Genomic DNA, 43,798 nt, shown 5'->3' with positions numbered 1-43,798 from the left:
CCATGTTTACTGCACCGATCCTGAGAATCCTGACACCGATGGCGATGGCCTGATCGACGGCCTGGAGGTAGGAGTACTTCAGACAAACGCCGGCTCGTATATCGAATACAGTTTCAACGTGATAAGCGACCCCACGGAGGAATACAGTGATGATGATTCCCTTAATGACCTAGAAGAATACGAACTTGGAATAAATCCGCTGAGTTCCGATACTGACCACGACGGACTGGACGACGACGAAGACCCCGAGCCACTTAAACATACAAAAGCAAGCTCCGGTCCAAGCACACTTGAGATCGGCAGAGCCATAGTTCTCGGTGCCGTGTTCGGTGAAACCGGAATAGAAGACGGAAGTCTTAGCTACCTTGTTGATTATGAAATAGCATCCTCACCCTACTATCTCGTGGGCTGGATCGGTTTCTCACTGGTGCCTGTTGTAGGCGCTGTTGCAGATGCCCGAGATGCGGTACAGGCGCTTATTAATGGTGATGAACTTGGTGCCGCAATGAATGCTGCGGGCGCGTTCTCGGGTGTAGGGGATGGCGTAAAAACGGCTGCCGCGGTTGGTTTGTTTGTTACAAAGTATTCTTCGAAAATTAGTGACATACAAAAGGTACTGATCAAAGTACTTGATGACATACCACCATATACAGCATTAAAGGTCCTGGATTCTACATGTGATGAGGCTGCTTCTGCCTTGAATGCCAAAGGAGTTACTTATGAAACCGTTAAAAAGCTAGTCGATAAAGGAATTGACCTTAAAAGGGCCAGAACCCTCTTGGATACTGTATATACCGGGGCATGGTCACCTGGTAGAGTTGGAGATGCGGCGAAGAACTTTGAGAACCATTATAATAAGCACGTAGTGAATCAATTTGAATGGGGTAGAATACTAACTGAATCAGAATACAGGCAAAAAGCTACTGATCTTATCAACAGACCTGCTGGGGTTGAGATTTACTATCAACGAGGAATAGAGAACATGGCAGTATATAACAGAGCTACAGGGGAGTTTGCTACAGGAAATGAGCTTGGAGAAATTCAGACGTTTTTCATACCTGGGCTTTTTGAGAAACCTGATGGATCAAAAGTGAATTACGTGGACAATCTCATAAATGAAGGTAAACTTATAAACCTAAATTAATCAGAATGTGGACATTATGAACGAAGATATTATTGATACGCTCCAAAATAGTTTGAAGTTATATAAGAAAGATGTCGAAGAGACGGATTTGAATTATGAATCTTTGAAGCACCTTGGTAAATACAGCATAACCCATCCATATTTGAGCAAACATTCCATGGCATCTGCAATTGAAAGGTACGAAGCAAAAGGCATCAATCTTTCAGAGATAAGAGTTCAATATGAAGAAATCAATAAGAGATTAGAAGCCTTTGAGCAGAAAAGAGGTAATGCCAGAGAAAAACTCTTCGAGGAATTGAAGCATTATATCAAAGCCTACCCCAGCACAGTATGCTACTTTCTTGAACTTGATCCTATCGATCTCGAAACTGGAAATGACATAGCCGGCCGGGATATTCTAGAGATTCTGATGATGGAACTGGACCATGACTTTGATCTTCATGATATGAAGATCAAAGTGGAAGCTCTTGACAATGTATTAAAATGTCGGTTTCGGTTGAATATTGACTTGATCATGAAAGAGTGCTCTTTTATTGAAGTTGAAACTGCTCCCGAGAGTTTTTGGTGGAGGCATCCATCCAGAATTTACCTTGAAGTACAGAAATCCAGAGAAGAATATGCTAAGTTTCAATCCTGAGTTGTGTGCTGAAAAGACGGTATAATATTACAAAACCAAATAAACAGATTCAAGTTGAGTCTGCTATTTCTTTTTTTATCTATAAACTCAAATACCGAAGATAGTAAACCCGTTGATAGCGTGGACCCCGACCCATTGACACATACGGCAGAAATAATCGACCCGCCCACACTTGAAATCGGCAGGGCCATAGTTCTCGGAGCAGTATTCGGTGAGACCGGAATTGAAAGCGGAAGTCTTAGCTACCTTGTTGATTATGAAATAGCATCCTCACCCTACTATCTCGTAGGCTGGATCGGTTTCTCATTGGTACCTGTTGTTGGTGCTGTTGCAGATGCAAGAGATGCTGTGCAGGCTCTTATCAACGGTGATGAACTTGGTGCTGCGCTAAACGCTGCTGGGGCATTCTCAGGTGTTGGAGATGCCGTAAAAGTCGGGGGAGCAGTAGGTCTCTTTATCACTAAATATCCGGATAAAGGAGGCGATGTCGCCAAGGCATTGGGCAAGTACGCATTCCCGCATGCACCTGATCTTGTAAAACTTAAAGTTCTGGATATAATATTTGATGGTGCGGCTACGAGGCTGGTGAATAAACATGGAAATGAAATTCTTCCTGATCTAGTCACGCTTGCTGACAAGGATGTTGATCTTTCAAAGGTGATCGGTGTTGCCAAAAATGGCAATGATATAAGATGGCTCGAAAATGGTGACGATTTAAGAGGATGGGTTCATATTGACGGCAGACATATAGAAGGAACACTGAAAGAAGGATTGTACACTACGTTTTTCCCGGTTGGACAAACAATTTCAAGAAATGGTGTGCCAAGAACTTTATCGTCAGTTATGGACAAAAAGGATGTGGAGGATCTAATATGCGAAGCCGTAAAGAGAGGAAATATAGATCCTAATGATCCTTATGCCTATATATTCAAACCTTCGGACAATGGTTTTAACTATGGTATCGATGAAATGAGAGTTATTTTCGATAGTAAAGGCAATATCAAAACAGCATACCCTATAAAAGGAAGTAATGTCTGGGCTTGGGATCCCGACATAGGAGGGTGGATCAATGTCATCTGATGTACATAAGAATATAACCATAATTATTGAATATGGTAAAGATTTCGAAAGCCAGATTTCAATGGGTGAAATTGACGCACTCACTGGAATAAATGTCAAAGTTGACGAAGTATGTTTGACAGGAACTCATGAAGGCATGTTTCCGATAGATGATTATATCTATATAAATTTGATGAAAATGCTTTCTTCTATCGATGGCGTATTAAAAAATAAGAGAGCCATTATACGATACCAAAGTGTTCCTTTTGATCTTATTCTGGAGATGTCTGGTAAAAATGTGGTTAATGTGGGCTTTTACGATTTTAACGGTAAAAGCTATAACCCAAATATTCCTGACGAGGGACTACCTGTGTCTCTTGATGCTCTAGTAGTAGAATTTATTCGAGTGGCAAAAGAATTCCTTAACAGAGTATTAAGTATGAATCCAAAACTTACTGATACTGATGAAGTAAAAGAGTTTCGGATAGCGATTGAGAAAGCAGAAAAATCATATCAAGAATTCTTTTCAAACTAGCAATATAAATGATTGCCTGGATGTGCACTCCTGTTGTTGGCAAGTGATAAAGGAATAGATATTAAGCCTGATGACATTGAAGAAAAGTACAGGGATATATTCCCTGGAATCTTTTTGAATAGCATGGGATTTGTGAACGAACTTGAATAACAGATAACTTTGGTTGAAGTCATCTGTTATTCTTTTTTATTTTACGGAAGAATTACTCTTAAGACGAATCCTGATATAGAAGTACTTGAAATCGGCAGGGCCATAGTCATCGAGCAGTATTCGGTGAAACCGGAATAGAAGGCGGAAATGCCAGCTGTTTTGTTGATGAATCTATAGCTTCCTCACCTTACTATCTAGTTGGCTGGATTGGTTTCTCATTGGTACCTGTTGTTGGTGCTGTCGCAGATGCCCGAGATGCGGTGCAGGCTCTAATCAATGGTGATAAACTTGGTGCTGCATTCAATGCAGCAGGTGCTTTCTCTGGAATAGGAGATGCAGTAAAGGTAGGGGGAGCAGTAGGTCTCTTTGTCACTAAATATCCTTCAAAGGTTGTTGATATTGCAAAGGTACTGGCAAAGCATGTACTTCCATATGCCCCTGAACTTGTAAAAATAAAAACATTGGATGCTGTTTTCGATGGTGCTGCCTCAGCTTTAAAGAGCACTCACTATGTTCCGACCAACACTATCATGAGGCTCGCTGATGCAGGAGTTGATTTAAAACGAGTTCAAACTTTATTGAGTACTATGTATATCGGTAAGTGGTCGCCTGGTAGATTTGAAAACGCTGCAGTAAATTTGAATGACCATTTTATGAGGCATGGGAGGGAGTTTGGTTTGAGTGGAGACTTATCTGATCTTGTAGGAAAGCAGCAATATGTTGATATGGCAGTGCATTTGATTAACAAAAGGCAAGAAGTTGAGATTTATTACAACGTTCAAAGACAAAACATGCTCATTTATCATCGAACGACAAAAGAACTAGTGATTGGAAATGTAGATGGGGAAATCCAAAGTTTCCGCAAGAATAGAGCAACTTACATAGATACCTTAGTTAATTGTGGCACATTGGTAAACCTAATGGAGTGATTGCTTGGACAAAAAAACAATTAATTGGATTAGAAAGGATTTAGAAAACTTTGAGCGAACAATCGATGAGTTGGATCAAAGTTTAGATTCAACAGATAACTTTGAAGGATATATGGCAGGTGATCCGATAATCTGCAAATACCGTATATCCTTTTTATTCAAGAGTCTTCTAGAGGAAGGTGCAGACGTACGGGATTTTAAGAAGGAAGAGGAACGAATAAACAAAAAATTAATGACTTTTATGCAGAATAGAGGAAGAGATTATACTGATAAACTCTATGCCGAACTTAAATTTCTTGTTGATCAATATCCCACTATGATTTGCTTTTTCCTCGAGTTGGATCCTATAGATATGGAAGTTGAAAACGATTTGAACTCAAGGGATGATATCGAATATTTACTAAAGGAATTAGATGACGACTATGATCTTCGTGATATAAGGATAAAAGTAAGGGCTTTAGATGATGTTTTAAGATGCCAGTTTGAATCGAATATCAATTTGATAATGAAAGAATGTCCATATATCGAGCGTGGCTATTATCCAGATAGCTTCTGGTGGAGGCACCCTTCAAAGATTCTTCGAGAAAGAGAGAAGTCTCAGGAAGAACTCACTAGAAATTAAAATTCTCGGTCTAAATGTGCTACTATATAGTGCAATTAGGACAAGAAGATTCAACTTCAATTGAAGTTGAGTCTGCCGTCTCTTTTTAAATTTAACTTATAGGATTTTTACAGCAACAATTGCACCCAGCAAGCTATAGCCAATAACATCGCCGTCTACACTGTCGGTCTTGGAAGCAGTGTGGATACCGCCTTATTGACAAGCATTGCAACAGCCACAGGCGGCCAGTACTTCCCGGTATCATCAGCCGCTGACCTGCCGGATGTTTTCCGAACCATTTCCGGGGAACTGGAATCTGAGGATACCGATGAGGACGGCCTTCCGGACATAATGGAAACCCATGGCTTCAGGGACGGACTTGGAAACTGGTACACCACTGACCCGGAGAATCCAGACACTGACGGCGACGGACTTACCGACGGCGAGGAAGCCGGAGTTGTAATGGATGTTGATGGTAAGATATACTTACACATAACCAGCAATCCGGAAAGAGTTGACTCCGACTGGGATGAAATCCTTGACCCTGATGAAGCAGAATTCGGCACAGGAATGCTTGAATGGGACAGTGACCACGACTATCTGGGCGACGGACATGAATTAGAACTGGGTACCGAACCTCTGCTTTGGGACACTGATTTCGATGGTTATAATGACATAGCTGAATTCGTAGATAATAATTATGATCCCCTTGTCTATGATAAAAGATTAACCAGATATGAGGTTGCGAGAGAAGTCATACTTGGTGCAGTCCTTGGAGAATTCGGATATGATGAACATGACAGCGCATACTACCTGACAGGTCATCTTATCAGTGGATTTGTGGCCGTTGGAGACCTTCGTGATTTCCTTGGATCAGTGAATAATGGGGATGAAATAGGTGCAGTCCTGAACCTTGCTGCCGTCGTTCCACTGTGGGGATATGCAGGAAAAGTCCTCTCCAAGTTCGGTCAATTCGGTGCAAAGCATGCAGATGAGGCTGGAACTGTTGCCATCAAGCTGGTACCCTACATACCGTCGTTGTCGCTCAAGGCCGATGTTTTAAAAGCAATGTCAAGCAGTGACTACTACGGATTGGTTGCTAAAGGCTTCGACGACAACTCCATAATCAAACTAAGTGAACAGGGAATAGACTTTGTCAAATTCAACCGGGCACTGGATGCTACAAATGCTTTTGCCGACTATCCAGGTCTGAGCGAATTCTTGAGATCACAGATAGATGGTACCGGTAAAATCATGGACAAAAGATGTACATTCAATGCAAAGAAAGCAGCTAACGCCCAGAAACTAGGCAAATCCACTTATGTTACAGGTTTTGTCAATAACCTTAAAGGCGCATATACAGAAGATTTGCTGGCAAAGTACATCGGTGAAAACCCAGATGCTTTAGTAAAATTATCTAAAGTAAACAAAGGTGGTATTGACTATGCAGATATTTCCGGCACTACGCTGAAAATAGGAGAAGCTAAGGCTGTGAAGAGTTTGTCATTGTCTAACGTAAAGAATTATATCAAGCGTAACGATATAACTGGCGAACTAGAATTTAATCTGAATTATGCTCGAAAGGAAATTGGAGATGAATATCTAAAAAATCCATCTATTCAGAAAGAATTTGTTCTTTACATAAATGGCCCAGACAGCGCTGCAATCAAAACGAGTTTGATTTCACAATTAGGTGGTTTGTCCGAAGTACCTTATAAGTATAAAGATGCTCTTGGACAAGATGTAACTGAATATGTAAAAATCACAATTAAAGCGGTGAGCGAATGAAGAGGGTAACATGACAAAGAAAGATAAGTTTTCTATTTTTTTAGAAGAAAAGAAAGAAAAATGGGATAAAGTTTTACAGAACAGGGGTGTATTCGAAGAATACCCCTCCCATCTTAATCCAAAAACAGATCTCGAAATACTTTATGCTTATAGTGACTTAGGGCTGATTAACAAATATTTAGGGAATAAACAGAAAGCAGTTTGGTTTTTTAAGTTTTTATCCACAATTAATGTCCCATCTTCACGATTAGAGGGCATCTCTAATGAAGATGATACAACTCTTGTTTTTAGCTACGGTGAATATGCACTAAAAAAAGGAATATTCTTTGATTTATCAAATTCTGACCTGAAAACTGCTAATAGAATGTTTTCATTCGCTGCTGAGGATTTTATAGTCAAAGAAAGTACTTTTGATTTCTGGATAAAGCACAAGTATTATGATGATATTGCCTATGGTCACCTTTGGCGAAGTTACTCTTTAGTTAGACTAAATCAATATCAAGAAGCTCTTGAATTATTGGTGCAGGTCGTACCTTATCTTGATAAATACAAGAAAACCGGGGTGGAGATGTGGCGTACTGTCGAGTATGCTTTAACCAAAGCTCTGATACCACTGTGCGAATACAAGCTGAATCCTTCGGAAGAGAATCTTGCAAGTGCCAAGAAAGGAATTGAAGATTTCATAAAGAGTCTTCGGGAAAAGAAAGACAAGTTTGAAGGCTATCTTTACTACTTCCACCTGAAAGAGAAGTTCGCAGATGTATATGAAGCAGAAGGCGTGCCTGCCGATGCAAAACCTGCGGTTAAAAAGGCTGTTGAAGAGAAGAAGATAGAATTCCCTGTGGATGATGAAGAGCCGGGAACTATCATGATAACAACCCTTGAGGGTGGCTACGAAGATTTCCTTGGAAGCAACAGTGAGGTTGAGAAATATTGTGCCGAGGTTTCGGAATTAGGTGATTTTCCAAACCTTGCCCTGTTGATGGAAACCTATGTGACCGGAAGTCATCTTGATGCCGAGCCACTGACCGAAGAGTGCAAAAGATTGCTCTCAATGGATGGAGTTGAAGACTGGATAAGGGGAAAGACCGAGATCGTGCTGGAAGCGGCGGAGGATGCGAAGGAGACAGGGCATGGTCTGTACTTCTATTTTGCGGAGGGGATAGTGGAATAAGAGAATAAAACAAAAATATGGAGGCTGTCGCAAATTTGTATGGACTGACTTCATCTAAGTTGAACTTGTAATCTTTTTTTAATCAGGCTAACAACGCTTCTAGGTATCATCAGCCGACGACCTTCCTGATGTTTTCAGGGTCATTTCCGAAAGTTTTGTAGATACTGATGAAGACGGACTCCCTGACATCACCGAAACATCCGGTTTCAGGGATGGTCTTGGTAACTGGTACTATACAGATCCTGAGAATCCCGATACAGACGGTGACGGACTGACAGATGGGGAAGAAGCCGGGGTTGTGATCGATAATGATGGCAAGATTTTCTTACACGTAACCAGCAATCCAGAAAGAATTGACTCAGACAATGACGGCATTGACGATCCCGACGAGGCAGAATTCTCCACAGGCATGATGGATTGGGACAGTGACAACGACAAACTGGGTGACGGATTTGAACTTGAGATCGGGACAGAACCACTCATAAAGGACACCGATTTTGACGGATACAACGACTATGAGGAATATAATGACCCTGATCATGATCCACTGGTCTATGAAAAGAGATATAGTCACTATGAAATTGTTAAGGAGATAGGACTTGGAATTGTTCTTGGAGAATTTGGCTATGATGAGCATGACAGTGTTTACTACCTGACAGGTCACCTAATAAGCGGTTTTGTTGCTGTCGGGGATGTTAGGGACTTATTGGCATCAGTAAGCCATGGAGATGAGATTGGTACAGTCCTGAATATTGCTGCCGTTGTTCCACTGTGGGGAGATGGGGCTAAAGTAGTAGCCAACGTAGGAGAGTTTGGTGCAAAACATGCAGACGAGGCTGGAACTGTTGCCATCAAGCTGGTACCCTACATACCGTCGTTGTCGCTCAAGGCCGATGTTTTAAAAGCAATGTCAAGCAGTGACTACTACGGATTGGTTGCTAAAGGCTTCGACGACAACTCCATAATCAAACTAAGTGAACAGGGTATTGACTTTGTCAAATTCAACAGGGCACTGGATGCTACAAATGCTTTTGCCGACTATCCCGGTCTGAACACATTCCTGAAGTCACAGATTGGCAATACCGGTGAGATTATGAAAGACAGATGCACATTCAATGCAAAGAAAGCAGCTGCAGCTCAGAAAGCAGGCAAATCCACACATGTGAACGGTTTTGTCAATAACCTTAAGGGTGCATATACGGAAGATCTGCTGGCAAAGCATATCGGAGGAGATGCAGTAGTCCAGATATCCCATGTGAATAAAGGTGGTATTGATTACGCAGGTCGTTTCGGCAACCCACCGCATACGCTGAAAATAGGAGAAGCAAAGGCTGTACAGAGTTTGTCAATGTCAAAGTTGAAGAATTACATTGGACCAAATAAAGTTACAGGTGAATTAGAATTTAACACAAATTATGTAACTGATAAATTTGGAGACAATTCATACTTTAAGGATACAACTATTAATAAAGAATTTGTACTTTACATAAACAGTCCTGACAGCGCTGCAGTCAAACAGAACTTGATATCACAGCTAGGTGGATTGTCTGAAGTACCATATAAGTACATAGATCCTGACACAGGGAACACAATATCAAGCACAGTAAAAATTACCATCGAAGCTGTAAGTCAATGAGGAGGAAGCATGGCTAAAAGAAACAAATCTTCTATTTTTTTAGAAGAAAAACATGCAGAATGGGAGAATTATCTGAAGGAAAACGGGGTACTCGAAAAGTACCCCTCCGAAATTGATTCAAATATGGCCAAAGCTTATGCTGGATTGGGGAAAACATATAGATACTTTGGAAACAAGCAAAAATCAATATGGTTTTTTAAGTATTTTACGACGTTTCGAATTCCAGATTCAAAATTCTATGGAGTGACTGAAGAAGAAAAACAGAACAAAGATATCCGTCGCATCCATGATGCCAGTAATTATATCTTTAGGAAGGCTATTTATTTCAATCTTTCCGATTTTGATCCAGCCACTGCTGATAAACTATTTGGCTGGGCAGCCGAGAATTTCGTCGTACCCCAAGATGATTATGATTTCTGGATGAAACATGGGATGTATGACGATATCGCAGTTGCATATCTCTGGTGCGGCTATTCCCTGCTCAACTTGGGAAAATACGAAGAAGCACTTGAACTATTGGTGCAGGTCGTCCCCTATCTTGACAGGTACAAAAAATCAGGAGTAGAAATGTGGCGTGTCGTTGAGTACGCCCTTCCCAAAGCCCTAATCCCTTTATGCGAATACAAGCTGGACCCCACAGAGGAGAATCTGAAAAATGCAAAGAAAGGCATAGAGGATTTCATAAAGAGCCTCAGAGAAAACAGGCATAAACTCGAAGCCTACCTCTACTACTTCCACCTGAAAGAGAAATTTGCAGATGTTTATGCTATCAACACTGACGAACAATCTGACGATAGGAGGATAAGCCCGTGAATCCTGAAGAACGCAAAGTATTCGCTCAAATGCGCAATGATAGGGATGTTGATGGCCTCATAAACATCCTTAAGGAAAGCCCTGATCCATGTAAGCGGATAGCAGCTATCCAGACCCTTGCTAAGCTGGGGGAACCTGAAGCAGTACCGGAGATTCTTGAACATTATGAAGACTATGAATGGTGTTTTGACAATCATACCAGCTTTTATATCGTAGATTCTCTGGCTTTAATGGGGCCTGCTGCTGTGGATGCTCTTATTGCAGCTCTTGAAGATGAAAGACCCCAGGTAGTAGATAATGCTGTGTGGGCTCTGGGAAAAATCGGGGATGATCGTGCAGTTGAACCACTGATATCGATACTTGAAAAAGGAAACAGCAGCATTCAGGAACATGCAGTGAGAGCTCTTGCACGTATAGGTGACGGGAGAACTGTAGATGCACTGACAAAATGTCTTGGAAGTCCCAGTACTTTTCTGGCTAACGAAGCTGCATATTCTTTAGCTATAATAGGTGATAGCAGGTCACTTGAATATAAAAAAGATATTAGAAATTATTTGGAGAGACGTTACGACAAGGAGACAGTTGCTTCAATCTTAGATACTTTTAAATCAGGAAAAGCCGCTGGAGAGAACGAAAGAAAGCGTGAATTTCGAAAACTCGCTTTTTCAGCAGAGAATCTAAAAGATAATAAAGAACATGTAGAAGTATTGATTGCTCATCTTGTTGATGAAAACCCCGTTATTCGCAATGATGCCTCCCGTGCACTTGTGAGAATTGGTAAACCGGCATTACAAAAAATGATCAAATACTTGGATCAGGACATTGATACTTCATTATACGTAGCCATTGAATCCTTACTCGGATGCATGGGAACTCCTGCAATCGAACAACTAATAAAGAATCTCAAAGGAGATGACTGGCTTCAGGTTTCTACTGCAATTGACTCACTGGCTCAGATAGGTGATCCGCAAGCCCTTAAATACCTCCTTCCTTTTCTGAAAAATGGTTCTTTTCCTCACAAGCTCAGCATTGAACCAGGTTACGAACTAGATCTGGAACCAATAATACGTGCAAATGCAATATCTGCTCTTGGGAAAATCGGTGATAAAAGCACTAAAGATTCCCTGATAGCTGTTCTGGGTGACCCCAATGGCAATGTACGTAGTTCGGCTACCGGTGCATTAAGGATGTTCAGGGATGAGAACTTATTGCCCTATTTCGCGTCACACCTTAAAGATCAGGATTCCGGGATGACGGCTGCAAAGGCAATGAGAGAAATTGGACCTGCTGCTGTTGAGTTTTTGATAGATGCCTTGCAGGATGAGAACAGGGAGATCAGATTAAGGGCGGCCTGGACACTGAATGGAATGAAAGACGAAAGAATAATCAAACCACTCATTGCCTGCCTGAAGGATGAAGATAAGCAAATTCGCGAAAAAGCCTATGACGGACTGCTGCGTATCCATTCCCCGGAGATAACAGAAGCGTTGCTTGAAAGCCTGCTGCTTGAGAAAGACAAGGGTATACTCAAGAAACTCTGTGATCTGCTGGAAATGAATTGGGAACCGGATAAAAGCCGGGCTGCTGCTATCTACTGGGTTACCAAAAGAAGATGTGACAAGTGTGTTGATATCGGCGAGGAAGCAGTTGATGTCCTCATTCCTGTACTTCAGGATCAAAACACACTGTTCCGTAAAGAGGCGGTTATAGCCCTTGGAAAAATACATGATCCCAGGGCCATCGAACCTCTGAAAGCCATTCTTGCCGACCCTGACAAAGACGTGAGGGAAGCTGTTGTCGATGCTCTTACCGAACTTGGTGTTTACGATCAGAGTAAAACAGAATCTTCGGCGGGGGATGAAAAACAGGCCGGGTCCCGGAAGGTTCCTCCGAAAATAGAGTTCCTGCTGGATGACGAGGTACCGGGCAACATCGTGATAACAACCCTTGAAGGCGGTTACGAAGATTTCCTGGGGAGCAACGATGAAGTGGAAAGATATTGTGCCGAGGTTTCGAAATTGGGAAATGACCCCAACCTTGCTTTGCTAATGGAGACCTATGTTACAGGCAGCTATCTTGACCCAGAACCTCTTGTTGAGGAATGCAAAAGACTGCTTGCAATGGATAGTGTTGAAGACTGGATAAGGGAGATGACTGAGATCGTGCTGGAAGCGGCGGAGGATGCGAAGGAGACAGGGCATGGTCTGTACTTCTATTTTGCGGAGGGGATAGTGGAATAAGAGAATAAAGCAAAAAAAAATGGAGAATGTCGCAAATTTGTATGGACTTGACTTCATCTAAGTTGAACTTGTAATCTTTTTTTAATCAGGCTAACAACGCTTCTAGGTATCATCAGCCGACGACCTTCCTGATGTTTTCAGGGCCATTTCCGAAAGTTTTGTAGATACTGATGAAGACGGGCTCCCTGACATCACCGAAACATCCGGCTTCAGGGATGGTCTTGGTAACTGGTACTATACATATCCTGAGAATCCTGACACCGATGGCGACGGACTGACAGATGGGGAAGAAGCCGGGGTTGTGATCGATAATGATGGCAAGATTTTCTTACACGTGATAAGCGATCCGACAGAAGTCGATAGTGACGGTGACGGCATTGACGACCTTACTGAAAATGAATATGGCACCGAGCCTCTGAACCCAGACACCGATGGTGACAAACTGAGTGATGGAGAGGAAGCTGGAGTGGCGACCAGAACGCTTTTCCATTATTTCAAAACGAAAGAGGAACTTATCGAGACCCTCTACCTCGACGTAAAAAAAGAAGCTGGAGCCGTATTAATAGAGGTAGCCGGGAGTAAGGTGGACTGCATGAAAAAGCTGTGCAATGTCAGCATGGCTTTCGCAAAATGGAGTCTAGAGAACCCCTCCAAGATAATTTTTATGCAAGAGTTCTGTTACTCTCCATTCATTTCAACAGAAGCCCAGCAGGAAGGAGTTTCAAATTTTATGTTCCTCATCGACCAGATAAAAATCGGAATCAATGAAGGCTGGATCAGGGACTATCCGCCTGAAATTGTACTCTTGATAGTGTCATCCGGCCAGATGGCTGCAATCCTTGCCGCTGTACGTGAAAGTGATACGCAGAAACCACGTGATGTACTGGAGCAATCCATTGATCTGATACTGCACGGGATTTTGAGAAAATGATGGGAAAACAAAAATAATCTCAGACTTTTGTAGCTACAATCACAAACCCATTAACCCGATTCCCAGTCCTCGTCACAAACGTATCCCTCTTGAAAAACTCAACCTTAAACCCATTCTCGATCAACAGAAAGACAAGTTCCTTCTCAGTAAAATGATGAGCAACATAAGCAATCTCTCCGGTGTTCTGGTCATATACCAAAAATGAACCCTCCTCCTTTGTCACCGGCAGGTCATTGATGTACCGCTCACGATATATCTTCGAGTGCCACGTCTGTCCGAAATCTGCAAGGTAGAGACAGCCCTTTGGTTTTAGCACCCTGCAAACTTCCCTGATTATTCGTGCACGGTCTTCTTTTGAAACTACGATGGTCAGGAAAGCCTGCATAACTGCAGCATCAAAACTCGCATCAGCAAAAGGGAGAGATGTCGCAGTGGCTTTCACGAATAACGGCATGTGAGAACAGTTATGTGAACCTGAAGAAGAGCGGGTCATTTTCAGTGCTTCCGTATTGATGTCAACACTGGTTACTGAAAAACCACGTGATACAAGGGAAATACTCACTTTTCCAGTTGCACAACCAATATCAAGGACATGGGCACCGGGTGGAATGTAACAGAAGATTATCGGGTCAAGCTCAATGGTTGCGGGGATATCCTTTCCTTCAATGCATTCCCATGGATTTGCCTGCTCACCCATCCGTTCTCAAACTCCTTAAAAGATCACTGTATTCAAGATACTATCACGGCATAAGATATATGTTATTACCAGCAACGGGGAAAAGTACCACTTTTCTCAGGCAGATGTTGGTAGTTTCTTATTGGCCAGCTCCTGCTCAGCCCCATGCCTGCACTCCTTCATAATAGGTTCAGGGATCATTTTCATTACCAGTATGAACCCCAGAGGAACAAGGATAATATCATCAATTGAACCCAGAATTGGAATAAAATCAGGGATAAGATCGATAGGACTTAAAGCATAAATGGCAAGACCACCTGCAAGCACCCGGGTGTACAAAGGCAGATCAGGACGTTTACTTGCCATGGAGAGCGTCTTTGTGAGTAATTGGACCTTGTAGAACTTTTTCTTTAAAGAAGCTTTCAGGACCATTTTTATTATGCCCATAGATAAAACCTCCACAAAATGTAGTAATCAGGGAATATGTTGTATGTGCATAACAAAATTACGCATCAAACATCGATCGGTCTGGAAGTATCCCATCCAGATCCTATGAAATGTTTGAAGATCCGGACATATTCCTTCCATCAAATAATGAATATTTCAAAGCCATCTTTTTAATTCATCGTTTTTCACAAAGATCCTCTAGCTTCCTCAATATAACTTAAGGGTTTAAGACTTCGGCCAAAGATCATATCACAAACCCGGATGTATCTTCAACCATGCCTAACCCACTGCCTGTTTCTTCCAGAGTTATGACTTTATCATCGGTCTCGATCTTCAGATCCAGGACATCAACGAGGTTTTCTACATAACTGAAATTAAAGTTTTTTGTGAAATTGAAATGTTCCTTGCAATAACTCCTCATAACCACAAATACCCTATCATCCTCTGCAGTAATTACCCATCTTTTATCTCCTTTTTCAGAAGGGTACTCATGCACTTTGGCTTTTTTAAATCTCTGAATACTCTTAGTATCACCATCATAGAATTCCATAAAATTACGTATATTATATTCCAATCCTACAAACTCGATATTGGGGATGTAATAAGTAAGGATTGACCCGTTCCTGAAAACAATTCTCGACCATTTCCACGGAACAAGCGGACCTATAACAATTACTTTCTGAACATAGCATTTCCCTGAGAAATTCTTCTCAAACAACACACCCTTAAAATCAAAATATAGGTTAGCTACTCTGTAGCCGAATAAGCTTTTAAAATTTTCCGACAACTCTGAATTGTAGATCCCATCTGCTGGTTCTTTGATGTCCAGACGGCATATATTTTTGCCTCCACTTGAGATATCAAGTGTATATTCCGGAAATGATCCATGAAAATTCGCCTGAATATCTTGTGTAGAACAGGTCACTTCATCCTCTTTTACTTCAATAACTCCCAGATGATCCGTAATCTTTCTCTGGACTTCATCATATGCCCAGCAAACACAATATCCATCTGTTCTATCATTTATTATCCGACTGTTCTCTACATACCTGCCATTGACCTCAATATCCCCTGCAGACCTGCCGAACATGAGAAAAAACTGGCATCTTGAGCCATCATTTGCTGTGAATTTCATGAACCAGTACTCTTTGCCAAAAAGAGGGAGTTCTTCAAAAGAGAAAAGAAGTTCATGAATACCTTTATTGAGCTCTTTTTTCAGCAGTAATCTTTCGATTTTGTCTTTGCTTTCCTTTATCGTCTCTATTGAGGCTAAAAATGCTTTCTTTTCAACTTCAGGCAAGTTTTTAATATAATCATTCCTCTCCTTTATGAAATTCAGAAGCCTGTCCTTTTCTATTATAAATCGCTCTTCAAAGTTTTTGTTTTTAGATTCTTTGTCACTTATTGTGGCAGTCACTATAATATCACCAACTGGCTCTGTAAAAACCACCATGATCTGTATCAATTGACTAAAGTGGAGGATTACTAGCACTATTATGTAGTACATTAAAATAATGATTGCTCAAGATCTGGTCTGAATTCCGAGGATTCCTGCATTCCAATCATATTCAATTTCCTATGAAGAATACGGTTTTGATAACTTCACCTCAACTTCCAAGCAATGTATCATCTTTGTATGATAGGTGCAAAAAGCAGTGACACTTTTATAGTTACTTTTATTGCATTAAAATCAGATTGTGATCTTTAGTAACCAACATTTTTAATATAATCGTCTGCTTTTCTAACACTTAAATATCTACATATTATACCCCATTTCAAATCTGAGGAACTTACGATGATCACTAAAGAAGAAGTAGAGCACGTAGGCTGGCTCGCACGTATCGAGATCGATGCAAAACAGTCCGATGCGTATGCAGTGAAGCTCAACTCCGTACTGGATTATTTCGGGCAGCTCGATGAGGTCGACACCGAAAATGTGCCACCCACATATCATGTAGCGGACATTGTGAACGTGTTCAGGAAAGACGTTGTACAAGAATCGATGCCGCAGGAAGATGTGCTTGCAAACACTGAGAACAAGCAGGAAGGCAACTTCAAAGCCCCAAGGATCATGTGAGGTGTACAAATGGCAGCATGGACAGACATTTCAGGCATCATACAAAAGATCGCAGACTCTTCAGCCGAAGAGGTCACAGCAGCTTATATAGAGACAATCGGCAAGAGCAGGATTAACGGATTCACAACCGTCTGGGACGAGGCAATAAATGTAGCCCGTGAAATTGACGCAAAAGGACACGCAGGACCTCTTGCAGGCGTCCCTATCGCCATCAAGGAGAACATATCCACAAAAGGACTTTCTACAACCTGCTCATCAAAGATACTTCAGGGATACGTGCCACCTTATGATGCACACGTCATTGAGAGGTTAAAGGAAGCAGGCGCGGTAATTCTCGGAAAGACAAACATGGATGAGTTTGCTATGGGCACATCCACCGAATCAAGCTGTTACGGACCCACATTTAACCCATGGGATATGGACAGGGTCCCGGGCGGTTCATCCGGTGGCAGTGCAGCTGTCGTTGCAGCAGGCGAGGCACCAGTATCCCTCGGCTCTGACACCGGCGGCTCGGTCAGGTGTCCGGCAGCATTCTGTGGCGTGGTAGGACTAAAACCAACTTACGGATGTATTTCAAGATACGGGCTCATCTCCTATGCAAACTCACTTGAACAGATCGGTCCTCTGGCAACGAATGTTGCAGACATCGCAACTATCATGGATGTTGTAGCAGGATACGACCACAGGGACAGTACATCGATCAACAGGGAGAATACTTACAGCGATGCCCTGAAGGATGATGTGAAAGGAATGAAGATAGGTGTGCCTGATGAATACTTTGGAGAGGGCATCGATAAGGATGTAGAGAAGTCTGTATGGGATGCAATCGGCAAATTCGAGGACATGGGAGCTACCTACGAGAAGGTATCCATGCCACACACAAAATATGCCCTTGCATCATATTATATTATAGCCATGAGTGAAGCCTCATCAAACCTTGCCCGTTTTGACGGAACCAGATATGGACTTCGGACCGAAGGCGAGAACTGGCATGTAATGGCATCAAAGACCCGTGCAGAAGGCTTCGGTACCGAGGTCAAACGCAGGATATTACTTGGAACATATGCGCTTTCGGCAGGTTACCATGACAAGTACTATCTTAAAGCACTCAAAGTCAGGACCCTTGTGAAACAGGACTTTGATAAGGCTCTTGCTAACGTTGATGTGCTCATGGCACCAACCATGCCAACACCGGCATTTAAGATCGGTGAGAAGATAGAGGACCCGCTTTCACTCTACCTTGCGGATGTCAACACAGTACCTGTCAACCTTGCAGGTGTACCATCCATCTCAGTACCATGTGGATTTGCAGGCGACATGCCTGTGGGACTGCAGATAATAGGTAAGCACTTCGATGAGAATACAATCATCAAGGCAGCCTACAGTTTCGAGCAGAATACTGATCATAACAGCAGAAGACCCCCGGAGGTGGCATAATGGTTTACGAGAACCCTGACGGAGTAAGGATAGGACTTGAAGTGCACGTCCAGCTGAACAAGCTCAACACAAAGCTGTTCTGCGGCTGTTCCACAAACTACCATGACTCTGAACCTAACACCCACGTATGCCCCGTATGCCTGGGACTTCCCGGTTCACTGCCTGTTATCAATGAAAAGGCAGTTGAGTTTGCTATAAAGATAGGACTTGCACTGAACTGTAACATCGTAGAACAGACCCAGTTTCACAGGAAGAACTACTACTACCCTGACCTGCCAAAGGGCTTCCAGACCACCCAGTATGATTTCCCGATAGCAGGTGAAGGGAAAATAGTCATTGAAGGTGAGGATGGAGAACGTGTCATCAGGATAACACGTGCTCACATGGAAGAAGACCCCGGAAGGCTCCAGCACATGGGAAGCATTGACAAGTCCAAGGGTACACTCATTAACTACAACCGTTCAGGCATGACACTTATTGAGATTGTCAGCGAACCCGACATGAGAAGCCCCAAGGAAGCAAGACGCTATCTGGACAAGCTCAGGAGCATACTTGACTACCTTGACGTATTCGATGGCGATCTGGAGGGAGCCATGAGGGTGGATGCTAACGTCTCCGTGTATATGGGAGAACGTGTTGAGGTTAAGAATATCTCATCCTTCAAGGGAGCTGAGAGAGCTTTACTCTACGAAATAATGAGGCAAAAGAACCACATCAGACGTGGCGGAGAGATCACACTGGAAACCAGGCACTTCGATGAGGCCAGGGGCGTTACACTGTCTATGCGTACCAAGGAAACAGAGAATGACTATCGTTATTTCCCTGAACCTGACCTCGTACCGCTGCGAGTGGCAGACTGGGTACCGGAAGTACTCAAGACATTGCCGGAGCTCCCTGATGCAAAGAGAGACCGCTTCATAAAAGAGTATGGTATTATCGACATGCATGCAAGGGCACTTACAACCGAGATTAAGGTGGCTAATTTCTATGAAGAAGTCGCATCAAAGGTTGACCCTAAGGCAGCAGCAGTATGGGTTGCAGATATTCTCAAAGGAGAGCTTAATTACCGTGATCTGAATGTCGATGCTTTCACAGTGGAAGATATTGTTTCAGTTATCGAACTTGTAACCAGTAACAAAATAACAGAGCAGAGCGGTGTTGAGATCATACGTGCCGTCCTTGATAACGGAGGCAAACCTCAGGATATTGTCAAAGAGAAGGGACTTCTCAAGGTAGAGGATGATATCGTTGCAAAAGCAGTGGAAGAGGCAATAGCTGAGAACCCGGAGGCTGTGGCAGACTACCGTGCCGGCAAGGAAAAATCCCTTAACTTCATTGTGGGTAAGGTCATGCAGAAGACAAAAGGTCGTGCTGATGCCCGTGAGGCAAGAGAGAAATTGCTTGCGAAACTGGATGAATAATTTAACTCAAATGGGGTGGTCTACCCCATTTAAATACTTTTTTTGATATTATTGTTTAAAGTTATTGGACTTTAATGTTCATGTTTTGATTCAGCATTCTCGAGGAATGCCTCACCACGTACTGTGATTACGTAAGTTGTATCATCCTCTTTTTCGATGTAAAGGGTATCTACAAGCATATCGAGATTCAGTCTGGCCTGTACATCATTGAGATCGAACTTGGCCTTGACCTTATCAAAGGTCATTTTCCCTTCGCCCAGACTTTCAACAATGTGCCTGCGGACAGGATTCTGCATGGCTTTCAAACCAGCCCTGTGGTCTTCGGTAGGATTTTCCTTGAGCTTACCTTCTTTCTTTGCTTTCTCGTACCATTCATCTCTTCTTTTCTTCAGATCATCCTTTGGTTCAACACTTGCAAGATAGTCCTCGCCGCGTGGCGTGATAACATAGGTCGCATCACCCTCTTTTTCAACGTAAAGATTCTCTTCCAGCATCCCAAGATGCAGTTTCATCTGCATATCCTGCAGGTTGAATTCGGCCTTAAGTTCAGCAAAGGTCATTTTCTTTTCATTCAAGTGTTTGATGATATCCCTGCGGACAGGATTCTGCAGGGTCTTCAGTTTTGCATTATGATCCTCAATGGGACTCTTATTGAGCTTGCCCTCATTTTTTACTTTCTCATACCATTCCTGCCTTCTTTGCTCTAGTTCCTCTTTTGACATATCAATCGTTCATTATTAATGATTATATTAATTAAATAGTTTGTCCTGTGGAAAAGAACAAGCATGAATATTTATAGCATAAAAGAGAGTGACAGGATTAATCAAATAGGGTGCGAAACGAAGCATGGTTTTGCCAAAACAATTATATGTTTTGAGCATCATGTATGCAGCCTATTATTCTAATTATATATCATAATCATTTAGGTGAAAACAATGGCAAGATTTCCAGAAGCTGAAAACAGAATACTGATTAAGAAGATTTGTATGGACTGCAATGCCCGCAATGCAGTACGTGCAACAAGATGCAGGAAATGCGGTGGCAAAGCCCTGCGTATGAAATCCAAGGAAGCAAAGGGTGGCTGATCGTTTTCATGCAAGTGGAAAAGTACCTTAATAATATCGCTGAAAGCGAAGGTACAGTTCACTTGACACTTATCGACCCGGCATCCCAGACTCCTGACGAGGCTGCAGAAATAGCATATGCTGCTGTCCTTGGAGGTACAGATGCCATCATGGTCGGTGGTTCCACCGGAGCCGGAGGAGTGATCCTTGATCAGACACTCCTTAAAATAAAAGAGAAGACCGACAAGCCCACCATTCTGTTCCCAGGCAATGCAGCAGGTGTCAGCAGGTACGCTGATGCTATATTTTTCATGAGCCTGTTAAATTCCCGTGACATTAATTTCATCGTAACCAACCAGGCAATGGGAGCACCGCTTGTATACAAGAGTGGTATTGAACCAATCTCAATGGCATACTTAATAGTAGAGCCAGGAGGAACGGTTGGCTGGGTTGGTGACGCAAGACTGATACCAAAGCATAAGCCGGAACTTGCAGTTGCCTATGCACTTGCGGGAAAATACCTCGGCATGCACTACACTTATCTGGAAGCAGGGTCCGGTGCAAATGCGGCCGTGACGCCTGAAATGATAGGCGCGGTAAAACATGTCCTTGGAGACAATAAGTTAATAGTTGGTGGCGGTATCCGTGACGGTGAAACTGCAAAGTTATGCGCACTTGCAGGAGCCGATATGATAGTAACAGGAACCATCCTTGAAGAGAGTTCCAATGTCACTGCAAAGATCGAAGAGCTCGTATCAGCTATTAAGAAGTAATTAAAGGACTCTCCTTTTTTCCTTTTATCCTTTCAGACCGAAACCATTCACAGAGGTTTGATGATGCTTGAAGTATGCAATATCGTAAAAGAATATGAATTCAACAATGAGAAGAACAGAATTCTGGACAATGTCAGTTTTAATGTTGCAGACGGAGAAATACTCGGAATTACCGGAAAGAGTGGAAGTGGCAAGACCACGATTTTAAAGATACTCAGAGGAATAGAGGGCTTTGATTCAGGATACTTCGAACTTGATGGCGAGAGGATCGAACCTGATTCCGAAAAGGACAAACTGAAATTCCTTGCACATACAAGCGCAATACACCTTCAGCGCAATTTCGGACTCTGGAACGGACCTGCTATTGAGAATATAATCCGCAGGCTGAATTTTCAGATAGAGGGAAATGAAGGATTACCAGAACCGGACGCGTTTAACTATGACGAGCTATACGAAGAAGCCATGTATTACATGCGTCTTGTGGGACTTGAGCACAAAGCACAGCATTCCTCCAACCTGTTGAGTGGCGGAGAGAAGCAAAGACTCATACTTGCACGCCAACTTGCAGCAAAACCACGGCTCTTACTCCTGGACGAACCTGTGACCATGACCGGCCCCGGTACAAAACAGGAGATCCTTGATGTCATAAGGAACATCAAAAAAGAACTCAAGATTCCTATTATAATCGTTTCACACCTTCCCGAGATCCACCTCTACCTTGCAGACAGGGTCGTATACCTTGAAAAAGGCAAAATCGTGGAAACAGGTGAACCTGAAAAGGTACTGAAACATTTCCTGAAGGACATACAAAAACAGGTCCCACTCCCGGACAAGACGAATGACGGAGCGATCATAAAAGTAAGAGGACTTTCAAACCGCTTTGTTCTGTTAAGAGTAGGAGAGGTACTTAAGTTCGAAGACCTTGAACTTGATATAAACAAAGGCGAGATCACTGCACTTATCGGACAGTCGGGTGCCGGAAAGACAACACTGATGAAAATGATCGAAGGCCTGAGGATACCAAAAGAAGGGGAGATCAGTTACCTGCATGATGGAAATTGGCTGAACATAGTTGATTTCACTAGACAACGCCTTGAACTACGCAGGAAGATGAGTATCATGCATCAGGAGTTCACGCTTTCACCCCATTCCACCATACGAGAACAGCTTGCATTCAAACTGCGCCTGAAAGGTGAAAGGTCACTTGATTTTGCCAGACAGAAAGCTTTAGAACTTGGCATATCGGATGAGGAACTTGATACACTTTATAAGCTGACCGAAGTTGCCGAGGAGGAGAAAGACAAAACACTCCGGGAAATGAACCTGACCATCGAGATATATTCCAGGCTATTCCCACTGATCACAAAGGAGAATGTTGATGAGCATGCAGCGGAGGTGTTTGAAGCCCTTGACCTGCCAATGTCGGTGCTTGACAAAACACCTTACCAGATAAGTGGTGGAGAACATGTCAGAGCATACATCGCACTGGCACTTGTATCACGCCCGGAAATATTGATGCTTGACGAGCCTTTCGGTGATCTGGACCCTGTGACTCTCAGGGATGTTACAAATTCCCTGAAGAACATTAATAAGAAATTCGGCACAACCATTGTATTTGTAAGCCACCACATGGACTTTGTAAAGGAGGCGGCACACCGGGCCATCCTTGTTGACAATGCAAAAATAATTATGGACGGTAAGCCTGAAGAGGTGTGCGGCAAACTCATAGAAATGAGTCATGCAAAATATCTGGAACATGATATCAGTGAACTGGTTGATAACTGAAAACTCATCTTTTTCTGGATCTTATACGTTCCTTTCCATCGTGCAGGTATCACCTGCATTGTATCAGTTTTCAGACATAGATTGATACTATTTACACTATTTGATTCCGAATTATTATTGTGCACCAATAACATTTTTTAATTGAAAACTATCCCAACGTTCCAGATTATCTTTTATATATTATTCACCCTCGTAGACGTGCCTAATAATATTAGATAATATCCGTTTTTCCGGGAAACTTAGCCTGTGCCAGACTTGAACTTCCTCAGAACAAGATATTTATCATAACACATGATAATTAATCATTGGAGGTTTAAAATGAAAGATGTTACAGACATTACAGACATTATGAAAAAAGTCGGTCTTTTCGGAATAGGGATGTGGGCATTAACAGAAGAGAAGATACAAGACATTGCCGACGATCTTATCGAAAACGGAGAAATAAAGAAAGAAGAAGGCAAGAAATTTGTTCGTGAAGTAATTGATGAACAAAAGAAACAGAAGGAAGATATCGAGAAAAAGATCTCATCCAAGGTCCAGGATACTATCACTAAGGCGGACATCGCAACAAAGGATGAAGTAAGGGAACTCAAAGACATCATTAAACAGCTCGAAGAGAAAATTGACAAGCTTGTGGGTTCCAATGATAAAGAAAAGGACATGTGAGCCTTAAAAAGGAGGAATGAACTTTAGAAAAAGTAATAGTCTCTTTTTGACTTTTTCAAAAGCACTTTATTCTTTAATAAGTGATCAGACGGAAGAGAACCAGAATGCACCTTTAAATGGTTGGAGCATTCACCCTTCCAGCCCCTGCACAGGAGATGTGCTGGACATTACCGGAAAAACAAATCCTCATGAGATTATAGGAATGGTAGTTTCATTCACACTCAACGTTCCGGTTATTGACAACAGATATAGCTATATATTCAAAAATATCAGGATACCTAGTGGAAGTAATAGTTTTCTGGTAAGGTCACAGAAAGTGAATGATCTGGATTTTATCGTGCGGATGTTTGTGGATTTTAAAAGAAGCTTTGATGCGGAGGATGGGGTCGCTGAATTTTTTGAAAAGAATGTCCCTGCAGGGAACTATGAAATAGTAATCGAAGGAAACGCACTGGATAATGAAAATGAAGTTAAGATAGATTTTGTAGCCAGCCAGACCATCAAGGCGGATGAAGAGGGTAATTTTTATTGCAAATATGACACAAGTTCACTTCCAGATGGAGATTTCATCGTGAAGATAGGTGACAGAGAAAGAAGAGTCACATTGATGTTGTGAATTAAAGACAGAAAATAAGAAGGAAGGGAATCATAGTCCCTTTGATATCATAAGTTTTATGAAATCTGTGGATTCCATAACCGGTACGCTGTCTATAATGCAGATATCAGACCATGGAATATTGAATTCAGCATATGCTTCTGCACTTTCGGCCTTATAGAGAATGAAATACCTTCCTCCGTTAAGATCTACCCACTGGTTGACAACGTTAATACCTGCAGGAGGTTTTAGTTTCTTGAAATGTTCAATTACTTCTTCACTATCATGCGGATCCCATGAACTTATACTAAAAAATAACATTCTTTATCACTCCTTTTATTATTATTCTTTTCGAACAATTCGCCAGACATTTCCTGACTATGATAATTTGGAGTTAGGAATTATATAATTGTTCCTCTAAATTGACATACAAATATATACCATAATTTAATAATAAAGCCTGAACTAAATAATGATAAATACAAATAAAAATCAAAGTACAAGGACAATAATGAGAAACCGGAAAATCCACAGATATTCAATGATCAAAAGATACGGTAAGATCGTTGATGCCCTCGTGAAATATGAATTCGGATATATTGTTGACAAGTTAGGGGTCGGCGATTTAAGACCTTTAAGTTCAAGAATCAAAAAAAAGGAAAAGTTTTTAATAGAGAGTGATTCCGGTCCTAAAAAAACCAGGTTGATGCTGGAAGAACTTGGACCGACCTACATCAAACTTGGACAGATACTCAGCGTGCGTCAGGATCTGATACCTCCTGAGTACACCAAAGAATTGTCCAAGCTTCAGGATGACGTACAGCCTTTCGGGATAAAAGAAGCTGAAACAATTATTAAAGAAGAACTAGGCTCAAGTATTGAAGACCTTTTTGAGCAATTTGAAGAAATACCCATTGCTGCAGCTTCAATTGGACAAGTGCATCGTGCTAAGTTAAAGAGCGGCGAGGATGTAGTTGTCAAGGTCCAGAGACCCGGCATTGGGAAAATAATAGAAGCAGACCTGGACATACTGCACAGTATTGCAGGTTTTACAGAAGAACACTTGCCTGAAGCACGGTTGTACCGTCCGGTGGAAATTGTTGAGGAGTTTGAACGCTCCATACGTGCTGAACTTGATTACACCCAGGAAGGCAGGAATGCCGAGCATTTTGCCCGCAACTTCCAGGACCATCCACGCATATATATCCCGAAGGTCTATTGGGATTATTCCAGCATGAAAATACTGACCCTCGAGTATATTGACGGTGTCAAAAGCAGTTCCTTTGAGGAACTTGACGGGATAAGAGCAGACAGAAAAGAGATAGCAATCGATGTGCTAAAGGCATTCATGAAGCAGGTATATGAGGATGGATTCTTCCATGCAGACCTTCATCCCGGAAATGTTTTCATCATGAAAGATGGCAGGATAGCGCTTCTTGACTTCGGCATGGCAGGATTCCTTTCTTATGACATGCGCAATCTGCTCGTTGATGAGCTTATCGCCATAACAAGAGGGGACACTACATTATACATTGAGCTGTTGAGGGATCTTGGATCTATAGGTGATGAAGTGGATATAGCATTACTTAAGATAGACATTGATCACCTCCTTTACAAATACTATGGAAGAGCCCTTAGCCAGCTTAACACTGCACTGATACTGGAAGAGATGATAAACCTCCTGAGAAAATACCAGATCAAGATTCCTGCCAATATTGCACTACTATCAAAAGGAGCAATGACCATAGAAGGTTTCAGCAGCATTATGGATCCGCAGATCAATCTGGCCATTATAGCAGAACCATTTGCAAAAAATGCGATAAAGGATCGTGTTCGCTTAACTAATATTGCAGGCAGTGCTTATAGAGATTTCAGTAGCTGGACCCGTATCCTTCGCCGGGCACCCATGAAGCTATCCCACATACTGGATATTGCTGAAAGAGGCTACCTGAATCTGCGGTTTGAACACCACGGATTTGACAGGATAGTTGCTGAGATAGATGCAGCAAGTAACCGCCTTTCCTTCAGCCTCATCATTTCAGCCATAATCGTAGGCTCTTCCCTGATAATACAGACCGGGATGGAGCCCCATATATGGGGAGTTCCATTACTTGGAGTCATGGGTTTTCTGATGGCAGGGTTTTTGGGAATGTGGCTGGTTGTTTATATACTTAGAACTGGAAGAATATGAATATGAACAGTACATATTAAATAGACATACACTATAACTAGTACACCGTTGACAATGCCTATTGACAACCATCTTCTGGTGAAAAAATGACTGATCCAAACGTTGAAAGAAAGCTTGTCGAAATTATGCGCATAATAAGTGAAAGTGACAAGCCCCTAGGTGCGCGCCTTATAGCTGATGAGCTCCATAACCGCGGTTATGCAATTGGAGAAAGAGCCGTCAGGTATCATTTACGCATACTGGATGAAAGAGGTTTCACAAAGAAGCATGGATACATCGGGCGCACCATAACCGAACGTGGCAAGAAGGAACTCAATGATGCACTTATAAGTGACAGGTTTGGTTTTGTCATTACCAAGATCGAAGAGTTAATGTATAAGACGGACTACAATCCGGAAACAGGCAAAGGCAATGTTATTGTCAATATCACATACGTCGATAAGGATGATTACGATCATACTATGGAGATAATCAGGTACGCAATGGACCACGGTGCAACCATAAGCTCCAGGGTAGGGATAATTGAAGAGGACAACGATCAGGACGTATATGTTCCTGAAGGGAAAATAGCCATTGCAACCGTGTGCAGCATCACTGTTGATGGTTTTCTTTTGAACAGTGGCGTTCCTGTTGTTCCTATTTATGGTGGGCTTATGCAAATGGAAGATTATAAGCCTGCAGGTTTTGTTGATCTCATATCATATAGTGGGACATCTATAGATCCTATAAAGATCTTCCTCAGGCGTAAAGCAACATCAATACTCGAGGCAATTGAGACTGGTAATGGGAGAATGCTTGCAAATGTACGTCAGGTTCCTGCGTCTGCATCCCAGAGAGCAGCAGAGATATTGGAAATGGCAAAAAAGAATGATCTATGCGGTCATATTGCAATCGGAGATCCTGATGAAGATATCCTGTATGCACCTATAGAAAGAGGAAAAACTGGTATCCTCGTAATGGTAGGCATTAACTCGGTTGCTGCTGTAGAAGAAGCTGGTATCCAGGCTGATACGCACCCAGTGTCAACATTAATGGAATACAGCAAAATGAAAAAATTATGAAGAACTACTCAAGTTCCTAAGACATAAATTTGGTGTTTTGAGGATAATCATCATCCTGAAATAGCCCTTCCAGCTTCATTGGAAAGGGAACCTAGAGATATTTGTTACCATTTCGGTGCATTTCAGGACGTGCATCTGGAAACTACATATCACATCTCTTTATCAGTCCATTTTTTCCCCAGTAGTGTATTCTGCCTTCAAGAGAAAAGCAATAACAGGACTGTTATCTGTTATCTTTTCAAGTATCTCTTTTCTGTCAAGGATCTTACTTAATTCGCTTTCAAATCCTTTTGTATCATTCTTACCTGATATGCCAGATCCCATATAATTCCCCTTTAAGATAAAAACTTCTTATTTTGTTATTTGTTTGATTAGTTAAAATATGGATCTTCTCAACATTGTGTTACCCACACAATGTTAAAGGGAAGCAACAGTATCGACGTCGTGCCCGGCTTAATATGATATATACGGGAAAAAGTACAAAAATACCAAACAGATATATATTATTTTGATATTATAATAAAGAATATGTAGAATTTACAATTTATCGGGTTAGTTTTAGTCATGTAGAACGGGAACTATACGAACAAATAAAGAGTGATGCCAATATAATGTAGAAAGTTAGATAATATGACCGCTTAATTTAAATAATATTAAGTCTACACATAGCATCCGTCTTCCTATTAAAATGGAACAAAGGTGTTACTCATGTATGGAATATCACAGAAACTCAATTCAAAGATTATCTGGCAGGCTTTACTGCTGATGAGCGTCATATTTATGGTATTTATGGTTCCAGCAACAGCTGCAACAATTGAAGAGAACAGCGAATCAATTGCAAACCTTGAAACTGCACTTACAGTCATGTGGCTGATCATTGCCGGTGCAATAGTATTTCTGATGCATGCAGGATTCTCACTTGTTGAGATCGGTCTGACAAGAACCAAGAACACAGCCAACATTCTCATGAAGAACTTCATGACCATCTGTCTTGGTGTAGTTGTATACTGGGCAGTCGGCTGGGGAATCATGTACGGTGCTGATTATGCAGGTCTTATAGGTATTGATCAGTTCTTCCTTCAGGGAGCTGACAATGCTGTATGGAACAGCTGGTGGTTCCAGATGGTCTTCGCAGCAACCGGTGCAACAATCGTTTCCGGTGCAATGGCTGAGAGGACAGACTTCAAGGCATATCTTATTTACACAGTACTCATGGTAGCACTCATCTATCCGGTATACGGACACTGGGTATGGAGCGGTGCAGGAATCCTTACAAGTGGATTCATTGTTGATGCAATAGGTGTTGCACACCACGACTTTGCAGGTTCAGGTGTTGTACATTCCATTGGCGGATATGCAGCTCTTGCAGGAGTATTAGTTGTAGGCCCAAGAATTGGAAAGTTCAAGAATGGAAAGGCACTGGCAATTCCTGGTCACAGTCTTCCACTTGCATTCCTCGGTACTCTTATACTGGCGTTCGGCTGGGTAGGATTTAACGGTGGTAGTACACTCGATGCAAATGACCCATTTGTCAGTCTTGTCATCGCAAACACATTCCTGGCTGGTGCATCTGGATGTATAGCTGTCATGTTCATAACCTGGATGAAGACAGGAAAGCCAGACCCATCCCTTACAGCAAACGGACTTCTTGCAGGTCTTGTAGCAATCACTGCACCATGTGGTTCAGTTAGTAACTGGGGGGCAGTAATAATTGGTCTCATCGGTGGTATTATAGTATATGCAGGTGTAATGTTCAATGAAAATGTACTCAAGTTGGACGACCCTGTAGGTGCAATCGCAGTACACGGATATACCGGTAGCTGGGGACTTCTCGCAGTCGGTCTCTTCGCACTGGGAACAGGTGAAGGTTCAATCCTGGAAGGTGCAGCATACACAGCAGAAACAGCAGGACTTCTTTATGGTGGTGGAGTACAGCTCCTTCTCATCCAGATAGTCGCTGTAATACTCAGTATAGTCTGGGCATTTGGTATCTCATTAATCATCTTTAAGGCACTTGACCTGACAATCGGACTGCGTGTGTCTGAAGAGCATGAGATAACAGGACTGGATGTAGTTGAACACGGTATCAGTGCATACCCAGAATTCATGATCCTTAAGGAGTGATGTTAGATGATGAAGATAGAAGCAATCATAAGGCCAACAAAGATCCACGAGGTCAAGGATGCACTTGATGAAGCAGGATTTGAGAGTGTTACCGTAACCGATGTAAAAGGCCGTGGTAAGCAGAAGGGTGTAATGCAGCAGTGGAGAGGACGCAAGTACTGCGTTGACCTGCTGCCAAAGATAAAGATGGAACTGGTAGTCAGTGATGAGAACGTTGACAAGGCTGTTGACGTTATTATAAAGACTGCAGCAACCGGTTCGATTGGTGACGGTAAGATCTTTATTTACCCTGTAGCCAAGATTATCAGGATCCGTACAGGAGAAACAGACGGAGAAGCACTTTAAGTGCTCTCTTTCTCTTATTTTTGTATTTTAGTTTACAAATCGATCGCATTGAGCCCCGGGAATTCAACATACCTATTGAACAGGATTCTGCAAGTCAGGTTGTCACAATCTATAGCACTTCCATAGTTTTCCAGGGCTTTTCCCTAACTATTTTCATTTATATAGTTATTATTTTAAAGCAATTACTTCTTTTATGATTATTTTGTTGTTTTTACATTTATATCAGAATCCAAACAGATAATATTTATATTAAATGTACACATAAACTTTGTCAAAATCATTTCACCCCCTTGTAGAATTATCGACAACTCCTGATAAACAGCAGAATATTGAACGTAAAGGAAAATATGAGCGACAATCAGAACCCTGAACAGGAAGCCAGAGACAAGATAGATAGAAAACTGAATGATTCTGGCTGGGTAGTACAAAAAAGGAACCAGATAGATTGGAATGCTTCCAGAGGAGTTGCGGTCCGGGAGTACTGGACCGATGTGGGACCGTCTGATTATGTACTTTTTGTTGAGAAGGTGGCTGTTGGGATCATAGAAGCTAAAAAGGCCGAGGAAGGGCACAAGTTGACGGTTGTGGAGGAGCAATCCGCAGAATATGCCACCAGCAAGCTAAAATTTCTGGATAATGGCCGGCTTCCTTTTGTTTATGAAAGTAACGGGGAGCTTACAAGATTTACAGACTACCGTGACCCTAAGCCAAGGTCAAGGCCTGTTTTTTCCTTCCACCGGCCTGAGACTTTCAGGACATGGCTTAAAAAGGAGAGATCTTTGCGGGAGAGATTGCTTGATATTCCGGGACTGGGAACAAAAGGACTACGTGATTGCCAGGTAAAGGCCATCATGAACCTTGAGAACTCGTTTAAGGATAACCGTCCAAGGGCACTTATCCAGATGGCTACAGGATCTGGAAAAACATATACTGCTATTACTTTTATTTACAGGCTGCTGAAATATGCAGATGCTAAAAAGGTGCTTTTCCTTGTAGATACAAGAAACCTTGGAGAGCAGGCTGAGCAGGAATTCATGGCATATGTGCCAAATGATGATAACCGTAAGTTCACTGAGCTGTATAATGTGCAGCGGCTGCGTTCCAATTATATTGCTTCGGATAGTCAGGTTTGCATTTCCACCATACAGCGTTTTTATTCGATCCTGAAGGATGAGGAGCTGGATGAAGAAACAGAGGAGGAGAATCCTGCTGAGAGGAAGTGGCAACCGAAAGAACCGATTCCGGTTGTGTATAATGAGAAGATACCGATAGAAGAGTTTGACTTTGTAGTTATCGATGAATGCCATCGCTCAATATACAACCTGTGGCAGCAGGTGCTGGATTATTTTGATTCTTTTTTGATAGGGCTTACTGCTACCCCGGACAAGCGTACTTTCGGGTTTTTCAATGAGAATGTGGTTAGTGAGTACAGCTATGAAGAGGCTGTTGCAGATGGTGTTAATGTCATTTACGATGTTTATACTATTGAAACTGAGATCACAAAGAATGGTGCGCAGATAAGGGCCAGGGAATTTGTAGATAAAAGAGAGAAGCTCAGCCGCAGGAAACGATGGGAACAACTGGATGAGGATCTGATATACAACGGCAAGCAACTTGACCGGGATGTGGTCAATCCCAGCCAGATACGCAATGTTATCCGGGCGTTTCGGGATAAGCTTCCGGAGATATTCCCCGGCAGGAGTGAGATTCCAAAGACTCTTGTATTTGCCAAGACAGACAGCCATGCAGATGATATTATCCAGATAGTGAGGGAAGAGTTCGGAGAGGGGAATGCTTTCTGCAAGAAGGTGACCTACAAGGCGGAGGACGACCCGAAATCTGTGCTGGCGGCTTTCCGTAATGATTATAATCCGAGGATCGCTGTGACGGTGGATATGATAGCAACGGGCACGGATGTGAAGCCGCTGGAATGCCTGCTGTTTATGAGGGATGTGAGAAGCCGTAATTATTTTGAGCAGATGAAGGGACGCGGTACACGTACCATAGAGTATGATGACCTGAAGAAAGTTACACCTTCGGTGGTTTCTGCTAAGACGCATTTTGTTATTGTGGATGCTGTGGGCGTGACAAAATCCATGAAGACGGACAGCAGACCACTTGAGCGTAAGAAAGGTGTTGCTCTGAAAGACCTGCTGGCGGCTGTGACCTTTGGTGCGCAGGATGAGGACCTGTATGTGTCACTTGCCAACCGGCTGGCCAGACTGAACAGGCAGCTTACGGATGAGGAAAGAGATAATTTTGCCCAGAAGGCAGATGGCAAGACTGTTAACCAGACTGTGAGGGACCTGCTGAATGCTTATAATCCTGATATTATTGAGACGAAGGCTTTTGACATCAAGCAACGCCAGCCGGAGATGACGGAGTCGCAGGTGAAAGTGCAGGCCCAACAGGAGCTGATAGATGTTGCAAGGTCTACTTTTACCGGAAAGCTGAACGAATACATTGAGAATGTTCGCAGGGTGCATGAGCAGATAATCGATACGGTGAACATTGACAATGTGACCAGAGCCGAATGGGATAAGGATGCTGTGGCGAATGCAGAGGAGCTTGTGAACGATTTTAAGACATATCTGGAAGTTCACAGGGATGAGATCACGGCACTGAAGATATTCTACAACCAGCCCTTCCGGCGCAGGGAAGTGACCTTCAATATGATCAAGGAAGTGCTGGAGAAACTGAAGATGGAGAAGCCCCAGTTTGCACCTTTCAGGCTCTGCCATGCATACGAACAACTGGAAAAGGGCAATGGTAACTCACCCAAAAACGAGCTTACAGCTCTGGTTTCCCTTATCCGCAGGGTGACTGAGATAGACCCGGTTCTTACAGCTTACGATTTGACAGTGAACCGCAATTTTCAGGACTGGGTTTTCAGCAAACAGGCCGGAACCCTGAAGTTCAATGAAGATCAGATGAACTGGCTGCGCATGATAAAGGATTACGTTAGCAACAGTTTCCACCTGGAAATAGATGACCTCGATTACACTCCCTTCGATGCAATGGGCGGTCGTGGCAAAATGTACCAGCTCTTTGGCGATGAGATGAACGTGATCATCAGCGAATTGAATGAGGCACTGGCGGCTTGAATATGGATGACAGGGACAAGTGGATAGAAAGTATTGTTGCGGCTGGTGAGGGCTACCATATCGAGTTCAAGGAGAGTCTTGATAAGTCGTTTGTGGAGGAGGTTTGCGCTTTTGCAAATTCCAATGGCGGAAAGGTATTTCTTGGCATTTCTGATAAGGGAGTTATCAAGGGAGTTCAGACCGATAATAGTTTCAGGTCAAGGGTGCCGGATTCCCTGAGGCAGTTGCAGCCACAGCTTGATGTTAAGATCGAAGTGCATGACAATTTTATTGTCGCTGATGTGCCGGAGGGGAGCGAGGAGCCTTATGCATGTTCCAGAGGGTTCTTTCTTCGAAACGGGGCAAATTCCCAGAAACTTAACCGCAATGAGATCATTGCTTTTTTCCAGAAGGAAGGACGTATCCGTTTTGAGGAACTGCGAAACGGAAAGGCAGATTTTGAGAATGATTTTGATGAGAGGGCATTTCGCAATTTCCTGAAACTTGCCGGCATTACCAGTTCTATTGACAAGATGGCTTTGCTGCGAAATCTGGATTGTGTCACAGATGACGGAAAACTAAACAATGCCGGGGTCCTGTTCTTCGCAAAGGATATTGATTTCCTGCTAAATCATGCAATCGTTGTCTGTGTCCTGTATAAAGGAACAAAAAAGGTGAATATCCTTGACAAAAAGGATTTCAAGGAAAATATTGTTGAGAACATCGACAATGCCATCCTTTTTGTCAAAAGACACACCAACGTGGAATACAAAATAGAGAAGATCCAGCGGGAAGAGATTCCCGACATCCCCGATATAGCCCTCAGGGAAGCCATCATCAATGCCGTCTGTCACCGTGATTATTTTGACAGAGGCTCCAATGTGCTTGTAGAGGTTTTTGATGACAGGGTTGAGATTTCAAACCCCGGCGGTTTGCCAAGCGGTCTGAAACCCTCTGAATTCGGCAGTCGGAGCGTTGCCCGCAATCCGCTTATTGCATCCCTGCTGCACAGAATTGATTATATAGAGAAGGTCGGCACAGGCATAAACCGAATCAAACAGGCTGTAGATGAAAACGAGAAGGCTTCGGTTGAGTTTTCATTCGATGGTAGTTTTTCCGTGATTTTCCGAAAAGGTGATGCAATTTCAAATGTTGGGTTGGGAGAAAAGTTGGGTGAAGGTTCGGAGAAAAGTTCGGAGAAAATCCTGGAAATAATCAAACATAATCCCACTATTACCCGTGAAGAGATAAGTGAGATAATAAACCTATCCATACGTGGAGTGGAGTGGAACCTTTCCAAATTGAAAGATGAAGGGAAAATAAAGCGCATAGGATCGAGGAAAAGTGGACATTGGGAAGTAATTGAGTCGTTCAATTATTGAAGTATAAACTGTGGTATAAACTGTGGTATAAACTGTGGAGAAAATACACATTTTTGGAATAATACTCCATTATTAATGAACCACAGATAAACGCAGATTAACACAGATGTAAGTTCATATCGGCATTTATCTGTGTGCATCTGCGGTTTTTTGTTTAATCGGTTCAAAATGAAATATATTTATACATGGTTACACATTTAAAATTTATACGGCATATTTCAAAAATGGAGTTGAATTGGAATCATGAAAATTCTATATGACACTAATATTTTAATTCACATTGAAGATCCAAAAGAGCTCACTCCTGACCTTCAAGCATTGTTAACAATAATCCGAGAACATGGTCATCTGGAATTTATTCATCCAGCTTCCCTGAAAGATATCGAAAATGATAGTGACGTTAAAAGGAGAGAAATTACGTTATCAAAGCTTCGTGGTTATCCTCGACTACCTTCACCACCCAAACCAAATGATGATTTTATATCAGTTGTTGGTACTCCGGTCAATTCACATGATGAGAATGACAACGAAATCCTTTTTTCATTGAAGAGAAATCTTGTTGATTTTCTGATTACAGAAGATAGAGGAATCAGGAGAAAAGCCAATTTACTTAATCTTGATGACAGAGTATTTTCAATTGATTCTGCTCTCGATTATTTTAATGCCCTGTATCAGCGTTTTTTCCCTAGTCACAGTTTATTGAGAAAATGCTATACTCATGAAATTGATATAGAAAAGCCTTTTTTTGACTCGTTGAAATCAGATTATGGAGATATGGCTTTTAAAAAGTGGTATGACAAGTGTATCAAGGAAAGCCGCGAATGTTATACTTACGAAGTGGATAGCGAAGTTAAAGCTTTTTTGATGCTAAAAGAAGAAGACGAGCCTATCGAAACTCATAGTCTAATTCCTGCTGGAAAGAGAGTTAAAATTGCAACGCTGAAGGCAGATTTGGCTGGTTCGAAAATGGGAGAGTTATTTCTGAAAATTGCTTTCCAGTATTGCATAACCAATCAAATCTTTGAGATTTACCTAACTCATTTTGAAACTGAAAATGATGTGTTAATTTATCTGATTGAGAGCTTTGGTTTTGAAAAAGTAGGAGAGCTGGCAAAGAATAACGAGCCTGTGTATCTTAAAAAATTCATACCTGAAGTGACGGAATTATCAGCACTTGAAGTTACCAGAAAATATTATCCATCGTTCAAAGATGGTGAAAGTGTAAGAAAGTTTGTTATTCCAATCCTTCCCAAATTCCATGATATTCTATTTCCTGATTACAAAAAAAGGCAGATGAAATTGACTGATTATTTTGAGATCAATATTCCAGGCAATGCAATAAAGAAAGCATATCTTTCTTCTTCCAGAATTACAAGCCTAAAAAAGGGAGATATTATTCTGTTTTACCGTTCACATGACCAAAAGGTAATAAGTTCCCTTGGGATTATTGATCAGGACCCTGTCCGAATCAACAATTTGGACGAGCTTAAAAGAATAGTAGGTAAAAGAACTGTTTATTCAGAAGAGGAACTTCAGGAGTGGGCAGATAAAACTGTATTTGTAATCCGCTTCATGCATAACCTATACCTGCCAAATCCTTTAAGTCTGGATTATCTTATGAAAAATAATATATTGAAAGCTGCACCACAGTCGATAACTGAAATAAACCATGAGCAATATCTAGCCCTAAAAGCTGGTGGCAAACTCGATGAACGTTTTACTGTCAATTAAACCAAAATATGTTAATGAAATCCTAGAAGGCAAAAAGCTATTCGAGTTTAGAAAAGCAATTTTCAAGAAAAAGGACATAAGTAAAGTATTCATCTATTCCAGTTCTCCCATCAAAAAGATAGTTGCATCTTTTGAGATTGCCAGAATAATTGAAGATTCACCTCAAAAACTATGGGATAAATGCCATGAATATGGAGGAATCCCTGAAAATGACTTTTTCGAGTATTTCAAAAACTCAGATACGGCTTATGCTATAGAAATAAGCAATCTAGATGAATTTTCTGAGAAAATTGATCCTTACAAATTAAAAAAGAACTTCAGACCACCTCAGTCTTACTGCTATTTATCTTTGGACTATTTTGACCAAAAATTAGATCAAAATACTTCAAGAACAGAATATGAAGCTGTATTTTTAGCAGAAGATAGCGAAGAATATGGTGCAAATGTATCCGCATTTGATGAAGAGAGTACTGGACTAAACCAATTTACTGAACCCAAAGAAAGAAAAATTGGATGGATAGATGCAGAACTAAATAATATTACTGAAATTATAATGGGACAATCACCCCCATCATCAACTTATAATTCTGAAGGTATGGGTTTACCTTTTTTTCAGGGAAAAGCAGAGTTTACTGAATTACACCCGATTGTTTCAAAGTGGTGTTCAAAACCAAATAAGATTGCTGAGCCAAATGATATTCTTATTTCAGTTAGAGCTCCAGTTGGAGCAACAAATATTGCTAATCAAAAGTGTTGCATTGGCAGAGGATTAGCAGCTATTCGCTACCCATCTTGTAACAAATATGTATTCTACTTTCTGAGGTTAATTGAAAAAGAATTGGATAAAAAAGGAACTGGGACTACGTTTAAAGCTATTTCAGGTGCAGTTTTAAAAAGTGAAATTATTCCACTTCCACCCCTCCCCGAACAACGCGCCATAGTCTCCAAGATCGAGCTGCTCTTTAGCGAACTCGACAACGGCATCGCCAATCTCAAACTGGCACAGGAGCAGCTCAAGGTTTACAGGCAGGCGGTGCTGAAGAAAGCGTTTGAGGGAGAGCTTACGAGGAAATGGCGGGAGCAGCAGGTGGATTTGCCGAGTGCGGAGGAGCTGCTGGTGGAGATTAGGAGGGAGAGGGAAGAGGCTCAAAAATCAACCCTCCGAAAAATTAAAAATGTAAAAACCCTCACTGAAGAAGAAATATTAGATTTATCAGAGATCCCAATTGGATGGAAATGGCTGAAGCTACAAGAATTATGCAATCTAGTAGGCGGAGTAACAAAAGGTAGAAAGCTAGAAGGAAAAAAAACGATTATTTTACCTTATTTAAGGGTTGCAAATGTGCAGGATGGCTATTTGGACCTCTCTGAAATAAAACACATTGAGGTTTTAGAAGGTGATTTGGAAAAATATCGCCTAATCAGAGGAGATATACTATACACAGAAGGTGGAGATAAAGACAAACTTGGAAGAGGAACCATCTGGAAAGAACAAATTGAAAATTGTATCCATCAAAACCATGTTTTTCGTGCAAGACCATATTCAAAGAGTCTTGTATCAGCATATATTGGCTATTTTTCACAAACACAAACGGCTAAAGATTATTTCTTTAAAAAAGGAAAGCAAACAGTAAATCTTGCTTCAATAAATATGACAGTTCTTTCTAATTTACCATTCCCCCTCTGCTCCCTTCCAGAACAACAAGCCATCGTCAGTGAAATCGAAATGCGCCTTTCAGTCTGCGATAAAGTGGAGCAGGACATCGCGGAGAATCTGGAGAAAGCTGAGGCGCTTAGGCAGAGTATCCTGAAAAAGGCGTTTGAGGGGAAGTTGCTGAGTGAGAGGGAGCTGGAGGAAGTGAGGAAGGCGGAGGACTGGGAGCCGGCTGAGGTTTTGCTGGAGAGAGTGAAGGGTGAGAAAGCAATAGCCGGAAAGAGGTGAGGAAATATGGGATTGGAAAGGTTGAAAAGATTACTTAAAGAGCAGGAAGGCATCCGTCTGGAATTTAAGGAAGCATTTACAGCTTTGCCTGTAAATCTCTTCGAGACAATTTGTGCCATGCTCAACCGGGATGGAGGAGACATCATTCTAGGAGTGGGCGATAGTGGAAATGTAACAGGAGTTCAACATAACAAAACAGATTCGATTGTTACTAATCTGGTCAATCTGTCAAATAATCCTCAAAAACTTGACCCGCCATTCATACTATTTCCACAAACCTATGAACTAGAGGGAAAATGGGTAATTCATATTCAAGTTCCTGCCAGCTCACAGGTACATAAAACCGGCAATACTGTATTCAATCGCAGCAATGACGGAGATTTTAAAGTCACACAGCCACAACAGATCGCAGAGATACACAACCGCAAAGCTGCCCATTACACCGAAGGCATAATTTATCCTGCACTGCGCTTTGAAGATTTCAAAGCTGACCTTTTCCCAAAAATCAAAAACCTCATCCGAAGCTACAACGACAACCATCCCTGGCTAGCACTGACAGATAAGCAAATGCTGGAAAAAGCAGGGCTATGGAAACGAGATATTAAAACAGCACAGGAAGGTTACACTCTTGCAGCCGTTTTACTGTTTGGAAAAGATGAAATTATCCAGCAAGTACTCCCTTACTTTAAAATTGATGCATTGGTCCGTGTTGAAGATATTTATCGTTACGATGATCGCGAATATATCCAGACAAACCTAATAGAAGCCTATGAACAACTAATGACATTCATCGCCAAACACTTACCCGATAAATTTTATATGGAGGGCGATCAGCGGGTAAGCCTTAGAAATAAAATATTCCGGGAAATAGTTGCCAATTTGATCGTCCACAGAGAATATATGAATGCTTATCCCTGCACATTTATAATCTATGAAAACCGGGTTGAAACCGAAAATGCCAACAATCCACACGGAGAAGGACCAATCGACCCTGACAGATTTGCTCCATTCCCTAAAAACCCTGCGATCGTAAAATTCTTCATGCAACTTGGAAGAGTAGATGAATTGGGTTCTGGTGTTTTAAATGTAAATCGATTTATCAAGGAATATGCAGATGGTGGCATCCCCCAGTTTATTGAGGGAAATGTATTCAAGACAATCATTCCACTAACCGCGCAAGTCACCGCGCAAGTCACCGCGCAAGTCACCGCGCAAGTCGAAAAGCAGGACATTATTATTGATTTTTGTAAGGACCCTAAAACAACCAGCGAAATTATGGAATATTTGCAATTGACTCACCGTGAGCATTTCCGAAAAGACATACTAAAACCACTTTTAGATAACGGTCTTCTTCTCATGACCATTCCCGACAAACCAAACAGCTCTAAACAAAAATACTATTCCAAACCCAAGGAACCAAAAAATGTCTGAAAATTCATCATCCATCGTATCCAAAGTGTGGAGCTTTTGTAATGTACTGCGTGACGGAGGGGTGAGCTATGGAGATTATCTGGAGCAATTGACATTCCTCATATTCCTGAAGATGGCGGAGGAATACAGGAAACCACCGTATAGCAGGGATATTGGCATCCCGGAGGAATACACATGGGATGTGCTCAGGCAGAAGCGCGGAGCTGAGCTGGACGTACATTACAGGAACCTGCTGGACGAGCTTGGGAAAAAGCCGGGGATGCTCGGGCAGATATTCCTCAAAGCGCAGAACAAGATAAGTGATCCTGCCATGCTGTACAAGGTCATAGACATGATCGACAAGGAAAGCTGGGTCATGATGGGCGTTGACACCAAGGGCGAGATATACGAAGGACTCTTGCAGAAGAACGCAGAGGACACAAAAAGCGGAGCCGGTCAGTACTTCACTCCAAGACCGCTCATCAAGGTCATGGTTGAGTGCCTGCAACCGCAACCCATGAAGACCATAGGCGACCCCTGCTGTGGTACTGGCGGTTTCTTCCTTGCAGCCTATGATTTCCTGACATCACAATCTCATGGACAACTTGACCGGGAGCAGAGCAGGTTCCTGAAGAACAAGACCTTTGGCGGCAATGAAATAGTACCCGGAACCCGCAGGCTGGCTCTTATGAACCTTTTTTTGCACAACATCGGTGAGATAGACAGCGAACCTCTTATATCCATATCTGATGCACTCATAGCCGATTCCGGTGATCGCTACGATTACATCCTTACCAATCCTCCGTTTGGGAAGAAGAGCAGCATGACCTTCACCAACGAAGAAGGAGGGCTGGAAAAAGAAGACCTCACGTACAACCGCCAGGACTTCTGGGTCACTACCAGTAACAAGCAGCTAAACTTCGTGCAGCACATCCATACCATCCTCAAAACCGGCGGTCAGGCAGCAGTGGTCTTGCCCGATAACGTCCTCTTTGAAGGAGGAGCCGGGGAAACCGTGCGTAAAAAGCTTCTGGAAACAATGGACCTGCACACAATACTTCGTTTACCCACCGGCATATTCTACGCCCACGGAGTTAAAGCCAATGTACTTTTCTTCCAGGCAAAAGAAGCAGCTAAAGACCACTGGACAAGGGAAGTATGGATATACGACTACCGTACCAACGTGCATCACACACTGAAAAAGAACCCTCTGAAGTACTCCGACCTTGAAGACTTCATCACCTGCTATAACCCGGAAGACCGCCACAACCGCAGGGAAACGTGGAGTGAGGAGACTCCCGAAGGCCGTTTTCGAAGGTTCAGCTACGAAGAGATCGTATCAAGAGACAAAACCAACCTTGATATATTCTGGCTCAAGGACAAAAGCCTTGCAGACCTTGACAATCTCCCAGATCCTGACATCCTTGCAAACGAGATAATCGAGAATATTGAAGCATCACTTGAGAGTTTCAGGGAAGTAATGGAAATTGTAAACGGCAACGGAAACAACGGGTAAATATCCACATATCAGATTCCCAATTACTGATAAAAAGCTTGAATCCACAACCTAATATAAATCCAAAACTTAATACGCCATATAACCTTATATATAAAAAATGCCGCTTCATTCCTTTTTTATCCTCAGGAACAAAGAGAAACTTGAATAGAAAAAATACCTGAAAAATAATGGAAGATGGCACAAATGAATGCAAAAAAAGAATAGAAAGGCAGAAAACTGCCTTCCATAAATTACAACGTCTGCAATCAAAATGAATAAAAAAGAAGTGCAGCACATTCGTGCTGCTAAAAAAATACTCTAACTTCGTCTTTTGAAGAAACATACCATACTCACAAGAGCAATTGCTGTCAATATTTCAAATCCCGGTAGGGAATTAGAACCTTCATCCGTACTGGAAGATGAAGCATCTATCGCATTCTCCACTATTTCTAATTCTGAATCGTTGTTTTCTGATCCATCGTTTGAAACCGGAATAGTATTTCCTTCAACTTTGTCTTGCAAGGCAGTGATGGCAAATGGTGAGAAACCAGGAACCTCCACAGAGAAGTAAACCCAGTCATCATCTTCACCTATTATTTCAGGTGACAATACTGTCCATTTATTAGTATATCTTGCCAATCTTATATTTACAGAATCGATACCTTCTTCATTCAGCCATTTCTTGGCTACTTTGAACATGACCTTCGGAGAAGCGATAGTATCCTCGCTTGCCCAGCCGCCTTTTCCGACCCATAGGTTAACATTCTTATAGACACGGCCCGGAGCTTCTATATCAACTGTTGACGAAGTACCGTACAACACCTCAATAAGAACATTAATGGAACCAGTATTGATCAATGGCATGAATTCCACACCTATGATAGGATTGCCCTCTTTCCCGAATGTATAGTTCGCATTGACGTCTGCCTTTAAGTACTTACTCTGGGCATCCTTCAAAGCTATATTTGCATACGCTTCATTGGTGGCACCACCACCGCCGCCGCCGCCTCCACCACTACTGGAAGAAGAGGGTGTGGAAATTGAAACTACACTGAGTTGCGTATTGTTGATGTCTACTGCCATAATGGATGAATGAAGATACCCATCAAAACTGTAGGTCCCTGCAGTTGAAGGAGCCTTCAGAGTATAAGTGAATTCATCAATACTGAAAAAGTAAAATAAATAATATGGATCAGTTTCATTCACAGTGATGTTATCCTCTGAAACCATACCCATAAATTCAAAACCTGAAGGTATAGTTTCATTCACCATTCCAAATGATCCATAATCACTCACATTTATAGTTACATTAAATACTTCTCCTGTATTCACTGATGCAGGGAGCACCCTTTCAGATGAAGTAGCTGGAAATGCATCAACTATGGATATTGCCAGAAGCAATGACATTACTATCAATACAATAGTCTTTTTTGATAATACATTCATAATACCAACTCCTTTATCCAAAACTTACCTCACTGAAATAGTTCTCAATAAGTGCCAGTACTATTCTATCAGATACCAGACCTGCTTCGTGATCAGCAATTGCCTGTTCTATCTCATTAGGAGAGAGATCATCATCTCCCCCTGAATAAGATCCTATTACTTCATCAGAAGTAGTAACATTCAGGTAGAATTGAGAAGAGGTCACATCATTGTCTGCATTATCAACAGCTGTGATATTGAAGGAAAAGTTACCTACCATTTGTGTAGAGATCGAATATGAGTAAATATCATTACCCAGATAGGTCATCTCCGTTATAGATCCATTAATCTCAGAAAGATCAATTGTGACATTATTCAAACCTGATATCTCATCCGTTACATTAACAGTAACAAGTGCACTGTCTGTGGTAATATTTAGTATTTTACCAGGAACAATGGTCAGATCACTCAATACAGGAGGTACAGGGTCCGGCCCTGAATTCAGGACAATTGAAGTGCTATTGACACCAGTATTACCTGCATTATCTGTGGCTACTACCGTTATAGTATTCTCACCTTCTGTAAGATCAATGGTCGCAGAATAATTGGTACCATCCAGTGAAGCAGACTCTCCGTTTACTGTAACTGAAGCAAGATTGACGTCAACAACACTACCGTTTATGGTCTGACTACTAACATTAGTAGGTGTGGTCACCGGGTCAATGTAGACTACAGGAACAACTGTATCAAGCACAATGGAAGTGCTGCTATTGGAACCACTATTACCTGCAGAGTCCACCGCAACAACAGTGATCGTATTAGCACCTTCTGTAAGATCAATGGTCGCAGAATAGTTGTTACCATCAAGGGAAGCAGAGACGCCGTTTACAGTAACTGAAGCAAGATTGACGTCAACAACACTACCGTTTATGGTCTGGCTGCTAACATTAGTAGGTGTGGTCACCGGGTCAACCAAGACTACAGGAACAACTGTATCAAGCACAATGGAAGTGCTGCTATTGGAACCA

Annotated in this window: 39 protein-coding genes and 1 pseudogene; 32 read left to right on the top strand and 8 right to left on the bottom strand. The window is 42.0% G+C overall.

Annotation, left to right across the window (positions count from 1 at the left end):
- The 14 genes and pseudogenes from BB781_RS15665 to BB781_RS06720 all read left to right on the top strand — a co-directional run.
- The coding region (locus BB781_RS15665) for a hypothetical protein (protein ID WP_207205256.1) at window positions 1-1,144 on the top strand (1,144 nt) is incomplete at its 5' end.
- A gap of 16 nt (window positions 1,145-1,160) precedes the next feature.
- Window positions 1,161-1,781, top strand: coding sequence for a hypothetical protein (locus BB781_RS06770; RefSeq protein ID WP_094227744.1), 621 nt, complete (start codon window positions 1,161-1,163; stop codon window positions 1,779-1,781).
- Between the two features lie 54 nt (window positions 1,782-1,835).
- Window positions 1,836-2,861: a hypothetical protein gene (locus BB781_RS06765; RefSeq protein ID WP_164997802.1), complete on the top strand. Its 1,026-nt coding sequence runs from the start codon at window positions 1,836-1,838 to the stop codon at window positions 2,859-2,861.
- A complete protein-coding gene (locus BB781_RS06760; RefSeq protein ID WP_094227742.1) occupies window positions 2,851-3,375 on the top strand; it encodes a hypothetical protein in 525 nt (174 codons plus the stop codon). The genes BB781_RS06765 and BB781_RS06760 overlap by 11 nt, the downstream gene beginning before the upstream one ends.
- Before the next feature lie 159 nt (window positions 3,376-3,534).
- Complete coding sequence (locus tag BB781_RS16335; protein ID WP_277985487.1) at window positions 3,535-3,663, top strand: hypothetical protein; 129 nt, start codon at window positions 3,535-3,537, stop codon at window positions 3,661-3,663.
- Between the two features lie 80 nt (window positions 3,664-3,743).
- A complete protein-coding gene (locus BB781_RS06755) occupies window positions 3,744-4,454 on the top strand; it encodes a hypothetical protein (protein WP_094227741.1) in 711 nt (236 codons plus the stop codon).
- 4 nt (window positions 4,455-4,458) lie between these two features.
- Window positions 4,459-5,076 (top strand): hypothetical protein, encoded by a 618-nt coding sequence (locus BB781_RS06750; RefSeq protein WP_094227740.1) that lies wholly within the window; start codon window positions 4,459-4,461, stop codon window positions 5,074-5,076.
- Window positions 5,077-5,271: 195 nt separating this feature from the next.
- Window positions 5,272-6,843: a hypothetical protein gene (locus BB781_RS06745; protein ID WP_094227739.1), complete on the top strand. Its 1,572-nt coding sequence runs from the start codon at window positions 5,272-5,274 to the stop codon at window positions 6,841-6,843.
- Window positions 6,844-6,853: 10 nt separating this feature from the next.
- Window positions 6,854-8,017: a hypothetical protein gene (locus tag BB781_RS06740; RefSeq protein WP_094227738.1), complete on the top strand. Its 1,164-nt coding sequence runs from the start codon at window positions 6,854-6,856 to the stop codon at window positions 8,015-8,017.
- A gap of 298 nt (window positions 8,018-8,315) precedes the next feature.
- Window positions 8,316-9,653 carry a hypothetical protein gene (locus BB781_RS06735; protein WP_094227737.1) on the top strand — a complete coding sequence of 446 codons (1,338 nt, stop codon included), beginning with the start codon at window positions 8,316-8,318 and terminating at the stop codon, window positions 9,651-9,653.
- Window positions 9,654-9,662: 9 nt separating this feature from the next.
- Window positions 9,663-10,466 (top strand): hypothetical protein, encoded by an 804-nt coding sequence (locus tag BB781_RS06730; protein WP_094227736.1) that lies wholly within the window; start codon window positions 9,663-9,665, stop codon window positions 10,464-10,466.
- Complete coding sequence (locus tag BB781_RS06725; protein ID WP_094227735.1) at window positions 10,463-12,706, top strand: HEAT repeat domain-containing protein; 2,244 nt, start codon at window positions 10,463-10,465, stop codon at window positions 12,704-12,706. Before BB781_RS06730 ends, BB781_RS06725 begins: the two co-directional genes overlap by 4 nt.
- Window positions 12,707-12,851: 145 nt before the next feature.
- Window positions 12,852-13,001: pseudogene (locus BB781_RS16440) on the top strand (hypothetical protein); the annotation flags it as partial.
- A 6-nt stretch (window positions 13,002-13,007) separates the two neighbouring features.
- Window positions 13,008-13,637 (top strand): TetR/AcrR family transcriptional regulator, encoded by a 630-nt coding sequence (locus BB781_RS06720; protein ID WP_207205255.1) that lies wholly within the window; start codon window positions 13,008-13,010, stop codon window positions 13,635-13,637.
- Between the two features lie 19 nt (window positions 13,638-13,656).
- Here BB781_RS06720 and BB781_RS06715 read toward each other — a convergent pair whose 3' ends face one another.
- From BB781_RS06715 to BB781_RS06705, 3 genes are all read right to left on the bottom strand, one after another.
- On the bottom strand, window positions 13,657-14,334 hold the full coding sequence (locus BB781_RS06715) for a class I SAM-dependent methyltransferase (protein WP_094227733.1): 678 nt from the start codon (window positions 14,332-14,334) through the stop codon (window positions 13,657-13,659).
- 96 nt (window positions 14,335-14,430) lie between these two features.
- Complete coding sequence (locus BB781_RS06710) at window positions 14,431-14,760, bottom strand: YkvA family protein (RefSeq protein ID WP_207205254.1); 330 nt, start codon at window positions 14,758-14,760, stop codon at window positions 14,431-14,433.
- A 244-nt stretch (window positions 14,761-15,004) separates the two neighbouring features.
- The gene (locus tag BB781_RS06705; RefSeq protein WP_094227745.1) at window positions 15,005-16,177 is read right to left on the bottom strand and encodes a hypothetical protein; all 1,173 of its coding nucleotides are present in this window, start codon (window positions 16,175-16,177) and stop codon (window positions 15,005-15,007) included.
- A 378-nt stretch (window positions 16,178-16,555) separates the two neighbouring features.
- On the opposite strand from BB781_RS06705, the gene gatC reads away from it, so the two are divergent.
- The 3 genes from gatC to gatB are packed head-to-tail and all read left to right on the top strand — an operon-like array spanning window position 16,556 to window position 19,695.
- On the top strand, window positions 16,556-16,837 hold the full coding sequence (gene gatC / locus BB781_RS06700) for an Asp-tRNA(Asn)/Glu-tRNA(Gln) amidotransferase subunit GatC (protein WP_094227732.1): 282 nt from the start codon (window positions 16,556-16,558) through the stop codon (window positions 16,835-16,837).
- Between the two features lie 9 nt (window positions 16,838-16,846).
- A complete protein-coding gene (gene gatA / locus BB781_RS06695) occupies window positions 16,847-18,274 on the top strand; it encodes an Asp-tRNA(Asn)/Glu-tRNA(Gln) amidotransferase subunit GatA (protein ID WP_094227731.1) in 1,428 nt (475 codons plus the stop codon).
- A complete protein-coding gene (gatB, locus tag BB781_RS06690) occupies window positions 18,274-19,695 on the top strand; it encodes an Asp-tRNA(Asn)/Glu-tRNA(Gln) amidotransferase subunit GatB (protein WP_094227730.1) in 1,422 nt (473 codons plus the stop codon). Before gatA ends, gatB begins: the two co-directional genes overlap by 1 nt.
- A gap of 71 nt (window positions 19,696-19,766) precedes the next feature.
- On the opposite strand, the gene BB781_RS06685 is transcribed toward gatB, so the two are convergent.
- A complete protein-coding gene (locus BB781_RS06685; protein WP_094227729.1) occupies window positions 19,767-20,417 on the bottom strand; it encodes a winged helix-turn-helix domain-containing protein in 651 nt (216 codons plus the stop codon).
- A 213-nt stretch (window positions 20,418-20,630) separates the two neighbouring features.
- On the opposite strand from BB781_RS06685, the gene BB781_RS06680 reads away from it, so the two are divergent.
- From BB781_RS06680 to BB781_RS06660, 5 genes are all read left to right on the top strand, one after another.
- Window positions 20,631-20,780 (top strand): 50S ribosomal protein L40e, encoded by a 150-nt coding sequence (locus BB781_RS06680; RefSeq protein WP_094227728.1) that lies wholly within the window; start codon window positions 20,631-20,633, stop codon window positions 20,778-20,780.
- Window positions 20,781-20,788: 8 nt separating this feature from the next.
- On the top strand, window positions 20,789-21,532 hold the full coding sequence (locus BB781_RS06675) for a geranylgeranylglyceryl/heptaprenylglyceryl phosphate synthase (protein ID WP_094227727.1): 744 nt from the start codon (window positions 20,789-20,791) through the stop codon (window positions 21,530-21,532).
- 63 nt (window positions 21,533-21,595) lie between these two features.
- A complete protein-coding gene (locus BB781_RS06670) occupies window positions 21,596-23,317 on the top strand; it encodes an ABC transporter ATP-binding protein (protein WP_094227726.1) in 1,722 nt (573 codons plus the stop codon).
- 318 nt (window positions 23,318-23,635) lie between these two features.
- Window positions 23,636-23,983: a phasin family protein gene (locus tag BB781_RS06665; RefSeq protein ID WP_094227725.1), complete on the top strand. Its 348-nt coding sequence runs from the start codon at window positions 23,636-23,638 to the stop codon at window positions 23,981-23,983.
- A gap of 16 nt (window positions 23,984-23,999) precedes the next feature.
- Window positions 24,000-24,599 (top strand): hypothetical protein, encoded by a 600-nt coding sequence (locus BB781_RS06660; protein WP_129582652.1) that lies wholly within the window; start codon window positions 24,000-24,002, stop codon window positions 24,597-24,599.
- A 30-nt stretch (window positions 24,600-24,629) separates the two neighbouring features.
- On the opposite strand, the gene BB781_RS06655 is transcribed toward BB781_RS06660, so the two are convergent.
- Window positions 24,630-24,899: a DUF3303 domain-containing protein gene (locus tag BB781_RS06655; protein WP_094227723.1), complete on the bottom strand. Its 270-nt coding sequence runs from the start codon at window positions 24,897-24,899 to the stop codon at window positions 24,630-24,632.
- 190 nt (window positions 24,900-25,089) lie between these two features.
- On the opposite strand from BB781_RS06655, the gene BB781_RS06650 reads away from it, so the two are divergent.
- Window positions 25,090-26,769 carry an ABC1 kinase family protein gene (locus BB781_RS06650; RefSeq protein WP_094227722.1) on the top strand — a complete coding sequence of 560 codons (1,680 nt, stop codon included), beginning with the start codon at window positions 25,090-25,092 and terminating at the stop codon, window positions 26,767-26,769.
- 86 nt (window positions 26,770-26,855) lie between these two features.
- Window positions 26,856-27,830 carry a DUF128 domain-containing protein gene (locus tag BB781_RS06645; RefSeq protein ID WP_094227721.1) on the top strand — a complete coding sequence of 325 codons (975 nt, stop codon included), beginning with the start codon at window positions 26,856-26,858 and terminating at the stop codon, window positions 27,828-27,830.
- Between the two features lie 162 nt (window positions 27,831-27,992).
- Here the strand turns inward: BB781_RS06645 and BB781_RS15660 are convergent, their stop codons facing one another.
- Entirely contained in the window at window positions 27,993-28,154 is a 162-nt protein-coding gene (locus BB781_RS15660; protein ID WP_164997801.1) for a hypothetical protein, read from the bottom strand.
- A gap of 384 nt (window positions 28,155-28,538) precedes the next feature.
- Between BB781_RS15660 and BB781_RS06640 the strand changes: the two genes are divergently transcribed.
- From BB781_RS06640 to BB781_RS06605, 8 genes are all read left to right on the top strand, one after another.
- A complete protein-coding gene (locus tag BB781_RS06640) occupies window positions 28,539-29,954 on the top strand; it encodes an ammonium transporter (RefSeq protein WP_094227720.1) in 1,416 nt (471 codons plus the stop codon).
- Between the two features lie 6 nt (window positions 29,955-29,960).
- On the top strand, window positions 29,961-30,299 hold the full coding sequence (locus tag BB781_RS06635; RefSeq protein ID WP_094227719.1) for a P-II family nitrogen regulator: 339 nt from the start codon (window positions 29,961-29,963) through the stop codon (window positions 30,297-30,299).
- A gap of 347 nt (window positions 30,300-30,646) precedes the next feature.
- Window positions 30,647-33,403 carry a type I restriction endonuclease subunit R gene (locus BB781_RS06630; RefSeq protein ID WP_094227718.1) on the top strand — a complete coding sequence of 919 codons (2,757 nt, stop codon included), beginning with the start codon at window positions 30,647-30,649 and terminating at the stop codon, window positions 33,401-33,403.
- 2 nt (window positions 33,404-33,405) lie between these two features.
- Entirely contained in the window at window positions 33,406-34,764 is a 1,359-nt protein-coding gene (locus BB781_RS06625) for an AlbA family DNA-binding domain-containing protein (protein WP_094227717.1), read from the top strand.
- Window positions 34,765-35,007: 243 nt separating this feature from the next.
- The gene (locus BB781_RS06620; RefSeq protein ID WP_094227716.1) at window positions 35,008-36,495 is read left to right on the top strand and encodes a PIN domain-containing protein; all 1,488 of its coding nucleotides are present in this window, start codon (window positions 35,008-35,010) and stop codon (window positions 36,493-36,495) included.
- Window positions 36,473-38,437 (top strand): restriction endonuclease subunit S, encoded by a 1,965-nt coding sequence (locus BB781_RS06615; protein WP_094227715.1) that lies wholly within the window; start codon window positions 36,473-36,475, stop codon window positions 38,435-38,437. Before BB781_RS06620 ends, BB781_RS06615 begins: the two co-directional genes overlap by 23 nt.
- A 6-nt stretch (window positions 38,438-38,443) precedes the next feature.
- A complete protein-coding gene (locus tag BB781_RS06610; RefSeq protein ID WP_094227714.1) occupies window positions 38,444-39,868 on the top strand; it encodes an RNA-binding domain-containing protein in 1,425 nt (474 codons plus the stop codon).
- Window positions 39,861-41,363 carry a type I restriction-modification system subunit M gene (locus BB781_RS06605; RefSeq protein WP_094227713.1) on the top strand — a complete coding sequence of 501 codons (1,503 nt, stop codon included), beginning with the start codon at window positions 39,861-39,863 and terminating at the stop codon, window positions 41,361-41,363. The genes BB781_RS06610 and BB781_RS06605 overlap by 8 nt, the downstream gene beginning before the upstream one ends.
- A 300-nt stretch (window positions 41,364-41,663) precedes the next feature.
- On the opposite strand, the gene BB781_RS06600 is transcribed toward BB781_RS06605, so the two are convergent.
- Both BB781_RS06600 and BB781_RS15655 read right to left on the bottom strand, forming a co-directional pair.
- Complete coding sequence (locus BB781_RS06600) at window positions 41,664-42,791, bottom strand: PGF-pre-PGF domain-containing protein (protein ID WP_129582651.1); 1,128 nt, start codon at window positions 42,789-42,791, stop codon at window positions 41,664-41,666.
- 13 nt (window positions 42,792-42,804) lie between these two features.
- Window positions 42,805-43,798, bottom strand: a 994-nt coding sequence (locus BB781_RS15655) for a hypothetical protein (RefSeq protein WP_164997800.1), incomplete at its 5' end; no start/stop codon positions are given.

Origin of the sequence: Methanolobus psychrotolerans, from assembly GCF_002243045.1 — an archaeon.
Taxonomy (GTDB): domain Archaea; phylum Halobacteriota; class Methanosarcinia; order Methanosarcinales; family Methanosarcinaceae; genus Methanolobus; species Methanolobus psychrotolerans.
Note: the sequence above shows the minus strand (reverse complement) of the source record. Positions and strands in the feature narration are given on the sequence as shown.

Bases quoted from the DNA above. Each gene is read 5' to 3' on its own strand.
- gatA (WP_094227731.1), top strand. From the start codon at position 16,847: ATGGCAGCATGGACAGACATTTCAGGCATCATACAAAAGATCGCAGAC.
- BB781_RS06710 (WP_207205254.1), bottom strand. From the start codon at position 14,760: ATGGGCATAATAAAAATGGTCCTGAAAGCTTCTTTAAAGAAAAAGTTC.
- BB781_RS06625 (WP_094227717.1), top strand. From the start codon at position 33,406: ATGGATGACAGGGACAAGTGGATAGAAAGTATTGTTGCGGCTGGTGAG.
- gatC (WP_094227732.1), top strand. From the start codon at position 16,556: ATGATCACTAAAGAAGAAGTAGAGCACGTAGGCTGGCTCGCACGTATC.
- BB781_RS06660 (WP_129582652.1), top strand. From the start codon at position 24,000: ATGAACTTTAGAAAAAGTAATAGTCTCTTTTTGACTTTTTCAAAAGCA.
- gatB (WP_094227730.1), top strand. From the start codon at position 18,274: ATGGTTTACGAGAACCCTGACGGAGTAAGGATAGGACTTGAAGTGCAC.
- BB781_RS06665 (WP_094227725.1), top strand. From the start codon at position 23,636: ATGAAAGATGTTACAGACATTACAGACATTATGAAAAAAGTCGGTCTT.
- BB781_RS06645 (WP_094227721.1), top strand. From the start codon at position 26,856: ATGACTGATCCAAACGTTGAAAGAAAGCTTGTCGAAATTATGCGCATA.
- BB781_RS06770 (WP_094227744.1), top strand. From the start codon at position 1,161: ATGAACGAAGATATTATTGATACGCTCCAAAATAGTTTGAAGTTATAT.
- BB781_RS06605 (WP_094227713.1), top strand. From the start codon at position 39,861: ATGTCTGAAAATTCATCATCCATCGTATCCAAAGTGTGGAGCTTTTGT.
- BB781_RS06600 (WP_129582651.1), bottom strand. From the start codon at position 42,791: ATGAATGTATTATCAAAAAAGACTATTGTATTGATAGTAATGTCATTG.
- BB781_RS06615 (WP_094227715.1), top strand. From the start codon at position 36,473: ATGAACGTTTTACTGTCAATTAAACCAAAATATGTTAATGAAATCCTA.
- BB781_RS06670 (WP_094227726.1), top strand. From the start codon at position 21,596: ATGCTTGAAGTATGCAATATCGTAAAAGAATATGAATTCAACAATGAG.
- BB781_RS06655 (WP_094227723.1), bottom strand. From the start codon at position 24,899: ATGTTATTTTTTAGTATAAGTTCATGGGATCCGCATGATAGTGAAGAA.
- BB781_RS06740 (WP_094227738.1), top strand. From the start codon at position 6,854: ATGACAAAGAAAGATAAGTTTTCTATTTTTTTAGAAGAAAAGAAAGAA.
- BB781_RS06620 (WP_094227716.1), top strand. From the start codon at position 35,008: ATGAAAATTCTATATGACACTAATATTTTAATTCACATTGAAGATCCA.
- BB781_RS06680 (WP_094227728.1), top strand. From the start codon at position 20,631: ATGGCAAGATTTCCAGAAGCTGAAAACAGAATACTGATTAAGAAGATT.
- BB781_RS06635 (WP_094227719.1), top strand. From the start codon at position 29,961: ATGATGAAGATAGAAGCAATCATAAGGCCAACAAAGATCCACGAGGTC.
- BB781_RS06640 (WP_094227720.1), top strand. From the start codon at position 28,539: ATGTATGGAATATCACAGAAACTCAATTCAAAGATTATCTGGCAGGCT.
- BB781_RS06715 (WP_094227733.1), bottom strand. From the start codon at position 14,334: ATGGGTGAGCAGGCAAATCCATGGGAATGCATTGAAGGAAAGGATATC.
- BB781_RS06730 (WP_094227736.1), top strand. From the start codon at position 9,663: ATGGCTAAAAGAAACAAATCTTCTATTTTTTTAGAAGAAAAACATGCA.
- BB781_RS15660 (WP_164997801.1), bottom strand. From the start codon at position 28,154: ATGGGATCTGGCATATCAGGTAAGAATGATACAAAAGGATTTGAAAGC.
- BB781_RS06760 (WP_094227742.1), top strand. From the start codon at position 2,851: ATGTCATCTGATGTACATAAGAATATAACCATAATTATTGAATATGGT.
- BB781_RS06675 (WP_094227727.1), top strand. From the start codon at position 20,789: ATGCAAGTGGAAAAGTACCTTAATAATATCGCTGAAAGCGAAGGTACA.
- BB781_RS06650 (WP_094227722.1), top strand. From the start codon at position 25,090: ATGAGAAACCGGAAAATCCACAGATATTCAATGATCAAAAGATACGGT.
- BB781_RS06685 (WP_094227729.1), bottom strand. From the start codon at position 20,417: ATGTCAAAAGAGGAACTAGAGCAAAGAAGGCAGGAATGGTATGAGAAA.
- BB781_RS06610 (WP_094227714.1), top strand. From the start codon at position 38,444: ATGGGATTGGAAAGGTTGAAAAGATTACTTAAAGAGCAGGAAGGCATC.
- BB781_RS06630 (WP_094227718.1), top strand. From the start codon at position 30,647: ATGAGCGACAATCAGAACCCTGAACAGGAAGCCAGAGACAAGATAGAT.